This window comes from Ruegeria sp. AK4 (genome assembly GCF_056541025.1).
Genome location: NZ_JBQFXS010000003.1, coordinates 54,600 through 110,484, shown reverse-complemented (window position 1 = coordinate 110,484; position 55,885 = coordinate 54,600). Strand labels below are relative to the sequence as shown.

The 55,885-nt window shown below is 61.8% G+C and carries 55 protein-coding genes and 1 riboswitch (2 of these 56 only partly in view); of the genes, 17 read left to right on the top strand and 38 right to left on the bottom strand.

Features of this window, described 5'->3' with window-relative positions; translation table 11 throughout:
* The 5 genes from ACR0EZ_RS06920 to ACR0EZ_RS06900 all read right to left on the bottom strand — a co-directional run.
* A protein-coding gene (locus ACR0EZ_RS06920; RefSeq protein WP_480611920.1) for an AMP-binding protein crosses the window boundary here: on the bottom strand, window positions 1–643 show its 5' portion. Its footprint begins 1,301 nt before the window's first position; the window shows 643 of its 1,944 coding nt (coding positions 1–643); its start codon is at window positions 641–643; its stop codon lies beyond the left edge, outside the window.
* 241 nt (window positions 644–884) lie between these two features.
* Window positions 885–1,280, bottom strand: coding sequence for a hypothetical protein (locus ACR0EZ_RS06915; protein ID WP_480611919.1), 396 nt, complete (start codon window positions 1,278–1,280; stop codon window positions 885–887).
* 75 nt (window positions 1,281–1,355) lie between these two features.
* Window positions 1,356–1,754 (bottom strand): 8-oxo-dGTP diphosphatase MutT, encoded by a 399-nt coding sequence (gene mutT, locus ACR0EZ_RS06910; protein ID WP_480611918.1) that lies wholly within the window; start codon window positions 1,752–1,754, stop codon window positions 1,356–1,358.
* 55 nt (window positions 1,755–1,809) lie between these two features.
* Entirely contained in the window at window positions 1,810–3,036 is a 1,227-nt protein-coding gene (gene argJ / locus ACR0EZ_RS06905) for a bifunctional glutamate N-acetyltransferase/amino-acid acetyltransferase ArgJ (protein WP_480611917.1), read from the bottom strand.
* A gap of 4 nt (window positions 3,037–3,040) precedes the next feature.
* On the bottom strand, window positions 3,041–3,889 hold the full coding sequence (locus ACR0EZ_RS06900; protein WP_480611916.1) for a peptidylprolyl isomerase: 849 nt from the start codon (window positions 3,887–3,889) through the stop codon (window positions 3,041–3,043).
* 176 nt (window positions 3,890–4,065) lie between these two features.
* Between ACR0EZ_RS06900 and secA the strand changes: the two genes are divergently transcribed.
* The 3 genes from secA to ACR0EZ_RS06885 all read left to right on the top strand — a co-directional run bounded on the left by secA (window position 4,066) and on the right by ACR0EZ_RS06885 (window position 9,391).
* Complete coding sequence (gene secA, locus ACR0EZ_RS06895) at window positions 4,066–6,783, top strand: preprotein translocase subunit SecA (protein WP_480611915.1); 2,718 nt, start codon at window positions 4,066–4,068, stop codon at window positions 6,781–6,783.
* A 100-nt stretch (window positions 6,784–6,883) separates the two neighbouring features.
* Entirely contained in the window at window positions 6,884–7,810 is a 927-nt protein-coding gene (locus ACR0EZ_RS06890; protein WP_480611914.1) for a hypothetical protein, read from the top strand.
* A 24-nt stretch (window positions 7,811–7,834) separates the two neighbouring features.
* Window positions 7,835–9,391 (top strand): phosphate ABC transporter substrate-binding/OmpA family protein, encoded by a 1,557-nt coding sequence (locus ACR0EZ_RS06885; RefSeq protein ID WP_480611913.1) that lies wholly within the window; start codon window positions 7,835–7,837, stop codon window positions 9,389–9,391.
* 50 nt (window positions 9,392–9,441) lie between these two features.
* Here the strand turns inward: ACR0EZ_RS06885 and radC are convergent, their stop codons facing one another.
* From radC to dnaK, 13 genes are all read right to left on the bottom strand, one after another.
* Window positions 9,442–10,197 carry a RadC family protein gene (gene radC, locus ACR0EZ_RS06880; protein ID WP_480611912.1) on the bottom strand — a complete coding sequence of 252 codons (756 nt, stop codon included), beginning with the start codon at window positions 10,195–10,197 and terminating at the stop codon, window positions 9,442–9,444.
* 35 nt (window positions 10,198–10,232) lie between these two features.
* Window positions 10,233–10,967 (bottom strand): ABC transporter permease, encoded by a 735-nt coding sequence (locus tag ACR0EZ_RS06875; protein ID WP_480611911.1) that lies wholly within the window; start codon window positions 10,965–10,967, stop codon window positions 10,233–10,235.
* Entirely contained in the window at window positions 10,964–11,689 is a 726-nt protein-coding gene (locus ACR0EZ_RS06870; RefSeq protein ID WP_480611910.1) for an ABC transporter ATP-binding protein, read from the bottom strand. Before ACR0EZ_RS06870 ends, ACR0EZ_RS06875 begins: the two co-directional genes overlap by 4 nt.
* Window positions 11,686–12,360, bottom strand: a complete 675-nt coding sequence (gene tenA / locus ACR0EZ_RS06865) for a thiaminase II (protein WP_480611909.1) — start codon at window positions 12,358–12,360, stop codon at window positions 11,686–11,688. Before tenA ends, ACR0EZ_RS06870 begins: the two co-directional genes overlap by 4 nt.
* Window positions 12,357–13,292, bottom strand: a complete 936-nt coding sequence (locus tag ACR0EZ_RS06860; protein ID WP_480611908.1) for an ABC transporter substrate-binding protein — start codon at window positions 13,290–13,292, stop codon at window positions 12,357–12,359. Before ACR0EZ_RS06860 ends, tenA begins: the two co-directional genes overlap by 4 nt.
* Before the next feature lie 19 nt (window positions 13,293–13,311).
* Complete coding sequence (locus tag ACR0EZ_RS06855; protein WP_480611907.1) at window positions 13,312–14,277, bottom strand: HesA/MoeB/ThiF family protein; 966 nt, start codon at window positions 14,275–14,277, stop codon at window positions 13,312–13,314.
* Complete coding sequence (locus tag ACR0EZ_RS06850) at window positions 14,274–14,870, bottom strand: thiamine phosphate synthase (RefSeq protein ID WP_480611906.1); 597 nt, start codon at window positions 14,868–14,870, stop codon at window positions 14,274–14,276. The genes ACR0EZ_RS06855 and ACR0EZ_RS06850 overlap by 4 nt, the downstream gene beginning before the upstream one ends.
* Window positions 14,867–15,631, bottom strand: a complete 765-nt coding sequence (locus tag ACR0EZ_RS06845; RefSeq protein WP_480611905.1) for a thiazole synthase — start codon at window positions 15,629–15,631, stop codon at window positions 14,867–14,869. Before ACR0EZ_RS06845 ends, ACR0EZ_RS06850 begins: the two co-directional genes overlap by 4 nt.
* Window positions 15,632–15,633: 2 nt before the next feature.
* Window positions 15,634–15,828 carry a sulfur carrier protein ThiS gene (gene thiS, locus ACR0EZ_RS06840; protein WP_480611904.1) on the bottom strand — a complete coding sequence of 65 codons (195 nt, stop codon included), beginning with the start codon at window positions 15,826–15,828 and terminating at the stop codon, window positions 15,634–15,636.
* On the bottom strand, window positions 15,812–16,789 hold the full coding sequence (locus ACR0EZ_RS06835) for an FAD-dependent oxidoreductase (RefSeq protein ID WP_480611903.1): 978 nt from the start codon (window positions 16,787–16,789) through the stop codon (window positions 15,812–15,814). Before ACR0EZ_RS06835 ends, thiS begins: the two co-directional genes overlap by 17 nt.
* Entirely contained in the window at window positions 16,786–17,589 is an 804-nt protein-coding gene (thiD, locus tag ACR0EZ_RS06830; protein WP_480611902.1) for a bifunctional hydroxymethylpyrimidine kinase/phosphomethylpyrimidine kinase, read from the bottom strand. The genes ACR0EZ_RS06835 and thiD overlap by 4 nt, the downstream gene beginning before the upstream one ends.
* A 48-nt stretch (window positions 17,590–17,637) precedes the next feature.
* Window positions 17,638–17,744: riboswitch (TPP riboswitch) on the bottom strand.
* A 239-nt stretch (window positions 17,745–17,983) separates the two neighbouring features.
* On the bottom strand, window positions 17,984–19,132 hold the full coding sequence (gene dnaJ, locus ACR0EZ_RS06825; protein ID WP_480611901.1) for a molecular chaperone DnaJ: 1,149 nt from the start codon (window positions 19,130–19,132) through the stop codon (window positions 17,984–17,986).
* A gap of 74 nt (window positions 19,133–19,206) precedes the next feature.
* Window positions 19,207–21,114 carry a molecular chaperone DnaK gene (gene dnaK / locus ACR0EZ_RS06820; protein ID WP_480611900.1) on the bottom strand — a complete coding sequence of 636 codons (1,908 nt, stop codon included), beginning with the start codon at window positions 21,112–21,114 and terminating at the stop codon, window positions 19,207–19,209.
* Window positions 21,115–21,328: 214 nt separating this feature from the next.
* On the opposite strand from dnaK, the gene ACR0EZ_RS06815 reads away from it, so the two are divergent.
* The gene (locus tag ACR0EZ_RS06815; protein WP_480611899.1) at window positions 21,329–21,931 is read left to right on the top strand and encodes an alpha-ketoglutarate-dependent dioxygenase AlkB family protein; all 603 of its coding nucleotides are present in this window, start codon (window positions 21,329–21,331) and stop codon (window positions 21,929–21,931) included.
* On the opposite strand, the gene ACR0EZ_RS06810 is transcribed toward ACR0EZ_RS06815, so the two are convergent.
* Window positions 21,928–22,749 (bottom strand): ABC transporter permease, encoded by an 822-nt coding sequence (locus ACR0EZ_RS06810; RefSeq protein WP_480611898.1) that lies wholly within the window; start codon window positions 22,747–22,749, stop codon window positions 21,928–21,930. The genes ACR0EZ_RS06815 and ACR0EZ_RS06810 overlap by 4 nt on opposite strands.
* Window positions 22,750–22,871: 122 nt before the next feature.
* On the opposite strand from ACR0EZ_RS06810, the gene cysQ reads away from it, so the two are divergent.
* From cysQ to ACR0EZ_RS06775, 7 genes are all read left to right on the top strand, one after another.
* Window positions 22,872–23,669, top strand: coding sequence for a 3'(2'),5'-bisphosphate nucleotidase CysQ (gene cysQ, locus ACR0EZ_RS06805; protein WP_480611897.1), 798 nt, complete (start codon window positions 22,872–22,874; stop codon window positions 23,667–23,669).
* On the top strand, window positions 23,669–24,469 hold the full coding sequence (locus tag ACR0EZ_RS06800) for a 3-deoxy-manno-octulosonate cytidylyltransferase (protein WP_480611896.1): 801 nt from the start codon (window positions 23,669–23,671) through the stop codon (window positions 24,467–24,469). Before cysQ ends, ACR0EZ_RS06800 begins: the two co-directional genes overlap by 1 nt.
* 70 nt (window positions 24,470–24,539) lie before the next feature.
* Entirely contained in the window at window positions 24,540–25,523 is a 984-nt protein-coding gene (gene galE / locus ACR0EZ_RS06795) for a UDP-glucose 4-epimerase GalE (RefSeq protein ID WP_480611895.1), read from the top strand.
* Window positions 25,483–26,571 carry a glycosyltransferase family 2 protein gene (locus ACR0EZ_RS06790; RefSeq protein ID WP_480611894.1) on the top strand — a complete coding sequence of 363 codons (1,089 nt, stop codon included), beginning with the start codon at window positions 25,483–25,485 and terminating at the stop codon, window positions 26,569–26,571. The genes galE and ACR0EZ_RS06790 overlap by 41 nt, the downstream gene beginning before the upstream one ends.
* A 188-nt stretch (window positions 26,572–26,759) precedes the next feature.
* A complete protein-coding gene (locus ACR0EZ_RS06785; protein ID WP_480611893.1) occupies window positions 26,760–27,746 on the top strand; it encodes a glycosyltransferase family 2 protein in 987 nt (328 codons plus the stop codon).
* Entirely contained in the window at window positions 27,743–29,443 is a 1,701-nt protein-coding gene (locus tag ACR0EZ_RS06780) for a DUF5927 domain-containing protein (protein ID WP_480611892.1), read from the top strand. The genes ACR0EZ_RS06785 and ACR0EZ_RS06780 overlap by 4 nt, the downstream gene beginning before the upstream one ends.
* Window positions 29,444–29,449: 6 nt before the next feature.
* Window positions 29,450–30,907 (top strand): nodulation protein NodH, encoded by a 1,458-nt coding sequence (locus ACR0EZ_RS06775; protein WP_480611891.1) that lies wholly within the window; start codon window positions 29,450–29,452, stop codon window positions 30,905–30,907.
* Here the strand turns inward: ACR0EZ_RS06775 and ACR0EZ_RS06770 are convergent.
* The 8 genes from ACR0EZ_RS06770 to hslO form a co-directional block, all read right to left on the bottom strand.
* Entirely contained in the window at window positions 30,891–31,409 is a 519-nt protein-coding gene (locus ACR0EZ_RS06770) for a L,D-transpeptidase family protein (RefSeq protein WP_480611890.1), read from the bottom strand. The two genes, ACR0EZ_RS06775 and ACR0EZ_RS06770, sit on opposite strands and share 17 nt — an antisense overlap.
* A 56-nt stretch (window positions 31,410–31,465) precedes the next feature.
* Complete coding sequence (locus ACR0EZ_RS06765) at window positions 31,466–32,251, bottom strand: ion transporter (RefSeq protein WP_480611889.1); 786 nt, start codon at window positions 32,249–32,251, stop codon at window positions 31,466–31,468.
* A gap of 21 nt (window positions 32,252–32,272) precedes the next feature.
* On the bottom strand, window positions 32,273–33,502 hold the full coding sequence (locus tag ACR0EZ_RS06760; RefSeq protein WP_480611888.1) for a class I SAM-dependent RNA methyltransferase: 1,230 nt from the start codon (window positions 33,500–33,502) through the stop codon (window positions 32,273–32,275).
* Window positions 33,503–33,642: 140 nt separating this feature from the next.
* Entirely contained in the window at window positions 33,643–35,475 is a 1,833-nt protein-coding gene (locus ACR0EZ_RS06755; RefSeq protein ID WP_480611887.1) for an ABC transporter ATP-binding protein, read from the bottom strand.
* Window positions 35,472–37,310: an ABC transporter ATP-binding protein gene (locus tag ACR0EZ_RS06750; RefSeq protein ID WP_480611886.1), complete on the bottom strand. Its 1,839-nt coding sequence runs from the start codon at window positions 37,308–37,310 to the stop codon at window positions 35,472–35,474. Before ACR0EZ_RS06750 ends, ACR0EZ_RS06755 begins: the two co-directional genes overlap by 4 nt.
* A gap of 196 nt (window positions 37,311–37,506) precedes the next feature.
* Complete coding sequence (locus tag ACR0EZ_RS06745) at window positions 37,507–38,661, bottom strand: CCA tRNA nucleotidyltransferase (RefSeq protein WP_480611885.1); 1,155 nt, start codon at window positions 38,659–38,661, stop codon at window positions 37,507–37,509.
* Window positions 38,658–39,272, bottom strand: a complete 615-nt coding sequence (locus ACR0EZ_RS06740) for a CoA pyrophosphatase (protein ID WP_480611884.1) — start codon at window positions 39,270–39,272, stop codon at window positions 38,658–38,660. Before ACR0EZ_RS06740 ends, ACR0EZ_RS06745 begins: the two co-directional genes overlap by 4 nt.
* The gene (hslO, locus tag ACR0EZ_RS06735) at window positions 39,247–40,233 is read right to left on the bottom strand and encodes an Hsp33 family molecular chaperone HslO (RefSeq protein WP_480611883.1); all 987 of its coding nucleotides are present in this window, start codon (window positions 40,231–40,233) and stop codon (window positions 39,247–39,249) included. Before hslO ends, ACR0EZ_RS06740 begins: the two co-directional genes overlap by 26 nt.
* Window positions 40,234–40,309: 76 nt before the next feature.
* Here hslO and ACR0EZ_RS06730 point away from each other — a divergent pair, with 76 nt between their 5' ends.
* On the top strand, window positions 40,310–40,753 hold the full coding sequence (locus ACR0EZ_RS06730) for an NUDIX hydrolase (protein WP_480611882.1): 444 nt from the start codon (window positions 40,310–40,312) through the stop codon (window positions 40,751–40,753).
* Here the strand turns inward: ACR0EZ_RS06730 and ACR0EZ_RS06725 are convergent.
* Window positions 40,750–42,042, bottom strand: a complete 1,293-nt coding sequence (locus tag ACR0EZ_RS06725; RefSeq protein WP_480611881.1) for a PP2C family protein-serine/threonine phosphatase — start codon at window positions 42,040–42,042, stop codon at window positions 40,750–40,752. The two genes, ACR0EZ_RS06730 and ACR0EZ_RS06725, sit on opposite strands and share 4 nt — an antisense overlap.
* A 126-nt stretch (window positions 42,043–42,168) precedes the next feature.
* Between ACR0EZ_RS06725 and ACR0EZ_RS06720 the strand changes: the two genes are divergently transcribed.
* Window positions 42,169–42,498: an Hpt domain-containing protein gene (locus ACR0EZ_RS06720; RefSeq protein ID WP_480611880.1), complete on the top strand. Its 330-nt coding sequence runs from the start codon at window positions 42,169–42,171 to the stop codon at window positions 42,496–42,498.
* 96 nt (window positions 42,499–42,594) lie between these two features.
* Here ACR0EZ_RS06720 and ilvA read toward each other — a convergent pair whose 3' ends face one another.
* Together ilvA and ACR0EZ_RS06710 are read right to left on the bottom strand one after the other, a co-directional pair.
* Entirely contained in the window at window positions 42,595–43,821 is a 1,227-nt protein-coding gene (gene ilvA, locus ACR0EZ_RS06715; RefSeq protein WP_480611879.1) for a threonine ammonia-lyase IlvA, read from the bottom strand.
* A 59-nt stretch (window positions 43,822–43,880) separates the two neighbouring features.
* A complete protein-coding gene (locus ACR0EZ_RS06710; protein WP_480611878.1) occupies window positions 43,881–44,651 on the bottom strand; it encodes a hypothetical protein in 771 nt (256 codons plus the stop codon).
* A 137-nt stretch (window positions 44,652–44,788) separates the two neighbouring features.
* Between ACR0EZ_RS06710 and ACR0EZ_RS06705 the strand changes: the two genes are divergently transcribed.
* The 3 genes from ACR0EZ_RS06705 to ACR0EZ_RS06695 all read left to right on the top strand — a co-directional run bounded on the left by ACR0EZ_RS06705 (window position 44,789) and on the right by ACR0EZ_RS06695 (window position 46,803).
* Window positions 44,789–46,015 (top strand): argininosuccinate synthase, encoded by a 1,227-nt coding sequence (locus ACR0EZ_RS06705; RefSeq protein ID WP_480611877.1) that lies wholly within the window; start codon window positions 44,789–44,791, stop codon window positions 46,013–46,015.
* Window positions 46,016–46,041: 26 nt separating this feature from the next.
* Window positions 46,042–46,446, top strand: coding sequence for a DUF1810 domain-containing protein (locus ACR0EZ_RS06700; RefSeq protein ID WP_480612395.1), 405 nt, complete (start codon window positions 46,042–46,044; stop codon window positions 46,444–46,446).
* A gap of 75 nt (window positions 46,447–46,521) precedes the next feature.
* A complete protein-coding gene (locus ACR0EZ_RS06695) occupies window positions 46,522–46,803 on the top strand; it encodes an SCP2 sterol-binding domain-containing protein (RefSeq protein WP_480611876.1) in 282 nt (93 codons plus the stop codon).
* Here the strand turns inward: ACR0EZ_RS06695 and ACR0EZ_RS06690 are convergent.
* From ACR0EZ_RS06690 to ACR0EZ_RS06665, 6 genes are all read right to left on the bottom strand, one after another.
* A complete protein-coding gene (locus tag ACR0EZ_RS06690) occupies window positions 46,800–47,732 on the bottom strand; it encodes a 3-hydroxyacyl-CoA dehydrogenase NAD-binding domain-containing protein (RefSeq protein ID WP_480611875.1) in 933 nt (310 codons plus the stop codon). The genes ACR0EZ_RS06695 and ACR0EZ_RS06690 overlap by 4 nt on opposite strands.
* On the bottom strand, window positions 47,732–48,481 hold the full coding sequence (locus tag ACR0EZ_RS06685) for an SDR family NAD(P)-dependent oxidoreductase (RefSeq protein WP_480611874.1): 750 nt from the start codon (window positions 48,479–48,481) through the stop codon (window positions 47,732–47,734). The genes ACR0EZ_RS06690 and ACR0EZ_RS06685 overlap by 1 nt, the downstream gene beginning before the upstream one ends.
* Window positions 48,478–49,269 carry an SDR family NAD(P)-dependent oxidoreductase gene (locus ACR0EZ_RS06680; RefSeq protein WP_480611873.1) on the bottom strand — a complete coding sequence of 264 codons (792 nt, stop codon included), beginning with the start codon at window positions 49,267–49,269 and terminating at the stop codon, window positions 48,478–48,480. Before ACR0EZ_RS06680 ends, ACR0EZ_RS06685 begins: the two co-directional genes overlap by 4 nt.
* Window positions 49,266–50,801, bottom strand: coding sequence for a choline-sulfatase (gene betC, locus ACR0EZ_RS06675; RefSeq protein WP_480611872.1), 1,536 nt, complete (start codon window positions 50,799–50,801; stop codon window positions 49,266–49,268). The genes ACR0EZ_RS06680 and betC overlap by 4 nt, the downstream gene beginning before the upstream one ends.
* Window positions 50,798–51,937 (bottom strand): aromatic ring-hydroxylating oxygenase subunit alpha, encoded by a 1,140-nt coding sequence (locus ACR0EZ_RS06670; protein ID WP_480611871.1) that lies wholly within the window; start codon window positions 51,935–51,937, stop codon window positions 50,798–50,800. The genes betC and ACR0EZ_RS06670 overlap by 4 nt, the downstream gene beginning before the upstream one ends.
* Before the next feature lie 101 nt (window positions 51,938–52,038).
* Window positions 52,039–53,046, bottom strand: coding sequence for a GlxA family transcriptional regulator (locus ACR0EZ_RS06665; RefSeq protein WP_480611870.1), 1,008 nt, complete (start codon window positions 53,044–53,046; stop codon window positions 52,039–52,041).
* A gap of 177 nt (window positions 53,047–53,223) precedes the next feature.
* On the opposite strand from ACR0EZ_RS06665, the gene msrA reads away from it, so the two are divergent.
* Window positions 53,224–53,895: a peptide-methionine (S)-S-oxide reductase MsrA gene (gene msrA / locus ACR0EZ_RS06660; RefSeq protein ID WP_480611869.1), complete on the top strand. Its 672-nt coding sequence runs from the start codon at window positions 53,224–53,226 to the stop codon at window positions 53,893–53,895.
* Here msrA and ACR0EZ_RS06655 read toward each other — a convergent pair.
* Both ACR0EZ_RS06655 and ACR0EZ_RS06650 read right to left on the bottom strand, forming a co-directional pair.
* Window positions 53,892–54,764, bottom strand: a complete 873-nt coding sequence (locus ACR0EZ_RS06655) for a ribokinase (RefSeq protein WP_480611868.1) — start codon at window positions 54,762–54,764, stop codon at window positions 53,892–53,894. The two genes, msrA and ACR0EZ_RS06655, sit on opposite strands and share 4 nt — an antisense overlap.
* Window positions 54,765–54,767: 3 nt before the next feature.
* A protein-coding gene (locus ACR0EZ_RS06650; protein ID WP_480612393.1) for an NADP-dependent malic enzyme crosses the window boundary here: on the bottom strand, window positions 54,768–55,885 show its 3' portion. The gene runs 1,138 nt beyond the window's last position; the window shows 1,118 of its 2,256 coding nt (coding positions 1,139–2,256); its start codon lies off the right edge, out of view — the gene reads right to left on this strand; its stop codon occupies window positions 54,768–54,770.

The following is a 55,885-nucleotide window of genomic DNA, read 5'->3' as shown; positions in this document are numbered from 1 at the left end:
GATCGAACTCGGCCGAATTCTTGGCGCTTTCGATGACATTCCGGTTCGACAGCACCACGCCCTTGGGCTTTCCGGTCGTGCCCGAGGTATAGAGCATCACGCAGGTATCGTCATAGGTGATCGCGGCGATACGCTTGTCCAGTTCCGCATCGAACCGCGCGTGCCCGGCGCTGCCCTCGGACATGATGTCCTCGAGCGCGTTCATCTGGGAATGGTCGTATTTCCGCATCCCCCGCTTGTCGGTATAGAGGATGTGCTTGACCTGATGCAGGTTTTCCTGAATCTCGATGACCTTGTCGACCTGCTCCTGATCGCCGCAGACGACATATTTCGCGCCGCAATGTTCCAGCACATAAGCCATCTCTTCCGCGACCGAGTCCTGATACAGCGGCACCGGCACCGCGCCGACCATCTGCGCCGCCACCATCGACCAGTAATGCGCCGGACGGTTGCGGCCTATGACGGCGATATGGTCGCCCTTCTCAACGCCCAGTTCCAGAAAACCGAGCGCAATCGCGCGGATTTCCCTGGCCGTCTCGGCCCAGGACCAGCATTGCCAGATGCCGAATTCCTTTTCCCGATACGCCGGAGCATCCCCGAACTGCGTCGCATTGCGGTGTAACAGCGCCGGAAGGGAGGCCATCCCTTCAGCGCTTGACTGCATCTGAGCCAATCTTCCTCTCCTCCCCATCCGGCCCCTCCCCGGGCCGGAAATGGCGGGTTCGGGTCAGACCCGAACGCCAATGCCCCGATTACGGGGTGCCTGCACGATCAGCATCAAGTTTTGCCTGATGTTTTCTCAATTCTTACGAATTGTAACAGGGGTGGAGGAGGGTTTTTCCTATTTTTCGCAAGATAACTTAGCCGCAGAAAAAACTTGTCTTTCAAAGTTCTTCCTTGCAACGTCCTTTCTCAGCCTCTCTCATCGTCACGATTTTCATATCTTGTTCTTGTTTCTTTTTGGCCTCTTCGAACTGACTTAACTCAAACTCAAGTTGTCGAGCAAAAGCGATCCTTCTCGACCCGATCAAGCCATGGATTGAAGCGATGACAATAGCCAAAAGTGCCGCCAACAAAACCCACGTAACCGTAGGGCGTATCTGCAAAAATTCGGCTAAAAGTAAGAATGTAAGGTCACCAAACCAAAACAATGCGACCATCAGCACGGCAAAACCAGCAGACAGAATAAGGGTGATCTCAGAGCCGATATTGCGACGCGCCCGCTTTGCGATTTTACTGCGTTCAGCGACAGTTAATTGGGAAAAATTGACCTTAGACATTCCAGCAAAGCTCTCCAATGCACCCGATCTGAGTTTTCGGCAAACGCAGCACTAGGCCATCTTTACGCTCCGCATTCACAACCAATCCCGCAATATCGGGATCAACGGCACATCCGCCGCCGGCATCGGATAGTTCCGCAGATCGTTCGCCCGCACCCATTTCAACGCCTGTCCTTCTTTCGACTGCGGAATGCCCTCCCATTTGCGGCAGGCGAATAGCGGCATCAGCAGGTGGAACTCATCATAGCTGTGGCTGGCAAATGTCAGCGGTGCGAGGCAGGAGGCCCAGGTGTCGATGCCCAATTCCTCGTGCAATTCGCGGATCAGGGCGGCTTCGGGGGTTTCGCCGGGCTCGATCTTGCCGCCGGGGAATTCCCAGAGACCGGCCATCGACTTGCCCTCGGGGCGTTGCCCAAGCAGCACCCGGCCCTCGACATCGATCAGAGCCACCGCAGACACCAGAACTGTCTTCATGGTCGCAATCCCGGACGCAAAACCGGGCTCCACTTTTGCTGGAATTGCTCCGGCTTCACGAGCGATAATCCGCGTTGATCTCGATATAGCCATGGGTCAGGTCGCAGGTCCAGACGGTGGATTTCCCCTCGCCCAGTCCAAGATCGACCGCGATGATAAGGTCCTGACCTTTCATGTAGGCAGCAGCATCTTCTTCGCGGTAATCGGGACTGACCCAGCCTTTTTCGGCCACCAGGATGTCTCCGAAGGAAATGCTCAGCAGGTCGCGGTCCGCAGCTGCGCCGGATTTGCCGATGGCCATGACGATGCGGCCCCAGTTCGGATCCTCGCCCGCGATGGCGGTTTTGACCAGCGGCGAATTGGCGATGGCCAGCCCGTGGGTCTTGGCATCGGCGTCCGTCGCCGCCCCGGTCACGCGGATTTCCACGAATTTCGTGGCCCCTTCCCCATCGCGCACCACCTGTTGCGCGAGGTCCAGCATGACCGTTTCCAAAGCTTCGGCAAAAGCCGCGTTGCCGGTGGCATCGACGCCCGAAGCCCCGGTCGCGCACAAAAGCAGGCTGTCCGAGGTCGAGGTATCGCTGTCCACGGTGATGCAGTTGATCGTGCGGTCCGTCTGCGCGCCCAGCATCGCCTGCAGGGCGGATTGATCGACCTGCGCATCGGTGAAGATATAGACCAGCATCGTCGCCATATCGGGCGCGATCATGCCCGACCCCTTGGCAATCCCCGCAACAGAGACTGTTTTGCTGTCAATCTCGACCTGTGCAGACGCGCCCTTGGGGAAGGTATCGGTGGTCATGATCGCCCGCGCCGCATCCTCGATGGCATGGCGACTGAGGCCCGTTTTCAGCGCTTCAAGCTGCGCCACGATCCGGTCATGCGGCAGCGGTTCGCCGATCACCCCGGTGGACGAGGTAAAGACCCGTTCCACCGGTACACCGGTGGCCTCGGCAACCGCCTGCGTCACCTCGGCGACCGAGGTCTGGCCATAATGGCCGGTAAACGCATTGGCATTGCCCGAATTCACCAGGATCGCCGCAGGCCCGTCGCTGGGTCCGCCGATCTTGTCCTGACAGTTCAGCACCGGTGCCGCGCGGGTGGCCGAACGGGTGAAAACACCCGCCACGGACGTGCCCGGATCCAGCACGGCCAGCATCACATCGGTCCGGCCCTGATAGCGCACGCCCGCCTCGACGGTGGCAAAGCGCACACCGTCAATCGCGGGCAGTTCTGGAAAGGCCGCCGGGGCCAGCGGGGAAACTTTGGTAATCGTGGCCACGGGGTTACTCCTGAATCAGGTCCAGTTGCCGCATGATCTCGGGGCCCGCGCCGTCCAGGGCCGGGCGCTCGATCTGCGCCTGCTGGGTCAGTTCGTCGATGCGGGCCTGAACCGCCTCTTGCTGCAGGGTCTGAACCAGCTCACCCCGCACGTCGGCCAACTCGGGCGCTTCGGTTTTGCGGGTGTCGTTCAGGATGACGAGGTGCCAGCCGAACTGGGTCTGCACCGGGTCCGAGACCTGACCCTTTTCCAGCCCCAGCACGGCCGCTTCGAACTCTGGCACCATCTGGCCCTTGCCGAACCAGCCCAGCGCGCCGCCGCTGGGACCCGACGGACCGGTGGATTTCTCGCGCGCCAGTTCTGCAAAATCCGCACCGTCATCCAGTTGCGTCTTGATGTCTTTGGCCTCGTCCTCGGTCTCGACCAGAATGTGGCTGGCGTCGAACTCATCCTCGCCCACAAAATCGGCGAATTGCGCGTCATAGGCGGCCTGGACCGTCTCATCCGTCACGGCCTCGTCCGTCACGGTGTTGACGGTCTGAACCGCCAGCAGGGACCGTTTTTCGTTGTCCAGCGTCAGCGCGCCCTGTGTTGACAGATCGTCCTGCTGCTGGCTCAGCAGCTCCTGCTGGATCAGCTGTTCGAGGATGAAATCATACAGAACGTCATCTTCCAGTTGCTGGTATTGCGCCGGCAGGGCCGATGCGGTGGCGATGATGTGACCCAATGTGATCTCATCCCCGTTCACTCGGGCGACAACCGTGGCGGCATCGGGCGCGGTCTGGGCGGCCAGCGGCAGCGCCATCACGGCGGTCAGCGCCAGCGATGGCAGAAAAGTGAGGCCTTTGGGCATGGAATCATCCTATTTCTTTGCCGCGACAGGGCGCGGCGTTGACACTTCAGAACCTGCCGCTTACATCGCCTTGAAGCCTTGGACAGGGCCGCCTTTCACCCCCCGTATCTATGGGTTGCGCGCAAGGTGGGCAAGCCTGTCGCAACCAAGACAAGAACAGATCCGCTGGAGTGAACATGCTGGGACTCGGAACGCTCGCCAAAAAGGTGTTCGGAACACCGAACGACCGCAAGATCAAGGCGACCCGCCCCCTGATCGAAAAGATCAACGCGCTGGAGCCCGAGTTCGAGAATCTGCCGGATGAGGCGCTGACCGAAAAGACCGCCGAGCTGCGCCAGCGGGCGCTGGACGGGGAAAGCCTGGATAGCCTGTTGCCCGAAGCCTTTGCCAATGTCCGCGAAGGGGCCAAACGCGCGCTGGGTCTGCGCGCCTTTGACGTGCAACTGATGGGCGGCGTGTTCCTGCACCAGGGCAACATCTCGGAAATGAAGACGGGTGAGGGCAAGACGCTGGTCGCCACCTTCCCCGCCTATCTGAACGCGCTGACCGGCAAGGGCGTGCATATCGTCACCGTCAACGAATACCTGGCCAAGCGTGACGCGGAATGGATGGGCAAGGTGTTTGGTGCCGTGGGTATGACCACCGGCGTGATCTGGTCCGGTCAGGCGGATGCCGAAAAGATGGCCGCCTATTCCAGCGATATCACCTATGCCACCAATAACGAGCTTGGCTTCGACTATCTGCGCGACAACATGAAGGCCGATCTGGAGCAGGTTTATCAGAAGCACCACAATTTCGCGATTGTGGACGAGGTCGACTCGATCCTGATTGATGAGGCGCGGACGCCGCTGATCATCTCGGGGCCGTCGCAGGACCGGTCCGAGCTGTATACCGCCATCGATGCGCTGATCCCATCGCTGGGCGACGATCACTTCACGCTGGACGAGAAATCGCGCAACGTGACCTTCACCGACGAAGGCAACGAATTCCTGGAACAGCAATTGCTGGCCAACGGCCTGATCCCCGAAGGCCACTCGCTGTACGATCCCGAAAGCACCACGGTCGTGCACCACGTCAATCAGGGCCTGCGCGCGCATAAGCTGTTCCAGCGCGACAAGGATTACATCGTCCGCGACGGCAACGTTGTCCTGATCGACGAATTCACCGGCCGGATGATGCCGGGCCGCCGCCTGTCCGAGGGTCTGCATCAGGCCATCGAAGCCAAGGAAGGCGTGCAGATTCAGCCGGAAAACGTGACGCTGGCCAGTGTCACCTTCCAGAACTACTTCCGCCTGTATGACAAGCTGGGCGGCATGACCGGCACCGCGCTGACCGAGGCCGAGGAATTTGCCGAAATCTACGGCCTCGGCGTGGTCGAGGTTCCGACCAACAAGCCGATTGCCCGCGAAGACAAGGACGATCAGGTCTATCGCACCGCTGCCGAGAAATACGGCGCGATGATCGAACAAACCAAAAAGGCGCAGGAAACCGGCCAGCCGGTTCTGCTGGGCACCACCTCGATCGAGAAATCGGAACTGCTGAGCCAGCTTCTGCAGAAAGAGGGCATCGAGCATAACGTTCTGAACGCCCGCCAGCACGAGCAGGAAGCGCAGATCGTGGCCGATGCGGGCCGTCTGGGCGCGGTGACCATCGCCACCAACATGGCAGGGCGCGGCACCGACATTCAGCTGGGCGGCAACGTGGAAATGAAGGTGCTGCAGGCGCTGGCCGAAAACCCCGAGGCCGACCCCGCCGACCTGCGCGCCGCGGAAGAGGCGCGCCATTCGGAAGAAAAGCAAAAAGTGCTCGAGGCCGGCGGACTGTACGTCATGGCCTCGGAACGGCACGAAAGCCGCCGCATCGACAACCAGCTGCGGGGCCGCTCGGGCCGTCAGGGCGACCCGGGCCGCACCGTGTTCTACCTGAGCCTCGAAGACGACCTGATGCGCATCTTCGGCTCGGAACGGCTGGACAAGGTGCTGACCACGCTGGGCATGAAAGAGGGCGAGGCGATCATCCACCCCTGGGTTAACAAATCGCTGGAACGCGCCCAGTCCAAGGTCGAAGGGCGCAACTTTGACATGCGCAAGAACGTTCTGAAATTCGACGACGTGATGAACGATCAGCGGAAAGTGGTGTTCAGCCAGCGGCGCGAGATCATGTCGGCGGATGACCTGTCCGAGATCGTCTCGGACATGCGCGAGCAGGTGATCGACGATCTGATCGACGAATATATGCCGCCGAAATCTTATGCCGATCAGTGGGATACCGATGGCCTGCACGAAGCGGTCAAGGACAAGCTGACCATCGACGCCCCGGTTCAGGACTGGGCCGCCGAGGAAGGCGTCGATGACGAACAGATGCGCGAGCGTCTGGTCAAGGCGGCTGATGAGATGATGGCGCAGAAGGCCGTCGCCTTCGGCCCCGAGAACATGCGCAACATCGAAAAACAGGTGCTGCTGCAGACCATCGACGGCAAATGGCGCGAGCATCTGCTGACGCTGGAACATCTGCGCTCGGTCGTGGGTTTCCGGGGCTATGCCCAGCGCGACCCGCTGAATGAATACAAGAATGAAAGCTTCCAGCTGTTCGAAAGCATGCTGGATTCCTTGCGCGAAACCGTGACCCAGCAATTGTCACGCGTGCGCCCGCTGACCGAGGAAGAGCAAAAGGAAATGCTGGCCCAGATGGCCGCGCAACAGGCGCAGGCGCAAAAGGCTGTCGATCAGGCGGCGGATCGGGCCGAAGCGGTGGCCGAGGCCGAAGCTTCGGGCGACGCCCTGCCCGGCTTTGACGAAAACGATCCGTCGACCTGGGGCAACCCGTCGCGCAACGACAAATGCCCCTGCGGATCGGGCAAGAAGTTCAAGCACTGCCATGGCAGGCTGACCTAACGTCACCCTCTTTCAACCACAATCACTCCGTCTCGCGGCCACAAATTGGCCGCGATTTTTAACGACAGTGCGACTCGCTCCTTCAACTGGGGAGGGTGTTTTGTTTGTAGTCCGAAACTATGTGACCATGTGCGGCACAGTCGCCTGTGCCCTGGCCATCGGTTACATAATGCAGAATGGAACCGCCGCGCAACCTGATGCTGCGCAGGAGGGTATTTCTGTCGCCTCCGCCCAACAGGCCTCGGTCCTGGCGGGGCTGGACAGTTTCGCGCTGACCTCTTCCCCGTCCCCAACGGCCACCCCGGCCAGTGTTGCCCCCAAAACCCGCAGTATTCAGATCACCCCCGGCGCGCAGCGCAAACGCGGCAATTGCGCGCTCAGCGCCCGGGCGACCGCGCTACCCGGTGCCGCCGCGCGCCTTGCGATCAAAGCGCCCTGCCACGGCAATGAACGGGTCGAGATTCATCACAGCGGCCTGACCGTCACGCAGATGACGGATGACAGGGGCGCGCTGTCCCTGACCATCCCGGCGCTGTCGGAATACGCGATCTTTTTGGTGTCCTTCGCGGATCAAACCGGAACCGTCGCCACCACACATGTCACCGATATCGCCCAATATGACCGCGTGGCGCTGCAATGGCAGGGCGATACAAGCCTGCAGATCCACGCGCTGGAATTTGGCGCCAGCTACGGCGCCAAAGGCCATGTCTGGGCGGATGAAAAGGCCGATGGCGCCGGCACGGTGGTGCATCTGGGCCATGCGGGTTTTGGCGACGCCAAGAATATCGAGGTCTATTCCTTCCCCGCAGGCCAGTCCGACCAGTCCGGCTTGATCGCTCTGACGGTCGAAGCGGAAGTGACCGAAGCCAATTGCGGGCGCGACCTGAACGTGCAGTCGCTGGAATTGCGCGCCGACCGCCGCCTGCGGTCCCGCGACCTGACACTGGCCCTGCCCGACTGTTCGCAGGCCGGTGAGTTTCTGGTGTTGAATAATCTGTTCCAAGACCTGACAATCGCGGCAAAGTAAACCGCAGGCAGGCTCAACACTCTCATGACAATTCTTCGTGCTGCGATGGCTGCAGTGTTCTGGCTTGCGCTGACCTTTGGGGCCGTGGCGCAGGACATCACGCTGACCTCGCATGACGGCAAGGTCGAGGTCACCGGCACCTTTCTGAGTTTTGACGGAGAGTTCTACCGCGTCGATACCCAGTTCGGAGAGTTGACCGTAGACGGCTCGGGCGTCACCTGCGACGGCCCCGCCTGCCCCAACCTGACCGATTTCGTGGCCGAGCTGCGGTTTTCCGGCTCATCCGTCATGGCCGAAACCGTCCTGCCCGCCCTGATCGTGGGCTTCGCCCGGCACGAGGGGCTGACCGCCACGCCCGAACGCGTCAGCCCCGACACATTCATGTACGAATTGCATCAGCCCGAGCGGCCCGCCCCCCTGGCGCGGCTGTTCTTTCGCGTCGGCACCGCGGATCAGGGCTTTGCCGACCTGACGGCGAACGTCACGGACATCGTGATGGCCCTGCGCGAGATTCGCGAGGCCGAGCGTGATGCCGCGGCGGCGGCGGGGCTGGGCGATCTGACACAGGCGCGCCGGTCCCGGGTTGTGGCGCTGGATGCGATGGTGCCGGTGGTGGCACCCGACAACATCCTGCGGCAGATATCGCCATCGGATCTGGCGCTGGTTCTGTCGGGCCAGATCACCGACTGGTCCGGGCTGGGCGGACCCGCTGCGCCGATAACGCTGCACATGCCGGATCAGGGGTCCGGGCTGGCGCAGGCCGTCACCGATCAGCTTCTGGACCCTGCGGGCGTGTCTCTGACCGACGATGTGATCCGCCACACCCGAAGCAGCGATCTGGTCCGCGCGGTTGCCAAAGACCCGTTTGCCATCGGCATCGCCTCTCAGGCCTCAGCCGATGCGGCGCGGATGTTGCCTCTGACCGGCGGCTGCGGCCATGCTCTGGCCGCGACGCGTCAGTCGATCAAGACCGAGGATTACCCGCTGACCGCGCCGATGTTTCTGTACCTGCCCGCCCGCAGGCTACCCCGGATCGGGCGGCAATTCCTGGCCTATAGCCAAAGCGCGGATGCGCAGATGGCGATCCGTCAGGCAGGTTATGTGGACCAGTCGCCCGAGGTGATGCGGATCGGTCTGCAAGGTGACCGTCTGTCCAATGCCATCGTCAATGGCGGCGCCGAGGTCGGGCTGGAGGAACTGCAGCGGATGATCGAAACGCTGCGGCCCATGTCCCGCCTGTCGCTGTCGTTCCGTTTTGAAACAGGCTCGTCGCGCCCGGATGCGCAATCGCGCTCGAACATCCAGCAATTGGCGCAGGCGCTCGAATCCGGGGCGATCGACGCGCGCAAGCTGGTCTTTGCCGGTTTCAGCGATGGCGACGGCGCGGCATCAGCCAATTCCAGAATTGCCCTGCGCCGGGCGCAGACCGTGCGCAACGCCGTGCTGGCCGCGGTTGAAACCGACATCCCCGACAGTATCGAAATCGCGGTCGAGGGCTTTGGCGAAGCCATGCCAATGGCCTGCGACGACACCGAATGGGGCCGCAAGGTCAACCGCCGCGTCGAGGTTTGGGTGCAATAACCCCCTTCGCCTAGTTCCAAATACGATGGGGTTGCAGAGGGGCAACGCCCCTACAAATACCCCTGCGACCGAAAACTCAGCTCGGTCGATTTGCCGATGATCAGATGATCATGCAAGGTCAGGCCCAGCGCCGAACACTCATCCTGAATCCGGTTGGTCATATCGATATCCGATTGCGACGGCGTCGGATCGCCCGACGGGTGATTATGCACCAGTATCAGGGCCGAGGCGTTCAGTTCCAGCGCCCGCTTCGCCACTTCGCGCGGATAGACCGGGACGTGATCTACCGTACCCTTGGCCTGCTCCTCATCCGCGATCAGGACGTTCTTGCGGTCCAGAAAGAACACGCGGAACTGCTCGGTCTCGCGATGGGCCATCGTCGTGTGACAGTAATCCACCAGCGCGTCCCAACCCGAGATCACGTGCCGCTGCATCACCCGCGCGCGGGCCATGCGATGGGCGCACGCCTCGAGGATTTTCAGGTCGGTGATCACCGTATCGCCCACCCCCTTGATCTGCCGCAGCCGGTCCACGGGCGCGGTCAGCACCCGGTTGAAATCGCCGAACGTATCCATCAGCGCCCGTGCCAGGGGTTTCACGTCCTGCCGGGGAATGGATCGGAACAGGACCAGCTCCAGCAACTCGTAATCCGGCATCGCCGCCGAGCCGCCCGCCATGAACCGTTCGCGCAGCCGCTTGCGATGGTCTTTGATGTACGAGGGTAACCGACCCGTCGGCAGCGGCTGCGCGGGCGCTTCGTCCGTTTCAAACAGCATCGGGGCTTCGGCAAAGGCGTCCTGTGTCATGCGCCCACCCTGCCCCGGATTCGGTTTCCGAATGGTTAACGCGCCTCACCCGCCATGCGCGCGGTGGCGCGGCGGATAATCATGTGCAGCACAATCGAGAACACGCCCAGCGTCAGCATCGCCGCAAACATCAGATCGGTCTTGGCGCGGCCATTGGCCAGCAGCATCAGATAGCCCAACCCTTGCGACGAACCCACCCATTCGCCAATCACCGCCCCGATCGGCGCGTAGACGGCGGCCAGCCGCATCCCCGAGGCCAACGAGGGCAAGGCCGTCGGAATGCGGATATGCCACAACACCGTCCGCTTGCTGGCCTGCATCGTGCGGGCAAGATCCAGATAACCGGCCGGGGTGCGCATCAGCCCGTCGAAAAAGGACGAGGTGATCGGGAAATAAATGATCAGCACCGCCATCGCCACTTTGGACCACAGCCCATAGCCCAGCCACAACGTCAGCAGCGGGGCCAGCGCAAAGACCGGCAGAGCCTGCGTAAAGACCAGCATCGGTTGCACCAGCACCCGCGCGGCGCGGGAATTGGCCAGTTGCAGCGCCGTCACCACGCCCAGCACGGTGCCGACGGCCAGACCGATGACCACCTCGACCGCCGTGATCCATGTGTGTTCCGCAATCAGCCAGCGGTTTTGCCACCAGGTCTCGGCCACCAGCGCGGGGCCCGGCAGGATGAATTTCGGCAAGCCGGTCAGGCTGACAATCGCCTGCCAGACCGCCAGCGCAAAAACCGTTGCTGCAAGGGCCGAAACGAACTTCATGCCGCTTCCCTCAGCAGCTTCAGCAGCGCGCCTTGGGTTTCCAGCGTTTCCAGATCGTCGACATGGCGCGGCGCCGGGGCCCGTGGCGGATCGCACGGCGTCAGACCCTGCTGCGTCATCACCACGATGGATTGACCCAACCGCGCGGCCTCGCCCGGATCATGGGTTACCAGCAGAACGGTGCGGCCCTGCAGCGCCTCGGCCGCCAGATCTTGCATGTCGGCGCGGGTGCGCGCGTCGAGGGCCGAGAACGGCTCGTCCAGCAGCACGATGGGGCGATCCTCCATCAGCGTGCGGGCAAGGGCCACGCGCTGACGCTGACCGCCCGACAATTCGGCGGGCTTCTTGGTCAGGTGATCCTGCAACCGCATCCGTTCGATCAGCCGGTCCCGGCGGTTCAGATCGACCGTTTCACCCCGCAGCCGCGCGCCCAGCGAGACATTCCGCGCCACCGTCGCCCAGGGCAGCAGCAGATCGTCCTGCGCCATATAAGCCACCCGATCCGGCACCGGTTGGCCGTCGCTGGCGGTGATCTGACCGCTGAAATCGGCCCCGGTTTCAAGCCCTGCAATCAGCCGCAAAACGGTGGTCTTGCCAACGCCCGATCCGCCCAGCAGACAGGTCCACTGCCCGGCCCCAAGGGTCAGGGTCAACGGTGCGAACAGGGTCGCGCCGTCGATTGTGGCCGTGCCGCTGATGGTCAGATCGGGCGCAGGCGTCATGGGGTCAGGCCCATCTGCCAGAAATTGACCTCAAGCTGCGTTGCCATCTCGAAGGTCTTGCAGAGATCCGACCAGATCGGCAACGCGGTATAGTCCGGACCCAGCCTGCGGATCAGGGCGCTGTCCATCAGCGCGCCGATGTCATGGCAGTAGCTTTGGTACTGATCACCCGCATAGGTGTCGATCCACGGGCGGTAGGTCTCGGAACTGGCCTCTTGCGCCAAACGCGCGCCGATCTCGGCATAGCCGATGACACAGGGCAACAGCGCCGCCAGCAGGGTCAGGTAGTCACCCGAATACCCGGCCTCGAGCACGAAGCGGGTATAGGCCAGGTTCTCGGGCCGTTCCGGCGTCGCCATCAGCTCGTCGCGGGAAATGCCCTCGGCCTCGCAGACGCCGACATGCAGCATCATTTCTTCCTGCATCAGCCCGTTCACCGTGGCGGCGGCGACCTGCATTTCCTCATGGGTCTGCGCCTTGACCACGGCCAATGCCCAGGCCCGCGAGAAATGGGTCAGGAACACGTAGTCCTGCCGCAGATAATGCAGGAACGATTCCCGCGGCAGTGTTCCGTCCTTTAGCCCCTCGACAAAACCGTGGCGGGTGTACTCCCGCCACGGGCCCTTTGCGGCATCCCGCATCAGGGTGAAGGCTGTGCCATACCCGCTCATTGCGCGGTCACATCGATGGCGATATCGCTGACCGGGTTGATGCTGTCGATCATGCCGCTGTCTTTCAGAAATGCCTCGAACCGCGCATAGCGACCGGCCTCGAGCCCCGCCGGGCGCAGCGCAAACCGCGGCAGCGTATCGACCCAGGCGCGGGCGTTCAGCTCATCCTGCAATTCGGGCGAGGTGCCCGAGAAGATTTCCCAGCTTTTTTCCGGGTTGTTGACGATATACTGCGTCGCCTTTTCAGTCGCGGCCAGGAAACGGGCCACCTTGTCGGTATCCATGGTCTCGGGGTTGGCGACATAGATCAGTTCGTCATAGGGCGGCACGCCTTCTTCCTCGATATAGAAACAGGTGCCGGGGACGCCTTCGATGTCCATCTGGTTCAGCTCAAAGTTCCGATACGCGCCGATCACCGCATCCACCTGACCCGTCATCAGCGAGGGCGACAGCGAGAAATTGACGTTGATCAGCTCGACCTCATCCAGCTTGACGCCGTACTTGCCCAGAACGGTGCTGAGCACCGCCTCTTCCACTCCAGCGACGGAAAAGCCGATCTTCTTACCCTTTAGATCGGCGGGCGATTTGATCGGGCCGTCTTTCAGCACCAGCAGGCAGTTCAGCGGCGTCGCGACCAGCGTGCCGACGCGTTTCAGGGGCAGACCCTCGTGGATTTGCAGGTGCAACTGCGGCTGGTAGGACACGGCCAGATCGGCCTGACCTGCCGCCACCAGACGCGGCGGGGCGGACGGGTCGGCGGGCGGAACGATCTCGACCTCAAGCCCCTGCTCGGCGAAATAACCGTTTTCCTGCGCCACGATGATGGGACCGTGGTCGGGGTTGATGAACCAGTCCAGCAGGACGGTCATCTTGTCCTCGGCCCAGGCGGGCGCGGCGGCCAGCAGGGCGATTGCAGCGATCAGTTTTTTCATGTCTCGCGTTTCCTTCTGTTCACGAGGTTGAGGCCGCGACGAGGACGATCTCGCCCGGCCAATCCGGTTTGATTTGCTCGGCCGCGCGCCATGCGCGCAGGCCGGTGGCGCAGCACAGCGCCAGCCTTTTGCCTTTGTTTGGGTCTATTTCGCGCAGTTTGTCGGGTGAGACACGCGCTGCGCCGGGGTGCGCCGGAACGGGCGCTTCGTCCGGGCCGCGCAGTTCGACAATCTGGTCATCCGCCGTTAGTTGCCCGACCGAAAGAAAGCGGAAACAACTGCTGGGCTCGGGCGCGTCGTCAAAGCGAAACCCGCTGCTGCGCAGGGTCCGGCCATCATATTGCACCATCTGACCCAGCGGCGACGGGTCGATGCCCAAAATCAGGTTCATCGCCATCTGCGCCTGCATTGCCCCGATCATGCCTACGACCGGACCCAGAACGCCCGCAGTGGCGCAACTGGCGCCGCTGTCCGGCGCATTTGGGAACAGGGCGCGCAGCGAGGGTGCTCCGCCACAGAAACCGCCCACATAACCCGACAGACCCAGAACCGAGGCGCTGATCAACGGCTTGCCCTGCGCCAGACAGGTGTCCGAAAGGATATAGCTGGCCGCATAGCTGTCGGCGCAGTCCAGAACCACATCCGCCTGCGCCACCAGATTAGGCGCATTTTCACTTGTCAGAGCCTGTTTTCGAGCGGTGATTTCGATCTGACCGTTCAAGGCACGACAGCGATCCCCGGCAATCTCGGCCTTGGGCTGGCCGCAATCCGCCTCGGTGAACAAGGTCTGCCGGTGCAGGTTCGACAGCGCGACCGTATCGCCATCCACAATCGTGATCCGCCCCACTCCGGCCCCGGCCAGCAAGGGCAGAACCGGAGCCGCCAGACCACCTGCCCCCACCACCAGAACGCGGGCCGAGGCCAAACGCGCCTGGCCATCCGCCCCGACCTCGGGCAGCAGGGTTTGGCGCATATAGCGGCTCATCTGGTGACCCCGATCCATTGGCGCACGCGCGCTTCGGGGTCGGTGTTCAGGGTGATATCCGTGACGACCGAGACGATATCCGCCCCGGCCTGCAACACACCCGGCGCGCGTTCCACGCTCATTCCGCCGATCCCGACCAGAGGGATCTCGCCCACCCGCGCCTTCCATTCGGTGACGCGGGGCAGGCCCTGCTGATGCCATTTCATCTTTTTCAGGATGGTGGGATAGACAGGCCCCAGCGCGACATAATCCGGGTCCATGGCCAGCACCCGCTCAAGCTCATCATCGTCATGGGTCGAAACACCCAGTTTCAGACCCGCTTTTCGGATGGCCGTCAGATCGGCGTCGTCCAGATCCTCCTGCCCCAGATGAATCCAGTCGCAGCCCAGATCAATCGCCTGCTGCCAATAGTCGTTCACCACCAGCACCGCGCCATGGTCCCGGCACAGGTCGCGCGACACGGCGATCTGGTCGCGTACCACATCCTCGGGCTGGTCCTTTACGCGCAACTGCACCAGCTTCACGCCCAGCGGCAGCATCCGGCGCAACCAATCGGAGTGGTCGAAGATCGGGTAAAACCGGTCGAGCGTCATGACAGAAAGGCCTTTCCGATCACGGGGGTTGAGGGTTCGGCCATGTCGCGCGCCTCGATCGGGTCGGCCTGATGGGCCAGTTGCCCGGCCTCAATCGCGCGCATCATGGCGCGGGCCATCTTGGCCGGATCGCCGGCCCGTGCCACGGCGGTGTTCAGCAGCACGGCATCATAGCCCAGTTCCATCGCATGGGCCGCGTGGCTGGGCAGGCCGATACCTGCATCGATCACCAGCGGCACATCGGGAAATTCCGCCCGCATGGCCCGCAAGGCGTATTCGTTGTTCAGCCCGCGCCCCGATCCGATGGGCGCGCCCCAGGGCATCAGCACCTCACACCCGGCGGCGAGCAGACGTTCGCCGACGATCAGGTCGTCGGTGGTATAGGGGAACACGTGAAACCCGTCTTCGGTCAGGATGCGCGCAGCCTCGACCAGCTGGAACACATCCGGCTGCAGGCTGTCGGTGTGGCCGATCAATTCCAACTTGATCCAGCTGGTATCGAACACCTCGCGCGCCATATGGGCAGTTGTCACGGCCTCTTTGACGGTATGGCACCCGGCGGTGTTTGGCAGAACCAGAACACCCAGATCGCGGATCATCTGCCAGAATGTCTGCCCCGCACCGGATTCGCGGCGCAGGGACACGGTGGCGACCGCTGCCCCGCTGTCGCGAAACGCCTGCTCCAGTATCGCCGGGCTGGGGTATTGCGCGGTGCCCAGCATCAGCGGGTTGGGCAGTTCGGTACCATAAAACTCCTTCATCCTCAGCCCCCCTGCATCGGTGCCACGACTTCAACGCGGTCGCCATCGGCCAATTTGTGGGCGACGCGCAGGCTGGAGGGCACGAAATCTTCGTTCACCGCCGTCGCGACACGGCCCGAGAACCCGCATTCCGCCAGCAGGTCTGCCAAAGTTTCGGCCCGCACCTCGCGCGGTGCGCCGTTAAGCACGATCTTCATCGACCATCTCCGAATGTTTGTTTTCCAGCGCCAGATCGGCCACGCCCTGCGCCAGCGCCGGGGCCAGCAGATATCCGTGGCGGTAGAGCCCGTTGGCATAAATGACCCGCCCCAGCCGCCGGATGCGGGGCAGGTTGTCCGGGAAGGCCGGGCGCAGATCGACGCCGATTTCCAGCACCTCGGCCTCGCCAAAGGCCGGGTTCAGCGCGTAAGCGGCACTGAGCAGTTCCAGCATCGAGCGCGCGGTGATCCGGCTGCTGTCCTCGGATTCGATCATCGTCGCGCCCAGCATGTAGATACCGTCGCCGCGCGGCACGATGTAAAGCGGCATGCGCGGGTGCAGCAGGCGCACCGGGCGCGTCAGCGTTACATCCGGGCAGCGGATCACCAGCATCTCACCCTTCACGCCGCGCAGGTCATGCAGGTATTCCCGCGCGTGCAGGCCCCGGCAGTCGATGACGTTGTCCAGCTGCGCCGGGGCGAGCGCGCGGTGGAACGCAACACCCGCCTTGTCAAGCTGGCGGTGGACATCCCGCAAGGCCTGACGCGGATCGATATGCGCCTCGGACCGAAAGTGGAGACCTTTGCCGAACCCGTGCAAATCAGGTTCTAAACAAGCGATTTCATCGCGATTGACCTCAGAATAACCCTCCGTGCGACGGGCAAACCGGCGTAGATCAGGCAGGTCACGGGTATTGGCGACCACCAGTGTTCCCCGCCGGTGAACCCGGGTTCGGTCTGCCCACCAGTCGATCGCCTGCTGCCCCAGCCGCAGCACTGGTTCCTCGGCGTTTTCATACTCGCACCACGGCGCCAGCATGCCCCCGGCCCACCAAGAACATCCATGCGGGCCCGGAGGCCCCCCGGGGTCGAACACCTGAACCTTCGCCCCGCGCGCGACAAGCTCGGACGCAACCGCCAGACCAGCCACGCCGATCCCTATGACGGACCAGACCGTCACGCCGCCCAGACCCGGTGGAAATGATGCACCGGTCCATGGCCCTGACCGATCTTCAGATCGTCGGCCTGCGCGATGGCTTCCTGAAGGTACACGTGCGCCTGATCCACGGCATCGGTCAAAGACAGCCCCTTGGCCAGACCGGCCGCGATGGAGGAAGACAGCGTGCAGCCGGTGCCATGGGTGTTTCGGGTGCACTGGCGCTGCGCTGTAAACTCGGCCACAAAGCCCGAGGCGTCAACCAGCAGATCGTGGCAGACCTCGCCCGTGCCGTGCCCGCCCTTCATCAACACGGCCTGTGCGCCCAGTTCGCATAGATCGAGACCCTGCTCGATCATCTCCTTTGGGCTGGCGGCATCCGACCGACCCAACAAACAAGCCGCTTCGGGCAGGTTCGGGGTCAGCACCGTGGCGCGGGGCAAAAGGACATCGCGCAGGGTCGCCACCGCCTCTGCGGCCAGCAGAGCATCGCCCGATTTGGCGATCATCACCGGGTCCAGAACAACAGGACCTTTGAAACCGGCAATGCCCTCGGCGACGGTTCGGATGATTTCGGGCGTGGCAAGCATGCCGATCTTGATCGCGCCGACATCCAGATCGGTCAGAACCGCGTCGATCTGGGCCGCAATCACATCCAGCGGAATGCCATGCACCGCCGTCACGGCCCTGGTGTTCTGCGCCGTCACCGCGGTGATCACGCTGGCCCCATAGACACCCAGCGCGGACATGGCCTTGAGATCAGCCTGAATTCCGGCGCCGCCGCCGCTGTCCGATCCCGCGATTGTTAAGGCGATAGGTGCCATATCGTTGCTCCAACTCGGTTTTGGGCAACGGTGGCGTGGAAAACGTCTGCGTATCGTAAGACCGTTCCCTCCGCCGGTATTGCCCGGATCAGGTTCGATGGGTTGATGCCACAGCACCTCTCAGCCCGCGCAAGCGGGCACCCCAACGGTTGGCGCGGAACATCTCAGGAGACGCTTTGAAAATCAAGGGTCAATTGGCCCGGTTTAAGGCCAATTGCGGCGCGTTGGTAAGGCCAAAACGACGTTTCGCAGATAGATGTTGTGCGAGGCTCTGCCTCGCGCTCCGGGATATTTGTGGCCAGATGAAGAACGGATCCCCTGCTTCATCTGGCTATAAATATCCCGGGGGAGTCGCCCGAAGGGCGGCGGGGGCAGAGCCCCCAATTGCACCGGGTCAGCCTTTCATACCGTCCCAGAAGGATTTGACCGACGAGAAGAAGCTTTTTGATTCCGGATGGTTGTCTTCGCCCAGATCGTCAAATTCGCGCAACAATTCTTTCTGACGGGCAGTCAGGTTGACCGGCGTTTCCACGGCGAGTTCGATGAACATGTCACCAACGCCGCCGCCGCGCAGGGCGGGCATGCCCTTGCCGCGCAGGCGCATCTGGCGGCCCGATTGGCTGCCTGCGGGAATCTGTACCCGGCCACGGCCACCGTCGATGGTGGGCACTTCGATGGAACCGCCAAGTGCTGCCTTGGCCATGCTGACCGGAACCCGGCAGTAGAGATTCACGCTGTCGCGTTCGAACAGTTTGTGGTCCGAGACCTCGACAAAGATATAGAGATCGCCCGGAGGGCCTCCACGCATCCCGGCCTCACCCTCGCCCGCCAGACGGATGCGGGTTCCGGTTTCGACACCGGCGGGGATGTTGACGGAAAGGGCGCGCTCTTTTTCAACGCGGCCTGCGCCGCTGCAGGATTTGCAGGGGTTCTTGATGATCTGACCCAGACCGGAACAGGTCGGGCAGGTCCGTTCAACGGTGAAGAAACCCTGCTGCGCACGCACCTTGCCCATGCCGGAACAGGTCGGGCAGGTTGTCGGTTCAACGCCGCCTTCGGCGCCCGAGCCGTCACAGGCCGAACAGGCCACGGCGGCAGGAACGTTGATGGTTTTCTGCAGGCCCGAAAACGCTTCTTCCAGCGTCACGCGCAGGTTGTAGCGCAGGTCAGACCCGCGGGCGGCGCGACGTCCACCGCCGCCGCGTTGCTGACCGCCCATGAAATCGCCGAACAAATCGTCGAACACGTCCGAAAAGGCGCTGGAGAAGTCTCCCTGACCGAACCCGCCACCGGGACGGCCACCGCCACCCATGCCGTTTTCGAATGCGGCGTGGCCAAAGCGGTCGTAAGCCGCTTTTTTGTCAGCATCGCGCAGCACGTCATAAGCCTCGTTGGCTTCTTTGAACTGCGCCTCGGCATCCGGGTTGTCCTTGTTGCGGTCGGGATGCAATTCCTTGGCTTTCTTGCGAAAACCCTTCTTGATCTCATCCGCCGATGCGCCCTTGGCTACGCCGAGCACATCATAGTAGTCGCGTTTTGACATCAGTGTTTCCTTCTGCCTCAACGTAATCGGGCCGGCCCGGGATGCGGACCGGCCCGACTTGGCCCGGTTACCGGTTAGTTACGCTTGTCGTCGTCCAGATCTTCGAACTCGGCGTCGACAATGTCATCATCGCCCGGCGCGGCATCTGCGGCGGCAGGCTCATCTTCACCCTCTTCGGCTTGCGCCTTGTAGATCGCCTCGCCCAGCTTCATGGCGGCTTCGGTGACGTTCTGGATGCCCGACTTGATCTTGTCGGCATTTTCGGTTTCCAGCTCGTCCTTCAGCGCGGCAATGGCCAGTTCGATCGCCTCGATGGTGGTCGGGTCGACCTTGTCGGAATGCTCTTCCATCGACTTTTCGGTCGAATGGATCAGGCTTTCCGCCTGGTTCTTGGCGTCGACCAGTTCGCGGCGTTCCTTGTCGGCTTCCGCGTTCTCTTCGGCGTCCTTGACCATCTTTTCGATGTCCTCGTCGGACAGACCGCCCGAGGCCTGGATGGTGATCTTCTGTTCTTTGCCGGTGCCTTTGTCCTTGGCCGAAACCGAGACAATGCCGTTGGCGTCGATGTCAAACGTCACCTCGATCTGCGGCATGCCGCGCGGTGCGGGCGGGATGTCTTCGAGGTTGAACTGACCCAGGATCTTGTTGTCCGTGGCCATTTCGCGTTCGCCCTGGAACACGCGGATGGTAACGGCGTTCTGGTTGTCCTCGGCGGTCGAGAAGACCTGAGACTTCTTGGTCGGGATCGTCGTGTTGCGGTCGATCAGGCGGGTGAACACGCCACCCAGCGTTTCAATCCCCAACGACAGCGGGGTTACGTCCAGCAGAACCACGTCTTTGACGTCGCCCTGCAGAACACCGGCCTGAATGGCGGCGCCCATGGCAACCACTTCGTCCGGGTTCACGCCCTTGTGGGGCTCTTTGCCAAAGAATTTGGTGACCTCTTCGATCACTTTCGGCATCCGGGTCATACCACCGACCAGAACAACCTCATCCACGTCGCCAGCCGACAGGCCCGCGTCTTTCAGGGCCGCCTGACAGGGCTTCATCGACTTCTTGATCAGGTCGCCAACCAGAGATTCCAGCTTGGCACGGGTCAGCTTCATGACCATGTGCAGCGGCTGGCCGTTCGAGCCCATCGAGATGAACGGCTGGTTGATCTCGGTCTGCGAGGTCGAGCTGAGCTCGATCTTGGCTTTCTCGGCGGCTTCTTTCAGACGCTGCAGCGCCATCTTGTCGGCAGACAGATCGACGCCGTGTTCCTTTTTGAACTCATCCGCCAGGTAGTTGACGATGCGCATGTCAAAGTCTTCACCACCCAGGAAGGTGTCGCCGTTGGTCGATTTGACCTCGAACAGACCGTCGTCGATTTCCAGGATGGTCACGTCGAAGGTACCGCCACCCAGGTCATAGACCGCGATGGTTTGGGTGTCTTCCTTGTCCAGACCATAGGCCAGCGCGGCGGCTGTCGGTTCGTTGATGATCCGCAGCACTTCCAGACCGGCGATTTTACCGGCGTCTTTGGTGGCCTGACGCTGGGCGTCGTTGAAATAGGCCGGAACGGTGATGACCGCCTGCGTGACATCCTCACCCAGATAGCTTTCGGCGGTTTCCTTCATCTTGCCCAGCGTGAAGGCCGAGATCTGGCTGGGCGAGTATTTCTCACCACGGGCTTCGACCCATGCGTCGCCATTGCCGCCATCGACGATGGCATAGGGCACCATTTTCTTGTCTTTTTCGACTTCTGCATCATCCACGCGACGACCGATCAGACGCTTGACGCCAAAGATCGTGTTGTCGGGGTTGGTGACCGCCTGACGTTTTGCAGGCTGACCGACCAGTCGCTCATCTTCGGTGAAGGCGACGATCGAGGGCGTGGTCCGCGCCCCTTCGGCATTTTCGATGACCTTCGGCTGCGAGCCGTCCATGATGGCCACACACGAGTTGGTGGTCCCGAGGTCAATCCCGATGACTTTTCCCATTTTTGCAATCCCTTTCTCTTCAAGGCGATGTCCCGAGGGCCGGACCCGTTATGGCATCCTGTCCCCGATCTGATGTGCGCGACGGCACTACACCATCGCGCGTCCCGGCGTATATAAGGGCCAGACCAAGGGCCTGCAAGCACCGTAAAACGCAGGTTTTCGGGAATCTGAGGCCTTTTTTGGCAAGGATTTGGAAAGGAATGGGGTTTCTGGAATGACGCGGCTGCTTTTGCGGGATTTCGATATCAGAAAGGGCTATCTGGATAGCGCCGCCCAGACGCGGCTGATCGACCTGCTGCGCCCGATTCTGAAAGCGGCACCCCTGTTCCGCCCGATGACGCCCTCGGGCAAGGAAATGTCGGTGCGCATGACCTCGGCCGGGGCGTTGGGCTGGGTCTCCGACAGGGCGGGATACCGGTATCAGGCCGAACATCCCAAGGGCGGACACTGGCCGGGCATTCCCGACCCGATCCTTGATATCTGGCGCGACCTTGTCAGTTCCGAACGCGCGCCGGATTGCTGCCTGATCAACTATTATGGCGAGGGCGCGCGAATGGGTCTGCATCAGGACAAGGATGAGGCGGATTTTTCCTGGCCGGTCCTGTCCGTCTCATTGGGCGATGATGCGCTGTTTCGAATCGGCAATCTGACGCGGGGGGGCAAGACCGAATCCCTGTGGCTGAACTCGGGCGATGTGGTGATCATGGGCGGACCGGCGCGGCTGGCCTATCACGGGGTGGACCGCATCCGGTTCGGGTCATCGAAGCTGTTGCCAAAAGGCGGGCGGATCAACCTGACCATGCGGGTGGCGAATTAGCGCCGGGCGTTCCAGCTATTCGAGATATGCTGGCGGGTGTAGAACTCGGCCAGCAGCCCGATCATCAGCAGGGCAATCCCGACCCACAGCGCATATTCCCAACTGGTGTTGCGCGGGAAATAATTGCGGAACACAAAGCCGCGGCACTGGTCGATTATGTGGAACAGCGGGTTCCAGGCAAACATCATCAGAAGCCCGCCGCCCAGCGCGTTGGCGACAAACATCTTGCCGGAAAACACCATGTTCATACGGCGGTAGATATTGCTGAGCATGCCTGCGGTTGTCGGAAACCACGGTTTCATCGCCATGAACACCAGACCCACCGCGCAGCCGGTAAACCAGGCCAGGATCAGCATCGCAAAGGCCCCGCCGGGGTCCTGAATCTCCAACGGGGCAACGCTGACGCTGTAGATGAACAGGATCACCAGAATGGACATCAACTGCTTATACAGTGTGCCGAACGCGGCAGACAGGATCATGACCATCGCATTCATCGGCGAATGCAGCATCATCGGATTGTTTTTCCCGCCCAGCTTGGTCAGCGCGCTGACGCCCTGAATATGGGTCATGAACAGGAAAACGCCGGACAGAAGATACAGGATGAACTCGCCCCGGATTTTCGCCACGCGCGTCCCCATGAAGGACATGATCAGATAGAACACCATCGCCATCATGACGATCTGCAGAATGTTCATCACGATCGCGACCACCGCGTTCGAATGCTTGGCACGCACATCGCGCACCACGCCGTGAAACACCAGTTCCGCCGTGGTGAACGCGCCGCCCAGCAGCGTTTTGTTGCGGTCGAAATAGAACACTCGATGGGTCTTTCCTGCTTTGCCGCCCTCAATCTGGCATCATTGTCTTGCCGTTCCGTAACCGGCACATCATAAGTCCGTCAGGATTTTGGATCAACAAACCACAGGAACGGAGCTTTTTTGTGACCTACGACGCGCTTATCCCCGTTATCCGGCGTCTGGCCCTGGAAGCAGGCGACAAGATCATGGAAATCTACGAAGCAGATGATTTCGACGTCAAAGTCAAATCCGACGCCAGCCCCGTGACCGAAGCGGACGAAGCCGCCGATGCGCTGATCGCGGCCGGGTTGCGTGCGGCATTTCCCGATATCCTGTTGGTGACCGAGGAACAGGCGGAATCGCATTCGGAAAAAGGCGACACGTTCCTGATCGTCGATCCGCTGGACGGCACCAAGGAATTCATCAACCGGCGTGGCGATTTCACCGTCAACATCGCGCTGGTGGAAAACGGGGTGCCGACCCGCGGCGTGGTTTACGCCCCGGCCAAAGGGCGCATGTTCTACACCCGGGCCGATGGGCAGTCGGTCGAGGAAACCGGCGTGCTGGACAAGGCGCAAGCAGGCGATGTGACGCCAATATCAGTGTCTAATCCGGACAATTCGGCGCTTTTGATCGTTGCGTCCAAGTCGCACCGGGATCAGGCGACCGAAGATTACATCAACAAATATCAGGTGGCTGACAGCAAAAGCGCCGGCTCATCCCTGAAATTCTGTCTGGTCGCCACGGGTGAGGCGGATCTCTATCCCCGCGTGGGCCGGACGATGGAGTGGGACACCGCCGCAGGCCACGCCGTGCTGGCAGGTGCCGGCGGCAATGTGGTGCGGTTCGACGACCATAGCCCGCTGACCTATGGCAAGGATGCCTATGCAAACCCGTTCTTCATCGCCTACGCTCCAGGTGTTGAGCTGAAGGAGGCCTGATGTCCGTTCTGATCGCGATCCCCGCCCGCTATGCCTCATCCCGGTATCCGGGCAAACCGCTGGTGCCGCTGACCGGGGCGAATGGCACCGCAATGACGCTGATCGAACGGTCGTGGCGGGCAGCCAAATCGGTCTCAGGCGTCGATAAGGTGGTGGTCGCCACCGACGACGACCGCATCCGTGAGGTTTCCGAGGGGTTTGGCGCCGAGGTTGTGATGACCTCGGACACCTGCGTCAACGGCACCGAGCGCTGTGCCGAGACGCTGGATGTTCTGGGCGGAGGCTACGATATCGTGGTCAATCTTCAGGGCGACGCCCCCCTGACCCCGCATTGGTTTGTCGAGGATCTGATCACCGGCCTGCGCGCCGCGCCCGAGGCAGGCGTTGCGACCCCAGTGCTGCGTTGCGATGGCGCGGCTCTGAACGGGTTGCTGAACGACCGCAAACATGGGCGCGTCGGCGGCACGACCGCCGTGTTCGCCGCCGACCACAGCGCGATGTATTTCTCGAAAGAGGTCGTGCCCTACACCGCGCAGACCTATGCGGATGACGAACTGACCCCGGTGTTCCACCATGTCGGTGTCTATGCCTACCGGCCCGACGCGCTTGCCGCCTATCCCACATGGTCCACCGGCCCGCTGGAACAGCTGGAAGGGCTGGAGCAACTGCGCTTCATGGAAAACGGCCGCACCGTTCTGTGTGTCGAGGTCGACGCCAAAGGCCGCCAGTTCTGGGAGTTGAACAATCCGGAGGACGTGCCGAAGATCGAAGGGATGATGGCCGCGATGGGGTTGGATTGACCCGTTTTCCCCGTGGCGCCCAGCGCCGAAACCCCCTAAACACGCCCGGATTTTGGACAGTGGAAAACCCATGACGAACATTCTTGTTACCGGCGGTGCGGGCTATGTCGGGTCGCATGCCTGCAAGGCGCTGGCCCGCGCCGGATATACGCCGGTCACCTTCGACAATCTGGTCACAGGCTGGCAGGACGCGGTAAAATTCGGACCCTTTGCCCAGGGCGACCTGCTGGACCGGGTGCGTCTGGACGAGGTCTTCGCGCAATACCAGCCCGCCGCCGTCATGCATTTCGCCGCCCTCAGCCAGGTGGGCGAAGCGATGCGCGAACCGGGGCGCTACTGGTCGAATAATGTCACCGGCTCTCTGAACCTGATCGAGGCCGCGGTGGCGGCGGGTTGTCTGGATTTCGTGTTCTCTTCGACCTGCGCCACCTATGGCGATCAGGACAATGTCGTGTTGGACGAATCCGCCGCGCAACATCCGCTGAACGCCTATGGCGCCTCAAAACGCGCCATCGAGGATATCCTGCGCGATTTCGAAGCCTCGCACGGCCTGCGCAGCGTGATTTTCCGGTATTTCAACGTCGCAGGCGCCGACCCCGATGGCGAGGTCGGAGAATTCCACCGCCCCGAAACCCATCTGGTGCCGCTGATGCTGGACGCGATCGACGGCAAGCGCGACGGGCTGACCGTGTTCGGCACCGATTACGACACCCCGGACGGCACTTGTATTCGCGACTATGTCCATGTCTGCGATCTGGTCGATGCCCATGTGCTGGGGCTGAACTGGCTGGAACAGGACAGGGGCAGCCGGGTGTTCAACCTTGGCACCGGTTCGGGCTTTTCGGTGCTGGAAGTGATCGAGCAATCGCGCAACGTTACCAATCGCCCCGTGCCCTATTCCGTCGGACCCCGCCGGGCGGGCGATTGCACCAAGCTGGTTTCGGGCTCGGTCCGGGCCGAGGCTGAACTGGGCTGGACGCCCAAAAGATCAACGTTAGAGACGATGATCGGCGATGCCTGGCGCTGGCACCAGAACGGCCACTACGACAAGTGAGGGGCCGTTGACCAGCGCGGCCCAGACACTGCCCCGGATTAGCTGGGCGCAGCGCTATCGGTTGCGGTGGAAGCGGCGCAGGCTGTTGTGGCAATCCTTCCGCAGCCGCCATCAGTTGAACAGCCTGATCGACCGCACCAACCGGATCACCCCCGGCGACATCCTGGCCTTTACCACCCTGCGCAATGAAATCACCCGGTTGCCGTGGTTCCTCGACCACTACCGCCGCCTTGGGGTGAACCACTTTCTGATCGTGGACAATGGCAGCGACGATGGCAGCACCGAGTATCTGTTGCAGCAACCGGATGTCTCGGTCTGGCAGACCCATGCCAGCTATCGCGCCGCGCGCTACGGAATGCTGTGGCTGACCTGGTTGCAAATGCGTTACGGCCACGATCACTGGACCCTGATGGTCGATGCCGATGAGCTGTTGATCTATACCCATCACGAGGTCCGACCCCTGCAGGACCTGACCGCCTGGCTGGAGGGCACAGGCCGGAACACGTTCGGCGCTTTGATGCTGGACCTTTATCCCAAGGGCCCGCTGGGCACCCAGACCTATGATCCTGAAACCGACCCGACCGAGGTGGTCAATTGGTTCGACCCCGGCCCCTACCGCGCGCAACGGCAAAGCCCGATGGGCAATCTGTGGCTGCAGGGCGGCGCGCGTGAGCGGGTGTTCTTTGCCGATACCCCGCGTAAATCACCGACGCTGAACAAAATTCCCCTGATCCGCTGGTCGCGCCGGTATGCTTATGTCATTTCCAGCCATTCCATTCTGCCCCGGCACTTGAATGCGGGCTATGACGGGCCAGAAGGTCAGTCCCCTTCGGGCGTTTTGCTGCACACCAAGTTCCTGCCCGAAATCGTCGAAAAATCATGGATCGAGAAACAGCGGCGACAGCATTTCCACGACCCGGACCAGTTCGCAGGCTATTACGACGATGTTCTTAACCAGCCCGACATGTGGACTTCACACTCGATGAAATACACCGGCTGGGAACAGATGCAGGCGCTTGGCCTGATGAATTCCGGCGGATTTGCCTGAACAGGCCCGAAACGTTGGCCAAAAACCACGGGGGGGAACTAACGGGTTTTAAACTCATTGCCTCGAAACATGCAAAAATGTCATAACACGGCAATTGCCCGGCACCACTCTGGCCTGAACCAGCCCCGGGCATGCTCGCGTAGGAGTAAAGGTTTGGCAGTCGCGTGAGCCTGTTGGATTCATACCGGATGAGGTTGCGGCGCAAGCGCCGTCTGGTGCGTTGTCTGCGCAAACGGCGGCACCTGAAGCCGGTCAGCAATAACACGCACACCATCCGCCGCGACGACGTTCTGCTGATGAGCGTGGTGCGCAACGAGAAAATCCGCCTGCCCTATTTTCTGGACTATTATCGCAAGCTGGGTATCAATCACTTCCTCTTCGTCGACAATGACAGCGACGACGGGACGGCCGCGTTTCTGGAAGCGCAGCCGGATGTCTCGGTCTGGCAGACCAGGACCAGCTACAAAAAGGCAGGTTATGGGCTGGACTGGTCCAACTATCTGCTGCGGAAATATGCGCATAAGCATTGGGTTCTGACCGTCGACCCGGATGAGTTCCTTGTCTACCCGTTCTGCGACACCCGCCCCATTCGCGCGCTGACCGACTGGCTGGACATGACCGGAGTGCGCAGTTTCGGCACCATGCTGATCGATATGTATCCCGAAGGCCCGGTGGATGCGGACCCCTACAGCGAAGGCCAGAACCCGTTCGACACCGCAGGCTGGTTCGACGCGGGCAATTACGTGATCAGCAAGAACCCCGATTACCGCAACCTCTGGATTCAGGGCGGTCCGCGCGCGCGGGTGTTCTTTCGCGACGACCCCTCGAAAGCGCCGGCGCTGAACAAGATCCCTTTGGTGAAATGGGACCGGCGCTATGTCTATGTCAGCTCCACTCATGCGCTGCTGCCGCGCGGGCTGAATCAGGTCTATGACGAATGGGGCGGCGAAAAGATCAGCGGCGCGCTGCTGCATGCCAAGCTGATCAGCACGCTGGGCGATAAGGCGCGCGAGGAATTGCAGCGCTGCCAGCATTTCAGCAGTTCAGCCGAATACCACGCCTATGCCACGCAATTGCAGGACAGCCCCGTCTTTCACTGCGACTGGTCCGAAAAATACATCAACTGGCGGCAGTTGGAGATTCTGGGCCTCATGTCGAAAGGAAACTGGGCATGAACAGCCTTGGCATCGTCATGCTGGTGCACACCGCGCTGGACCGGGCCGAGCAGGTGGCGCGGCACTGGACCGCCTCGGGCTGTCCGGTGGTGATCCATGTGGACCGCAAAGTGCCCAATAGCGCCTATTCCACCTTCGCCAGGGCCTGTTCCGACAATCCGCTGATCCTGTTCTCGGACCGGCATGTCTGCGAATGGGGTGGCTGGGGCATCGTCGCCGCCTCGCAATCCGCGTCCGAGATGATGCTTGAACGCTTTCCGGACGTGCGCCATGTCTTTCTGTCCTCGGGCGCGTGCCTGCCGCTGCGTCCGGTGCAGGAACTGATCGACTACCTGTCCGACCGCCCCCGCGTCGATTTCATCGAAAGCGCAACGACGGCGGATGTCAGCTGGACCATCGGCGGGTTGGACCACGAACGCTTCACCCTGCGGTTTCCGTTTTACTGGCGCCGGCAGCGCAAATTGTTCGACGCCTATGTCAAACTGCAGCGCGCCCTGGGCATGCGCCGTCAGATCCCCGAGGGGCTGGTACCGCATATGGGCAGCCAGTGGTGGTGCCTGACCCGCCAGACCCTGTCGGCGATCCTGCAGGACCCCAAGCGCAAACTGTATCACCGCTATTTCCGCCGCGTCTGGATACCCGACGAAAGTTATTTCCAGACGCTGGCGCGGCTCTATTCCACGCATATCGAAAGCCGGTCGCTGACCCTGTCCAAGTTCGACCACGAAGGCCGCCCGCACATCTTCTATGACGATCACCTGCAATTGCTGCGCCGCTCGGATTGCTTCGTTGCCCGCAAAATCTGGTGGCGGGCCGATCGTTTGTATCAGGCCTTTCTGACCGATCAGGCCAGCGCGATGAAACCGGCCGAGCCCAACCCCGGCAAGATCGACCGCGTATTCGCCAAGGCGGTCGAGCGGCGCACCCGCGGGCGCGACGGGCTGTACATGCAGGGCCGCTTTCCCCGCCACGGGTCGGAAAACGGCCTGACTTCATCGCCCTATTCGGTGTTTCAGGGGTTCACCGAACTGTTCGAGGATTTTCAGCCCTGGCTGACCGCCGCCACCGGAACCCGCGTGCACGGGCATCTGTTTGGACCCGGCCGGGCCGAGTTCGCCAATGGGGAAACCCTCACCTTTGGCGCGCTGAGCGACTGCGCCACCCTGCGCGATTACAACCCGACGGCGTTTTTGTCGAACCTGATCTGGAACACGCGGGGCGAGCGGCAGTGCTTTCAGTTCGGGCCGACCGACACGCAGGAAATCAACTGGTTTCTGGCGCGCGACAAGAATGCCCAGATCTCGGTCATCACCGGGGCCTGGGCCATCCCGCTGTTCCGGTCGAACATGAATTTCGCCGACATCCGGACCGAGGCCGCCCGCCTGCAGCAGATTGAAACCAAACAGCTCGAGGTTCTGACCTCGGTCTGGACCAAGGCGCGGATGCGGCGTTGGTCGCTGGTGGAATTCATCGAATCCCCGATGGAGCTGTTGCACACGATCATTGAAGAGATCGGATCGCCGCACCCCCCTCATCTGATCGAAACCCCCAAAATGGTCGATCTGTCGGGCTTTGGGAAATTCCTGCAGAACCTCAAGAATCAGGGGATGCACCCTCAACTGATGGGCGATTTCCCGGTGGATGACGTGTTCGGCACCCAGACCAGACCCTATCGCAAACCCTATCTGGTGCAATAACCGCCCATGACCGCCAAGTTTGACTATTTCATCATACTGGCCGCCATGCGCACGGGCTCGAACCTGCTCGAGGCCAATCTGAACGCGCTGCAGGGCGTGACCGGCCATGGTGAAGCGTTCAACCCGCATTTCATCGGCAAGGTAAAATCGCAGGACCTGCTGGGCGTGACGCTGGACGAGCGCGACGAAGACCCGACCCGGCTGATCCAGGCCATTCGCACAGCACCCGGCGCGCTGAACGGGTTTCGCTATTTCCACGACCATGACCCGCGCGTTCTGGACATGGCGCTGGACGATCCGCGCTGCGCCAAGATCATCCTGACCCGCAATCCGCTGGACAGCTACCTGTCGCTGAAAATCGCGCGTGAAACGAAGCAATGGCAGTTGAAAAACATCAAACGCCGGCTCGACGCCAAGGTCGCGTTTCTGGCCGATGAATTCGCGGAGTATCTGGATCAGCAGCAACGCTATCAGCAGATGCTGCAGCACCGGCTTCAGACCTCGGGGCAGGTGGCGTTTTGCCTGAGTTTCGATGACCTGAGCCAATTGGACGTTCTGAACGGCCTCGCCGCCTGGCTAGGAGTTACGGCGCGGCTGGATAGTCTGGACGATACGCTGAAACCGCAAAACCCCGGCACGGCGCAGGACAAAGTCACCAACCCGCACGAGATGGAGCAGGCCCTGTCGCAGGTGGACAGGTTTTCTCTGCACCACGCGCCGGATTTCGAGCCCCGGCGCGGGCATGCGGTGGTGTTTTACGTCGCCGCCCCCAAAACACCGCTGATGTATCTGCCCATCCGCAGCGGGATCGAACATGCGATTACTGGCTGGATGGCAAAGCTGGATGGGGTCGAACCGGACGGGCTGCTGACCGACCGTAATCGCAAACAGACACGGCGCTGGATGTCTTCGCACCCCGGCCACCGCAAGTTCACGGTCCTGCGCCACCCGTTGGCCCGCGCGCATACCGCCTTTTGCACGCGGATCCTGAACAAGGACCCCGGCAGCTATCAGATCATCCGCAACACGCTGCGAAACAAGTTCAAACTGCCGATCCCCGGTCAGATACGCGACCACAATTATTCGCTGGATCAGCACCGCGAGGCTTTCGCCGCCTTCCTGCGGTTTCTGCGCCACAACCTGAACGGCCAGACCCCAATCCGGGTGGACGGAACCTGGTGCAGCCAGTCCCGCGTCTTGGAGGGGATGTCGGGCTTCGCCCAACCCGACCTGATCCTGCGGGAAGAAGAGGTCGCGACAGCCCTGCCCGATCTGGCCCGCAGTCTGGGCCACACAACGCCGCCAGCCGTGGAAAGCTGCGCGCCGGAAACGCCCTATACGCTCGACCAGATTTACGACAAACAGCTCGAGGCGCTGGCGGCCGAGACCTACCAGCAGGATTATCTGCAATTCGGGTTTGGCGCGTGGAAACCGCTATGGCCTGCGCCTAGGGGCGCAGGGTGATCACGGTACCTTCGTTCACCATCGCGTAAATCTCTTCAATCTCTTCGTTCTTCACCGCGATACAGCCCGCCGTCCAGTCCGGGGTCTTTTTCGCGCGTTTGAACTCGGATCGCAGATTGGGCTGGCCGTGGATAAAAATGTCACCGCCCGGATCGACCCCCGCCGCCTTGGCCTGCGCCCGGTCGGCAGAGTTCGGGTAGGAAATCCCCAGTGACAGATGATAGCGGCTGCGCGGGTTGCGGCGGTCGATCAGATAGGTTCCCTCGGGCGTGCGGCCGTCGCCCTTCTTGGTCTTGGTACCGTCGGGTGCAAAGCCCAGATCGACCTCGTATTCGCGCAAAATCTGTTCATTGTGCAGAAGGTACAGCTTGCGCGCGCCCTTGTTGACCACCAATGCGGTCACCTCGGGCCCATTATATGTAAGAAATCTCGGGTTGGCTGAGGCACAAGCCGAAAGGCTCAGCGTAGCCATCGCACCCAATCCAAATGCTCGACGATCCATGTTTCACTGCCTGCTGTTTTTTTTCAGCATTATGCCAAAATTCCAGAAAACTGAAATCACTTTTTGCTGTTCGCCTGCTCGATCAGCCGGCGTTCGATGGTTTCCAGCCGCTCCAGCACCTCGTCCCGGTAAGCGTCGGTTTTCACTTCGTCTTCCGCGTGATGCGCATCCTGCATCGAATTCACGATCAGACCCACCAGCAGGTTCACCACCGCAAAGGTGGTGACCATGATGAACGGCACGAAGAACAGCCAGGCATAGGGATAGACCTCCATCACCGGGCGGACGATGCCCATCGACCAGCTTTCCAGCGTCATGATCTGGAACAGCGTATAGGCCGACAGACCCAGATCGCCGAACCAGTCGGGGAAGGAATACGAGAACAGCTTGGTCGAGATCACCGCGCCGATATAGAACAGGATCGCCATCAACAGGAACACGCTGGCCATGCCCGGCAGGGCCGAGATAAACCCCTCGACCACCCGGCGCAGGCGCGGCGCGACCGAGATGACGCGCAAAACCCGCAGAATCCGCAGCGCCCGCAGCACCGACAGGCTGCCCGCGCTGGGCACAAGGGCGATGCCGACGATCAGAAAGTCAAAGATATTCCAGCCGCTTGTAAAGAACCGGCGACCGGTGGCGATCAGCTTCATCGCAATCTCGGCCACGAAGATGGCAAGGCACAGCTTGTCCAGAACCACGATCAGGGGGCCCGCCGCCTCCATCAGCGTGGGCGAGGTCTCCATCCCCAGCAGGATCGCGTTGAAGATGATAACGCCGGTGATGAACCGCCCGAAGGCGGGCGCTTCGATAATGGACAGCAACCGCTGCGTGAACCCCATGCCTGTCTCTTTCCTGTCTGCTCAAGTTGCGGGGTTCAGCACAAACCGCGCGGCAAGTTCCGTATGTGACGACCATCGAAATTGGTCAACGACCTGTACCCATTCAAGGGTGTAGCCCGCGTTAACCAGCGTTTTTGCATCCCGTGCGAACGTGACCGGGTTGCACGAGACATAGGCGATCACCGGGCGTCTGGCCTGCGCCAATTCGGCCACCTGCGCCTCGGCCCCGGCGCGGGGCGGGTCCAGTACGACGGCGTCAAAGGCTTTGAGTTCGTCGGGCATCAGCGGACGGCGAAACAGGTCGCGCGCTTCGCTTGTGACGCGTTTCAAACCTTGCGCACGACGCCAGCCCTGATCCAGCGCTTGCGTCATTGCGGCCTCACCTTCGACCGCGTGGATTTCAGCGGTTTGCGCCAGCGGCAGCGAGAAAGTTCCGCTGCCCGCAAACAAATCAACGATGCGCCTTGCGCCTTCCGTTGCCTCGGATACCGCCTGTAACAGAGCCTGTTCTCCGTCCTTTGTGGCCTGCAGGAAGGCCCCCGGCGGCGGCGTCACTTCGGCGCTTCCGAACCGTTGCACCGGGGGATGGCGCATTGCGATGACCTCACCGTCCCAGCTGAGCCGCGCCAGCCCGTGTTTCTCGGTCGCCTGCGCCAGCGCCAGTTCCAGCGGCCCGTCCAGCGGCTTGCCGCCCTTGACCGCGACGTCCAGCCCACTCTCGGACAAGGTCAGGGTCACGGCCAGCACCCCCTTGCGGCTGCCGCCCAGCAGCGCCAGTGCCTCGGCCACCGGAATGGCGGCGATCAGCGCCGGGTCCAGCAGGTGGCAATCGGGGATTTCGGTGATCGTGTCCGAGGCGCGGCCGTGGAACCCGGCAAGGGTGCCCTTTTTCGTGCGCCTGACCGCGATGGTCGCGCGGCGGCGGGATCGGTCGGGCGAGGTGTGAATGGGCCGCATCGGGGCATCGAGCCCTTGCGCGGCCAGAGCGTTGCGCACCACCGCGACCTTCCAATCGGCCACAAACGCGTCCGAGGCATGCTGCAACTGGCACCCCCCGCAAGCCTTGTAGTGCCGGCACGGCGGTTTCACGCGCTGATCTGACGGGGTTTCGACGCGGATATCGGTCAGTACCTGCCCGTCCAGCACGCCGCTGACCTCCTCACCCGGCAAGGTGCGCGGGGCGTAAACCGGGCCGTCGGCGATGCCGTCGCCCTGATGTCCCAGACGGTTTATGGTAAAGTTCTGCCTCATGACCGGCCTGATAGCCGGGCTTTGCGGACAAAAAAACCCCTTTGGGTCTTTTGCATTTATATTGGATCGAAATACGCTGCCTCTCTCTTCGGTCGAACGCGTATTTTGATGCTTGACTTGTCAGAAATGCAAAAAGCCCCTTATTCAGCAGCTTCCGCCTGAATGAAGCCGCCGGACTGGCGATGCCAGAACCGGGCATAAAGCCCGCCCTGTTCCAACAGCGCCTCGTGCGTGCCGCTTTCCACGATACGTCCGTGATCCAGAACGACGATCCGGTCCATCTCGCTCAGGGTGGACAGGCGATGGGCGATGGCCAGAACCGTTTTGCCCTGCATGACCCGGTGCAGAGCGGTCTGGATCGAGGCCTCAACCTCGGAATCCAGCGCCGAGGTTGCCTCGTCCAGCACCAGAATCGGCGCGTCCTTCAGAATGGCGCGGGCCAGCGCGATGCGTTGCCGTTGCCCGCCTGACAGCTTCACGCCCCGTTCGCCAAGATGGGCGTCATAGCCGGTGCGCCCATGCGCGTCTTGTAAACCCAGAATGAACTCATGTGCCTCGGCCTTGTGTGCCGCTTCGATCAACTCGGCCTCGGATGCATCGGGGCGGCCATAGAGGATATTCTCGCGCGCTGAGCGATTGAACATCGCGGTTTCCTGCGTGACCATGCCGATCTGGCGGCGCAAACTGTCCTGCGTCACCTGCGACACGTCCTGCCCGTCAATGCAGATGGCGCCTTTTTCCCCGTCATAGAGCCTGAGCAACAGCGAAACGAGGGTGGATTTCCCCGCCCCGGACGCGCCCACGATGCCCAGTTTCTCACCGGGTTGAACCGCCAGATTCAGGTCAGTGACACCACCGATATCGCGGCCATAAGCAAAGCTGACGGCGTCGAAGGCGATGCCGCCCTCGGTCACCACCAGTTCCGTCGCCTGCGCCACATCCTCAACCCGGTCGCGCTTGGCGAGGGTTTTCATGCCGTTCTCGATCTCGCCCACATTTGCATAAAGGCCCATCAGCGTGAAACTGACCCAGCCGGTCATCTGCGCAATCCGGATCGAGATCGCGCCAGCCGCCACGATATCCCCGGGCGTCGCCATGCCGAACTGCCACAGCCACAGCGTCGCGCCCAGCAGCAGCACCGGCAGGATTCCCGCCAGCGTCATCAGGATGAACCGGAAACTGGCCGAGAGCCGACCGAAATCCAGTGACTTCTCGCGCAGATCGACCATCGCATTCCGCGCTGCCTGATCCTCGAACGCGGCATGGGCGAACAGCTTGACGGTCTTGATGTTGGTGATCGTGTCCACCACCTGCCCCGACACCATCGCCCGCGCCCCGGCCCGCGCCGCCGAACGGCGGCGGATGCGCGGCAGATACCAGCGCACCAACAGGAAATAGACCACTAGCCAGACGGCAAAGGGCAGCATGACCAGTGGATGAATAGACCCTAACAAAAGCAAAGAGCCAACCAATGAGGCCAACGCAAAGACAATCGCACTGATCGTTTCCGACACGACCGAGGCCATGGCGTTCGAGGTCTGCATCTGCTTCTGCGCGATGCGACCGGCGAAATCGTCATCGAAATAGGTGACGGACTGGCCCAGCGTCCAACGGTTCAGCTTAGCCAGAACCAGCGGCGTGATGTTGGGCATGACGATGTAGTTGTTCGACAAGGCCGACAGTCCGAAGAAGACCGGCCGCAGCAGCATAAAAAACGCCACCGCGCCGAAGATCAGCCACAGGTTCCCCGCGCTCAGCAGATCCTCGGGCCCGCTGGCGGTTGCGACATCGATGACACGGCCCAGAATCCACGCGGTTCCGGCCTCCATCGTGCCGGCAAACGCGGAAAAGAAGGCCGCCACGAACAGCATGGGCCAGGCGCCGGACAGGCTCCAGCGAATGAAAGCCCCCAGCGTTTGCGGCGGGGGCGTTTCGATGTCCTTGAACGGGTTGATGAGGTCAGCGATCCTCATTCAGCGGCCTCCGGGTTCATGAAACCCCCAGATTGCCGCGACCAGAACTGGGCGTAAAGACCGCCCTGCGCCAGCAGGTCGGCATGACTGCCCTCTTCCACGATCCGGCCCGCATCCATCACCAGAATGCGATCCATCTGGGCAATGGTGCTCAGCCGGTGGGCAATGGCGATCACGGTTTTGCCCTGCATCATGCCGTAGAGGGTCTCCTGAATGGACGCTTCGACCTCGGAATCTAGGGCGGATGTCGCCTCGTCCAACAGCAATATCGGTGCATCTTTCAGGATCACCCGCGCCAGCGTCACCCGCTGCCGCTGACCGCCCGACAGTTTCACGCCGCGTTCACCCACATGCGCGTCATAGCCGGTGCGCCCCTGCGGGTCTTGCAGGTCGAGGATGAACTCATGCGCCTCGGCCTGTTTTGCGGCGGCGATCATCTGCGCCTCGGTCGCGTCCGGACGGCCATAGAGGATGTTGTCGCGGACCGAGCGGTGCAGCAAGGCGCTGTCCTGCTGCACCATGCCGATATGCTGGCGCAAACTGTCCTGCGTCACGCCCGCAATATTCTGATCGTCAATCAGGATCGCACCGCGTTCGACGTCATAAAACCGCAAAAGCAGCTTCACCAGGGTCGATTTCCCGGCCCCGGACCGCCCGATCAGGCCGATCTTTTCACCCGGGTGGATGGTCATGTTGACGTGATCCAGCCCGCCGGTCGTGCGGCCATAATGGTGCGACAGATCGCGCACCTGAATCTCACCTTTGGTCAGGTTCAGCGGTTTCGCTGCGGGCGCGTCCAGCAGATCGATGGGCTGGGCAATGGTCTCCATCCCTTCCGAGACGATCCCCAGCTCGCGGAAGAAACTGGTCAGCGCCCACATGATCCAGCCGGTCATGGCATTCAGCCGCAGGGTCAGAGCGGTCGCGGCAGCGACCACACCGACCGAGGCGCTGCCCTGCATCCACAGCGAAATCGCCCAGCCCACGACACCCACGATCAGCAGACCGTTCAGCGCCACCAGCACGGCATCCATGATGGTGAAAATCCGCATCTCGATCTGGAAAGTGCGGCGGGTTTCCTCGATCGCCTCGCGCGCATAGTCCAACTCCTGCGTGTCATGGGCGAACATCTTGACCGAATGGATGTTGGTATAACTGTCCACCACCCGCCCGGTCACCGTGGATCGCGCGTCCGAGGCCGCCTTGGACGCGGGCCCGACCCGCCGCACCGTCCAGCGCACCAGCAGGGCGTAGAAGACAAACCAGATCAGCAACGGGATCAGCAGCCGCGGATCGGCGGCATACAGAAGGATCGCGGCGCCGATCATATAGGCCAGCGAGAAGGAAATGGCGTCAAAAACCTGAAACACCACCTCACCCGCTGCGGGCGGGGTCTGCATGATACGGTTGGCGATGCGCCCGGCGAAATCGTTCTCGAACCAGCCGACCGACTGGCGCAGCACGTGCTTGTGTGCCCGCCAGCGGATCAGCGTGCCGAAATTCGGCAGGATGGTGTTATTCAGCAGCAGCACATCGACCAGATGCAGCAGCGGGCGCAGAAACAGAACAAATGCGGCCATCAGCAGCAGCTCGGTCCCGTGGTCCTGCCACACTTCGGCTGGGGAGCCGCCCAGCAGGTCAACAACACGGCCCATGTAATAGATCAGCCCGATCTCGACCCCCGCAACGATGACCGAGATCAGCCCCGCCCAGAAGAACACCCGAAAGAACGGGCGCGAGTAGTTCAGCATGAACGGCCACAAGCGCGTCGGCGGCCTGTCGGATTCCGTATAGGCAACAAAAGGGTCTACAAGGTTTTCGAAATAGCGAAACATGGAGGGTGCTCCGATTGAGCGGGTAAATCAGGACATGCGAAGAAAGATGGCGCCAGAACACCACCCTTACGGGTCGAGCGTTCCGGCTTTAGCCGAACCAGATCCCGTAATACATTCGCATGCCTCCCTCCAAATCAGGTACAGGCGCACGTAACCACAAACGCGCGAATTTGTCATCCCCTTTTGAGACTTCCCGCTACTCGGCCAGCAGATCGTCGCGGGTCAGGGCAAATCCCGAGGCGATCCAGCGCGCCTCGAGCTCGGCCAGTTTTTTGCCCAGCGCCGGGCCGGTGAAATCGGGTATCAGGTCTGCGGCCTTGATCGGGAACCGGGCGGCGGCCCCCTGATGCAACGCGGTTTTCAGGTCGTCCGACCACGGCTGTTCCAGAAAGGCGCAGCGCAGCAGGGTTTCGTGCAGGCCGCCCTCATCCCCGTAGCGATAGCCCAGTTCGGCCACGCTGGTTGTGCCGGCGGCCTCGTCCCGCATGCGGGTCAGGCGTTGCAGTTGCGCGCGGCTCAGGCGCAGGGTGACGGCCTCGTCGGGGGATGCAATGGCCGCCAGTCGGCGCACCGGGTCCGGTGCCGCGCCTGCGGCCTGTTCCAGATGGATCAACGGGGCCAACGCCCGGTCATCCGCCCCCGGCAGCAGCTGCGCCAGAACGCCGGCGCTGCGCATCGCCGCCACGGAGGGGGCCGGATCGGGCGCGCCCAACAGTTTGAGCAACTCCGCCCCCACCCGTTCGCGGGACAGCGCCGCCAGACCGTCCAGATTTGCCGCAATCGCCGCCAGCGCGTCGGCATCGAACCCGGCCTCGGGGTTGCCGTACCAGGCGTGAAACCGGAAATAGCGCAGCGAGCGCAGATAATCCTCGCGAATGCGATGGGCGGCGGTTCCGATGAAGCGCACGTGCCGCGCCTGAAGGTCCGGCAGGCCATCAAGCGGGTCTAACACGGTGCCATCGGGCCGGGCATAGATCGCATTCATGGTGAAATCGCGCCGCGCCGCGTCTTCTTCGACCTTGTCCGAAAACGCCACAACGGCGCGCCGCCCGTCGGTTTCGACATCGCGGCGAAAGGTGGTGATCTCGTGCGGGACACCCTGGCTGACCACGGTGATCGTGCCGTGATCCATACCGGTGGGGATCGCCTTTAGGCCCGCGCCCAGCGCCAGTTCAACAACCCGGTCCGGGCGCGCATCGGTGGCGATGTCGATATCCGAGACCGGCGCACCCAGCAGCGCATTGCGCACGCAACCGCCGACAAACAGCGCCTGCGCACCCGATCCGGTCAGCGCGGCACATACCGCCTGAGTCGCAGGCTCTGATACCCACGGCGCTTTGATCTGCTTCATTCACTCACCCGTGCTGCCAGCCCCCGCAAGATGCGGGCCGTCGCGCCCCAGATGTAATAGGGACCGAAGGGCACTGTGAAGTATTTTCGCCTGTGGCCACGCCAGCGGCGGGACTCGATCTGATAGTTCACGGGGTCCAGAACATGGGTCAAAGGGACCGAGAACACCTCGTCGACCTCTCCCGGTTCGGGTTCGGGCTGAAACGGCTGCCGGATGATTGCCACCACCGGCGTGATCGAAAAGGATGTCACCGTCTCATGCGTCGGCAGAAAACCCAGAACCTCGGGTAACTCCCTTGGCAGGCCGATTTCCTCATCGGCCTCGCGCAGGGCGGCGGCGGTGACATCGGCGTCGCCCTCATCCTGCTTGCCGCCCGGAAAAGCGATCTGGCCGGGATGGTGTTTCAGGGCCGAGGACCGTTTCGTCAGAATCAGACGCGGCGTGTTGCCGTTGACTAAGATCGGCACCAGAACACCCGCCGGGCGCAGCTTGCGCCCCGGCGGCAGGACGGTTTCCGGATTCAGGTCAAAATCGCTGGACCCGTGACCGGGGCGGCCCAAAGCCGCCCGGATCATGGCGCTGGGGTCATGCACCTGCGGCATCATCGGCATCGAAGCCGACCGTCGCCGGATCAAGCACGTAATGCGCACCGCAGAACTGGCAGTCGGCGGTCACGTCACCCTCGGGCGTGGTCATCTTTTCGATGTCCTTGGCCGAATAGATCGACAGGCTTTGCCGCACCCGATCCTCGGAACAGGTGCAGCCGAACTGCACCGATTGCGCGTCGTAGACCCGCGGCTGTTCCTCGTGAAACAGGCGGATCAGAAGGTCGGTGGGCGCAACCGAGGGGCCGATCATTTCCAGATCCTCGACCGTATCCAGCAGAATGTTGACACGGTCCCAGTTCTCGCCCTCTTCCCCGTCAACCAGATCGGTAGCGGTCAAAATCTCGCCGGTGCCTTCGCCCGACGCGGCAAAGGGCGAGGCTTTGGGCATATGCTGCAACATGATCCCGCCCGCGCGCCAATGTTCACCGACACCCGGCTCGGTCGATTTGCCGAAGCTCAGCGAGAACCGGGTCGGCAACTGTTCGGATTGCGCAAAATACGCCTCGGCGCAGGCGCTGATCGAGCCTCCGGCAAGGGGTGTGATCCCCTGATAGGGCTGCGTGCCTTCGCCCTGATCGATCATGATCGCGAAATAGCCTTCGCCCACCTGATCGAAAGGCGTGCTGTTGGTCAGGCGATCCCGGTCGAAACTGGCATAGGCGCGGATGCGGGCCGGTTCGCCCTCGACCTTCGGGGCGTAGTAATCCGTTGCGATCATCCTCACCGCGCCCTTGGACTGCACCTGCAGCGACAGCTTCCAGCGCAAGGATACCGTCTGGCCGATCAACGCGGTCAGCAGGGCCATCTCAGCCACTAGGGCCTCGACCTGTTCGGGATAGTCGTGCTGCTTCAGGATGCCGTCCAGCACGCCATCCAGCCGGGCCACACGGCCACGCATATCCGATACATCGAGTTGAAAGGGCAGGACGGTATCGTCCCACGCGATTTTGGTTCCAAGAGACATGGGGTTTCCTTACACGCCACGGGTTGGCATACCGGCACCATATAGGTCGTACAGTTCGGGTTGTAAGGGGCCATACATGATCAGACGGTTCGGTGAAAGCCCCGAAGCCGGGCGGACATACACGCGGCGCGTCGGCGTTTACGCCCTGTTGCCGCGCGGCAGGCATCTTTTGCTGACATGCCAGACCGAACCGGGGCCGGATCTGCAGCTTCCCGGCGGCGGAATCGACCCGGGCGAATCGCCCGTTACCGCCCTGCACCGCGAAGTGTTCGAGGAAACCGGCTGGCTGGTGGCTACACCCCGGCGGGTCGGCGCGTTCCGCCGTTTCACCTATATGCCGGAATATGACCTGTGGGCCGAGAAAGTCTGCCTGATCTACCGCGCCCGCCCCGTGCGCCGGATGGGCCCGCCCTCCGAGCCGTTTCACGAGGCGCTCTGGATGGACAGCGCCGACGCGGTGGAACTTTTAGGCAATGACGGAGACCGCCATTTCGCCCGGCAGCATCTGGACGGGCTCTAGGGGCCGTTGTATTCGAAGAACACCGCTGAAACGTCATCATCCATGCCGCTGCCCGGCGACAGGGTCTGGGACAACCGCCAGAATATATCCTCCAGAAACTCGGGCCCGCCCCGCCCGGAAACACACTCCAGCGCCATCCGGCGCAGCCCGTCTTCGTCGAGCATTTCGCCATCCGCCATCTGGCATTCGGTAAACCCGTCGGAATACAGCAACAGCTTGTCGCCGGGATTCAGATGCGTTTCGATCTGCTGGAACGACACATCCGGCAGCAGCCCGATAGGCAGGCCGCCTTCGCCCAGAAACTCGGTCCTGCCATCACACCGCAGCAACAGCGGGTGCGGGTGCCCCGCCTGCACCATTTTCAGATGCCCGTTGCGCAGATCGACAATGGCATAGACCATGGTGAAATACTCTTCGACCCCGGCATCGGCCATCAGGCGGGCGTTAAGCATCTCGGCGACCTCTTCGGGCGGCAGTAACGCAAAGAACTTGTTGAACCGCTTCTCCATCGCGACGTTCTGATCGAAATGCGTGCTGGACAGATAGCCCCCAAGCCGCGCCGTCATCCTGGCCGAGGTAATGCCATGGCCGGACACATCGATACTGTAGAACCCCAGCCGGTTGACACCGGGTGAGAACATGCCCACCAGATCGCCGCCGATATGGCCGCAGGGTTTCAGCAGCAGGCTGACCCGCGACTTGCCGAACGTGCGCGTCAGTTCGGGCACCAGCGAGTCCTGAATTTTGCGTGCCTGCATCAGGTCCTTGTCGATCGCGTCATGGGCCAGCTTCAGCTCTTCCAGCGCGGATGCGATCATATTGTTCTTCTCGGACAGCTCGCGCTGCATGTCCAGAATGCGGGCCCCGGCCGAGATACGCGCGCGCAGTTCGTCCGCCTCGAGCGGTTTGATCAGGAAATCGTCAGCCCCCGCATCCAGCCCCTTTGCCACCTCCTGCTTTTCGCTTTTTGAGGTCAGCAGGATGAAATAGCTGTATTGTTCGGTCCCCAACGCCCGGAACGCGCGGCAAAATTCCAGCCCGCTCATCCCCGGCATGATCCAGTCGCTCAGCACAAGGTCCGGCGGATCGCCATTGCACAAGGCAAGCGCGGCATCACCATTGTCGGCCTCCAGCACCTCGAACCCCCATTTCTTCAAGGATGCCACCAGAATCCGCCGCTGCAGACGGCTGTCATCGACGACCAGAACTTTGCGGATCGCGCCAAAATCCTGATCTGACCTGACATCCTTTGGAAAGGTCTGTGACACTGTGAAAACCCTGCGCTGCATTTCCTGATCCGCCAGCCCGACCCTAGCGACCGTGGGTTTAACATCCGGTGAAGGGCTGCGCTTAACCGCCTGTTTACTGGCGCAGGGCTAGCTTGATGCAGGAACAATCCGATGCAGGGGGTGGCGATGATTCACTGGCCCAGAGTCAGACAATTGCGGTACGAAGTCGGCGCGGAAGAGTTTGACGAGGTGGTCGATATATTCCTGGATGAGGTGCAGGAGGTGATTGTGCGCCTGCAAAACGACCCCGCGCGGCGCGATCTGGAACAGAACCTGCATTTCCTCAAGGGCAGCGCGCTCAGCCTCGGGTTCGACCGGTTCTCGAAACTCTGTCAGGATGGCGAACGCCGGGCCGCCGCAGGCAAGCCTGCGGATGTGGACATCCCAGCCATCCTTGCCGCCTATGACGAATCGAAATCCGTCTTTCAGGCCGAACTGGCCCGGAACCTGCTTTAGATCGCTGTGCGTTTGATTTAAATCGAACTGCGCTGCCTCTGCCTTCGGTCGAACGCGCATTTCGATGAATCTGGCTCAGAAAAAATGCACAACGCTCTAGATCACGAACTGGGCCAGTGTCTCATCCTCGGTGATGTCGGTATAGGTAAACCCGGCCTCGTCCAGATGCGCGAACAGGCGCATGAAGTTCTCGGGCTTGCGGGTCTCGATCCCGATCAGAACCGAGCCGAAATTGCGCGCCGATTTCTTCATGTATTCGAACCGGGCGATGTCGTCCTCGGGGCCGAGAATGTTCAGAAACTCTTTCAGCGCGCCGGGGCGTTGCGGCAGGCGCAGGATGAAGTATTTCTTGACGCCGGAATACCGTTGCGCGCGTTCCTTGACCTCGGGCAGGCGTTCGAAATCGAAATTGCCGCCGGACGTCACGCAAACCACGGTCTTGCCCCGGATGAAGCTTTGCACATCGGCAATGGCTTCAATCGCCAGCGCACCGGCGGGTTCCAGAACGATGCCTTCGACATTCAACATCTCGATCATGGTGGTGCAGATGCGGTCTTCGGACAGGACCAGCACGTCCGACAGGTGCCTGTTCTTCAACAACTCAAACGGCTTTGCGCCGATCCGGCCCACCGCCGCGCCATCGACGAAATTGCCCACATGATCCAGCGCCACCGGATGCCCCGCCGCCATCGCCGCATGCAGACAGGCCCCGCCTTTCGGTTCGACAAACAGGCAATGGGTGCGATCCCCGAACCAGGTCGCCACGCCCGAGGACATGCCACCGCCCCCAACCGGCAGGATCACATGATCCGGCAGACCGCCCAGTTGCTCTTCGATCTCGACCGCCAATGAGGCCTGCCCTTCGATCACATCCTCATCATCGAAAGGCGACAGAAAATGCCCGCCCTGCTCGGCACACCACGCCTGCGCGGCGGCGAGCGTGTCGTCAAAATAGTCGCCGGTCAGGTGGATCTCGATATTGTCACCGCCAAAGATGCGGGTTTTCTGGATTTTCTGCTGCGGTGTGGTCACCGGCATGAAGATCACGCCGCGCACGTTCAGATGCTTGCACATAAACGCCACGCCCTGCGCGTGATTGCCCGCGCTGGCACAGACGAACAGATCCTGCCCCTGCTGCTTGCGCATCGCGTTGAACGCGCCCCGGATCTTGTAGGACCGCACCGGGCTGAGGTCCTCTCGCTTGAGCCAGATATCGGCCCCGTAGCGATCGGACAGATGGGCATTGCGCTGCAGGGGCGTTGCCGGAAACACAGTGCGCATCGCCTGTTCGGCAGCGCGGGCGCGGGTCAGGAAATCGGTCATGCGCCTGTCAGTGGCTTATCCTGAGCAAAAGGGCAAGGAATACATATGTGTACGGGTGGTCAGGCCAGCTGGCGTTTTTCGACATAGATACCGTACACTGTGGTCAACACGCTGACATTCACCAGCGACAGGATCAGCCCGATAATCGTCTGGCTGGCAATGCCGATGATCGGCAGAAATTGTGTCGCCATGATCAGAAGCACCGCGACGGCAAGTTGCGCGAACAGCATGAATGCGGCCGTGACAATCAGGATTCCATTGGTCCCCGCAGTCGCGTCTTTGGCGGCTTTCAGCCCGAAGGGCGTGCCAATCGCCGCTGCGGGCAGAACAGCGCCCAATCTCAGAAACACCAGATAGACAAGGACCAGCACAAACAACGGCACGACCTGTGCGATCACGCCAAAGAACGGAATTGCCGAAAGCACCGCACCAATCACCACCAGCGGCACTGAAAAGCACACAGCGGCGACAAGACAAATCGCGATCAGTAGGAACGAATACCCAATATAGTCAAAAAAGCGATCCGCCCGGAAAGACGGAATCCATCCGGTCGGATATTCCTCGAGCAAGACAAAGCGGTGCCACGCCACGCAGATCCATATGGTCACGATGAAACTGACCAGACCAACGCCCAAACCCACAAACAAACCTTCGGGTGAAGGTGCCAGTTCCGTGCCTTCTACCGCGATCAAAGACGGGGCGGCGGCTTGCAGCACAAAGGTGCTGAACAGCGCCGCCAGGACGTTGGGCACCAGACCGATCTGCAACGCCTCTTTCAGATTGCGGAACACCATCCGCACCGAATGCACGACAATCTTCCAGCCCAGCATCTAACCCGTCCTCAACCTGTTCTTGTTCTCTTTCGTTCCGTTTCACCCCAATTCCCGCCTGTGGTCAACGCACATAACTTGCCCCCGCGTCCAAAACCCGCTAGGGGCCAAGCGTTCTACGCATAAAGGGAAGTCAGATGTCCGCGCCCAAGAAAGTTGTTCTGGCCTATTCCGGTGGCCTCGATACCTCGATCATCCTGAAATGGCTGCAGACCGAGTATGGCTGTGAGGTCGTGACCTTCACCGCCGATCTGGGTCAGGGCGAGGAACTGGAGCCCGCCCGAAAAAAGGCCGAGCTGCTGGGGATCAAGCCCGAGAACATCTATATCGAGGATATCCGCGAGGAATTCGTCCGCGATTTCGTCTTCCCCATGTTCCGCGCCAATGCGCAATACGAAGGTCTGTATCTGCTGGGGACATCCATCGCGCGTCCGCTGATCTCGAAACGTCTGGTCGAGATTGCGGCAGCAACCGGTGCTGACGCTGTCGCCCACGGCGCAACCGGCAAGGGCAATGATCAGGTGCGGTTCGAACTGGCGGCTTACGCGCTGAACCCCGATATCAAGGTGATCGCCCCGTGGCGTGAATGGGACCTGACCAGCCGCACCAAGCTGCTGGAATTTGCCGAAGCCAACCAGATCCCGATTGCCAAGGACAAACGCGGCGAGGCGCCCTTCTCGGTCGATGCCAACCTGCTGCACACCTCGTCCGAGGGCAAAGTTCTGGAAGATCCCGCCGATATGGCACCCGACTACGTCTATCAGCGCACCGTCCACCCCGAGGACGCGCCAAACGAGCCCGAATTCATCGAAATCGGCTTTGAAAAAGGCGACGCGGTCAGCATCAATGGCGAGGCGATGAGCCCCGCGACGATCCTGACGAGGCTGAACGAATATGGCGGCAAGCACGGCATCGGACGCCTCGATCTGGTCGAAGGCCGCTTTGTCGGCATGAAATCCCGCGGCATCTATGAAACCCCCGGCGGCACCATCCTGCTGGAAGCGCATCGCGGCATCGAATCCATCACCATGGACCGTGGCGCGATGCATCTGAAAGACCAGCTGATGCCGCAATATGCGGAACTGATCTATAACGGGTTCTGGTACAGCCCCGAACGCGAGATGCTGCAGGCGGCCATCGACAAGAGCCAGGAACATGTCACCGGCACCGTGCGGGTGAAACTATATAAGGGTCTGGCCTCGACCGTGGGCCGCTGGTCGGATCACTCGCTGTATTCCGAGGCGCATGTGACCTTTGAAGAAGACGCCGGGGCCTATGATCAGACCGACGCGGCAGGCTTCATCCAGTTGAACGCCCTGCGCCTGAAACTGCTGGCCGCCCGCGACAAGCGTTTGTCCAAGTGATCGACGAGGACGACAACGAACTCGATATGTTCATCGAGGCGCAGGACACGGTTTGGGCCGATGTCCTGCGCGAACTGGAACAAGGGCAGAAAACCAGCCACTGGATGTGGTTCGTGTTTCCGCAACTGGCCGAGCTTGGCCAGTCGCACATGGCGCAGCTTTACGGGATCGAGGATCTGGACGAGGCTGCCAGCTATCTCAACCACCCGGAACTGCGCCGCCGCCTGACCGAAACCGCCCGGCTGATGCTGCTGCACAAGGGGCGTGACGCCACCGAGGTTCTGGGCGGGATTGACGCGAAAAAGCTGCGCTCGTCGATGACGCTGTTTTCTTCGGTCCCGGACGCGCCGGTGGAATTTCAGGCCGTTCTGGATGCTTTTTATGGCGGTCAGCCCTGCGAGCGGACGGTCTCGATTTTGCGGGAGCCTTAGGTTCCAGTCGGGTTATCCTTGATTACGCGCCTGCCCACCCGTTACCCATGTTTCACTGGCATAGGGGGGATTGGGATGCTTCAGGACATGGCCGACGGGATTCAAAAAGGGCTGAATGGCAAAAGCTTCGATGGCTCGCTGAAATTCGATTGCGGTGCGGCCGGGGTGATTGTTCTGGCCGACAATCAGGCCACGACGCAGGACCGCGACACCGACTGCACCATCCGCATCTCGCAGGACAATCTGAGCAAACTGCTGACCGGCAAGCTGAACCCGATGACCGGCGTGGCGCTGGGCAAGCTCAAGATCTCAGGCAATATGGGCGTTGCGATGAAGCTGGGGCAGTTGCTGGGTTAGGACCGGCGCAGATCGGCGATGGATTTCTGCATCGCCACGATCAGCGCGTCCCGCTGCGCGGACAATTCCGCCGGGGTCTTTCCGTTGGCCTGCGCCGCGATGCCGTCTGCAAGCTGCTGCGCGACATCATCGGTCAGATAGACCTGACCCAGATCGTCCCACCAACCGTTGAACGTATCGGTGAAGTGGTCGCAGAACGCTTTCAGCCCGCCCTCGCCGGCCCCGAGGTTGAACAGCATGGTCGGCCCCATCGCCGCCCATCGAACCCCCGGCCCGGCCCAGACCGCCTTGTCCACATCCTCGACCGAGGCAACGCCCGAGACCACAAGGTGGATCGCCTCGCGCCACAGCGCGGCCTGCAGCCGGTTTGCCACATGGCCGGGCACCTCTTTGTTCACGCGGATCGTGGTCTTGCCGACGCTTTCGTAAAAGGCCTGCGCGGCCTCGACCACTTCATCGGCTGTTTTGTCATTCCCCATCACCTCGACCAAGGGGATCAGATGTGGCGGGTTGAACGGGTGCCCCAGCACAAAACGGGATGGATCGGTCCAGCCCGGTTGCATCTGGCCCAGCGTCAGGCCCGAAGCGGAACTGGCGACGATGGCGTCGGGGGTCAGTGCAGGCTCGATCTCGGCAAAGGTTGCGTGCTTGATCGGCAGGCGCTCGGGCACGTTTTCCTGCACAAACCCTGCACCCTGCACCGCGTCCGCAGCGCTGGAAGGGAAACTGATCGCGTCCGGGGTGCCATTTTCGGTCAGGCCCAGCGCATCCAGTGTTGGCCATGCGGTTTCGACATAGTGGCGCACCTTTCGCTCGACCCCGGGGTCGGGGTCAAACAGGGCCACCGAGCGCCCCGACGCCAGAAACAGCGCCGCCCAGCTGGCCCCGATAACGCCGCCGCCCAGACAGGCCGTGTGTTTTGTTTCCATCAGAACAATCCCGGATTAAGCGGTGAGGCCGCCGTCAGGCCGCCATCGATGGTGAACAACTGGCCGGTGGCAAACCCGGCCTCGTCCGAGGCCAGCCAGACCGCCATGCTGGCAATGTCCCCGGGCCTGCCGAACCGGCGCATGGCGTGACGGGCAAGTGCATCCCGGCGCGCGGCATCAGGGTCTTGGGCCAGGTCGAACCCGGCGTCCAGCATACCCGTTTCGATCCAGCCGGGGCAGATCGCATTGCAGCGGATGCGGGGGCCATGATCAACCGCAATGGAACGGGTCAGCCCGTGCACAAACGCCTTGGACGCGTTGTAAAGCGCCATGGACGGATCGGCGTTTTGCCCTGAAATAGAGCCTATATTGATGATCGATCCACCATCGGACATCCGGGGGATATGGGCACGGCACAGGTTGAAAACGCCCCGGCAATTGGTGCCGATCACCGCCTCCCAATCCGCGTCCGTGCTATCCGAGACGGTCTTTTCCACCTGCACGCCCGCGTTGTTTACAAGGATGTCTGTGCCATCGGTGATCTGGGCCAGGTCTTCGACCGCCGCCGCGTCGGTGACATTCAGCTGATACCACCGGACGTTTTGATCCAGCCCCTCGGGCCGTGACCCCCGGCCGCAGGTCGTGACCGTTGCGCCTTCGCGAGCAAACGCCTCGACAATCCCCCGCCCGATGCCCTGCCGCCCGCCTGTCACCAAAGCCCGTTTCCCTGCCAGCCGCAGCGTCGTCATAGCTTCATCTGCTGAACCTGCGCGCTCAGCCCTCCGTCCAGTACCCAAAGCTGGCCGCTGGCATACCGCGCCTCGTCCGAGGCCAGCCAGTTGACCAGATTGGCGATGTCGTCCGGCGTGCCGTAACTGCGCATCGGGTGCACATCACGCACGGCTTGCTGCAACTGGTCGATACTCTTGCCGCCGCCGCCCGAGCCATCTCCGGTGAAAAAGCTTTGCAACATGGGGGTGTCGACATAGCCGGGGCAGATGGCGTTGACGCGGATGCCCTCTGGCCCGTGATCGCAAGCCATAGCGCGGGTCAGGGCGTGCACCGCGCCCTTGGTAGCGCAATAGGCGGCAAGGCCGGGATCGGCGATGAACCCGTCATAGCTGCCGAAATTGATGATCGAGGCGGTACCCCCTGATGCAGCCTTGCGCATCAACGGCAGCGCGTGTTTCGAGGTCAGAAACGTGCCGGTAACATTGACCGCAAAAGACAGGTTCCATTCCTCAAGCGTGGTCACTTCGATGGTCTTTTCGATCTCGATCCCCGCCGCATTGACCAGAATGTCCAGCTTGCCCGCCTCGGCCCCGACCTGTTCCATCGCGGCAATCGCATCTGCTTCCTGCGTGACATCCAGTTTCACGAAAATACTGCCGTCATCGTCATGGGCCGCCAAGGACCCTTCAGGCGTCAGATCAGCGGCATAGACCCGCGCGCCCTCGCGCAGAAAGCGCGAGACGATGGCGCGCCCGATACCGCCGCGCCCGCCTGTCACCAAGGCGGTCTTGCCCTGCAGCATCATTCATTGCCCTCCTTCAATGGCGGATAGCGATAGCGGGTTGCGGCAACGGTCCAGTCCATATGGTTGCGCACATATTCCTGCGTGGCATCGCGCGGCGGGGTGTAATCCCAGGGGTCGTCCGCGCCCGCCTCCATCGCCGCATGCAGCGCGCGGCGGGATTTCTGGGTGGCGATCACGTTGGCGCGGAGTTGTTCGCTGTTCCATCGCCGCGCAACCTCGGCGGCAAAACCGGCGGCGGGATTTGCGTAGGCCGGATCATCCGCCAGATTCACTTGTTCCAGCGGATCAGCGGCCAGATCATACAGCTGCGGCGGGTCCGCGTCGCAATGGATGTATTTGAGCGATCCGCGCCGGATCATGAACACCGGATAGGGCGTCATCTCGGCGCAATATTCGCCGATGGCTTCGTCCACCGGATCGCCCTCACCCCGTGCCAGAGGCATCAGAGAGCGCCCGTCAATCGGTTCGCCGTAGATCGCATCGGACCCTCCGGCAATGTCCACAAAAGTTGGCATCAGATCGAGCAGAGAACAGGCGTTCGAGGCTGAACCTTGGGCAACACCGGGCCCCGCCATGATCAGGGGCACGCGGGCCGAGTGTTCAAAGAAGTTCATCTTGTACCACAACCCCCGCTCACCCAGCATATCGCCATGATCGGCGGTGACAATGACGATGGTGTTGTCCAGTTCGCCGATATCCTCCAGCGCCTTCACCATCGCGCCCACTTTACTGTCGAAGTAACTGACATTGGCCAGATAGGCGCGGCGAGCGCGCAGGATTTCCGCGTTGCTCAGGGGCACGAAGCTGGCCTCGATCCCGTCCATCACCCGGCGCGAGAACGGGTCCTGTTCTTCAGCCGTCAGGGTGAACTCGGGCATCGGAACGTCCGCATCCGCATAAAGGGCCCACCATTCCGGCTTGGCCACATAAGGATCATGCGGGTGAATGAAACTGGCGACCAGACAGAACGGGGCATCATCCCCGGCGGCGCGATCCCGGCCCCGGTCGATCAGCCAGCGCCGGGCGGCGAACTCGACCTCATCATCGTAATCGGTCTGGAAAGTGGCAATCGCCTCGCCGCTTTCCTTGACCGTCTGCATGTTGTGATACCACTTGTCGATGCGTTCGTCCGGGGCTTCCCAATCCGGGGTCCAGGCAAAATCGGCGGGGTAGATATCGGTGGTCACGCGATCCTGAAACCCGTGTTTCTGGTCGGGACCGATGAAATGCATCTTGCCCGACAGACAGGTGCGATAGCCCAGCGTCTGCAGGTAATGCGCAAAGGTCGGGACCGAGGCGCGAAACTCACTGGCATTGTCATAGGCGGCAATCCGGCTGATCAACTGCCCGGACATGAAGGCAAAGCGCGACGGCGCACAAAGGGGCGAATTGCAATAGGCCGCATCAAACCGCATCCCCCTTGTGGCCAACGCATCGATATGAGGGGTCCTGACCGTTGGATGGCCGTAAGCGCCGCAAAACTGCGGCGCCAGCTGGTCGGCCATGATCACAACGATGTTGGGCCGCCTCACGGCGCGGCCTGTGCGTAGGCGTCCAGAACCAGCCCGTGGAAATGATGCACGGCGTGTTCCGATTTGCCCGAGCCGTTGGGGTCATGCACGATCCGTCCTTGCGTGAAGGCCGGTGTGCTCATCCCGCGCTGGACGCTTTCGACGATGTCGATGTCTTCGCGTTGCAGAACCTCGTCGAGATAGCGGATGGCTTCCAGCTCTGCCTCATCCGGCTCGGGAGTTTCGAGGAAGAAATCATAGGTCTCGAGCGTGCGGTCGGGGCCCAGGGGAATGATGTTCAGCACGATCATCGAGGACCGCCCCGGATAACGCATCAGGCAGGTCGTCGGCCACAGCCACCAGACCGCATGGGTGCGCACGGTGGCGTTTGACACGTCATAGGCGGTGTTCGCACCCTTGCCTGCCTCGGCCATGTGGCTGGAGTAGATGCCGTAGGTGGTCACCTTGTAGGTGTCCATATCCACCAGATCGCAGAAATCCTTATGCGCGGTCGGGCAGTGGTAGCATTCCAGGAAATTATCAACCACGTTCTTCCAGTTCGACCTTATGTCATAGGTCAACCTGTGGCCGAAGGTCAGGTTCTCGATATCCGGGGCCCAGTGGCGGATTTCGGTTTCCAGATTGCCCGAAACCTTGTGCAAAGGGTCAGCATCAGGGTCTAAATTGACATAGACGAAACCCGCAAATTCTTCGACCTGAACCTGATCCAGACAGATGTCCCTGGTGCTGAACTCTGCCAGATTCTCCGTCTCGGGCGCGCGGACCAGTTGGCCGTCCAGCTTATAGGTCCAGGCGTGGTAGGGGCACATGATGCGGGTGGTTTCGCCCTCACCCGACAGCAGGTGATGGGCACGGTGTTTGCAGACATTGTAAAAGGCGCGCAAAACCCCCTCACGGTCGCGCACCACTGCGATGGGCCGGCCCGCAATCTCGACCGTCATGTACGACCCCGGATTGCGCAGCTTTTCGACATGACAGACCCATTGCCAGGTCTTGGCGAGGATCTCGTTCAGATCGACCTGATGCCATGCCGGATCGACATAGGCCTCGGCCATAAGCGAGCTGGTGTTGAACGGGTCGGGGCTGTACCCGTCAGAGATACGCTGGAACTGGGATTCAGAGGGCAACTGGCTCATGGTCGACTCGGGTGGTTGATCGCTGGCGCATATAATCTGCTGAAAGCCGCGTTCTGACTTAACACTATTGGCCGCTGTTTTGATAATTTTGGACCCAAGCTCTAGTCCCGGCGTGTTCGATGCATCGGCCAGGCGCGAAATTCGAACGGAACGCGCCCCTCGATCCGGTCCTGACTGGGCGGCAGGCCAAACCTGTTCTTGTAGGACCGGCTGAAATGCACCGGGCTGGAAAAGCCCGAGGCCAGCGCCACCTCGGCAATCGGCAATTCGGTCTGAGTCACCAGCCCACGCGCCCGATCCAGCCGGATATCCCGGTAATACAGCGCCGGGGTCTTGTGGATATAGGTGGCAAACAGCCGGTCCAGCTGACGGTGCGACAGACCCGCCTGCCGGCATATCTCGGGGATCGGGACCGGCTCTTCCAGATTGGCCTCCATCACCTGAATTACAGTTCTCAGCCTGACGGGCACCGTCGAGCCCAGCGGTTCGCTGGTATCCGGCTGCTGCATCTCGGCGGGGCCGCGCAGCCGGTCGTGGAAGATATAGCGGGCCGCTGCGTTTGCCAGTGCGCTGCCGTGGATGCCCTGAACAATCTGCAGCCCGAAATCGGCCGCCGCCGACCCGCCGCAACAGGTGATGCGGTTGCCGTCCAGCACATACAGGTTTTCCACCACGTCAACGCCGGGAAAAAGCTCCTGAAAGGCATCGATATGTTCATAGTGCACCGTGGCCCGCCGCCCTTTCAGCAACCCGGCCTGCGCCAGAATGAATGCCCCGGTATCCAGCGCCCCCAGGGTTGCCCCACGGCGCGCCCAATGGCGCAGCGCAGTGCCCAGCTTGGCCGTCAGGTGCTTTTCCGGCGTCCAGCTTGCGGACACGATGACAATATCGGCATCATCGGTCGTCAACGGGCGGGTTTCGATGCCAGCGCCATTGCTGGCCACGCAAAAACCGCCACCCTCGGACACGATCTGCCATTTGAAATAAGACCGGCCATCCAGATAGTTGGCTGCCCGGAACGGGTCGATGAAACCCATCGTCGCGGCCATGTTGAAGTTGGGCGCAACGATCACCACCAGCCGTGTTTCAGCCTGCGCGGTCTGTGCCATCCCGTCCCCCATGTGCATATCCCTCCTGCATCACAAGAGGCTTTTTGGCCCCGTCGCGCAAGTCGGCTGCAGCACAGCAACGGCGATAAACTCGGCTCACCTGCGCGTTATAAACCATGTCAGGCAATTGAAACCCGCAGCGACATTGGCCACCCTTTCCTGAAAAGGAGACCTGCCATGACACGGACTGCCTGCCTCGATACCGTCAAAACCGCCCTGCTGTTCACGCTGATCGCGCTGGCCGCGATGCTGCGCGCACTGCCGGCCCCCGCCGCCGGAACCGAGACGCTGACAGTGGCCGGAGGGTGTTTCTGGTGCGTCGAATCCGATTTCGAATCCGTGCCCGGCGTGATCGGAGCGGTTTCGGGATATACCGGCGGCACAGCGGCAAACCCGACCTATGATCAGGTCACAAAAGGCGGCACCGGGCATTACGAGGCGGTTCAGATCACCTTCGACCCGGCCCGCGTTTCACGTGCGACATTGCTGAACATGTTCTTCCGTTCGGTCGATCCGACCGATGCGGGCGGCCAGTTCTGTGACCGGGGCGACAGCTATCGCACGGCGATTTTCGTCTCTAACGCGGGGGAAAAGGCGCAAGCTGAGGCGGCGAAAACGGCAGCCCAATCCGCCCTGGGACAAAAGGTGGTGACGCCGATCCTGCAGCAATCGGCTTTCTATCCGGCCGAGGCCTATCATCAGGATTACTACAAGGGCGACAAGCTGGTGTTCACGCGCTTTGGTCCCAAACGCCAGAAGAACGCTTACAAAGCCTACCGCAAGGCCTGCGGGCGCGACGCTCGGGTCAAGCAGCTTTGGGGTACAGACGCGCCCTTCGCCGGGTCCTAATCGAACCGGGCGTCGCGCACCTCGCGCAAATCGGGGATGACATCTGCCGTGCCGTGCCGCGTAACCATGATGGCCGCGGCGCGGTTTGCCTGCAGGATAGCCTGTTCCATCGGCATGCCGCGATCCATGCCCGCAAGCACGTAGCCGGTAAAGGTATCGCCCGCCCCGGTCGTGTCTACGGCCTTTACCTTATGGGCCGCAAATTCCACCGGGTCACAGCCCTGCTGCAGGTATCGCGCGCCTTTTGAGCCCAGCGTGACAATCACATGCCGCACCGGCAGATCGGCTGCATCCAGACCGGTTTCCTGCTGCAACTGCGCGGCCTCGACCTCGTTCAGGATCAGGAAATCCAGATAGGGCAGCACCGCCTGCACTGCCCGCGCCTGAAACGGGGCTGCCGCATAGCAGACCGTCAGGCCCAGCCTGTGACCCAGCCGCGCGGCTTCGACCTGCGCGTTGGTTTCATTCTGCATCACCAGAATGTCGCCTGTATTGGCCGAGGCCAGCGCCTGCCCCACCTGCCCGACCTCAAGCGCGTGGTTTGCGCCGGGGTACAGCACGATCAGGTTCTCGCCCTGCGCATCCACCGCAATGATCGCGTGGCCGGTGGCGACATCGGCCTGGGTAATGTGCCGCGTGTCGACACCATATTCCGTCAGCCGGTCCTTGGCCCAGCGCCCGTCCGACCCAACCGCGCCGATATGGCTGACCCGCGACCCGGCGCGGGCCGCCGCCACCGACATATTGGCCCCTTTGCCGCCCAGAAACCGATCCAGACCATTGGCAGCAAGCGTTTCCCCCGCCGCAGGCAGATGCGGCAGGTCATAGACCATATCGGCGTTGATCGAACCGAGATTCCAGATCGTCATGGGCTACTTAATATCGCATGAGGCCAGAATGGCCATGTTCAGGATATCGTTCGCGGTCGACACGGTCGAACAGATCTGCACCGGTTTGTCGATGCCGGACAGGATCGGGCCAATCACGGTCGCCCCGCCCATCTCCTGCATCAGCTTGGTCGAGATACTGGCCGAATGCCGCGCCGGCACGATCAGGATATTGGCCGGGCCGGTCAGGCGTGAAAAGGGATAGGCCTCTTGCTGATCCACGTTCAGGGCGACATCCACGGTCATTTCGCCTTCGTATTCGAAATCGACGCCGCGATTGTCCAGAACCGCAGGCGCACGGTGCATCTTGTCCGCCCGTTCCGAGACCGGATAGCCGAAGGTCGAAAAGCTGACAAACGCCACGCGCGGCTCAAGCCCCATATGACGGGCCACAGCGACCGAGCGTTCGGCGATATTGGCCAGATCGTTTTCATCCGGCCATTCATGCACCAGCGTATCCCCGATCAGCACGATCCGGCCTTTGTGCAACAGCGCCGTTACGCCAACCGCCCCATGCGCAGCATCCGCGTCGAACACGTGATTGATCCGGTCCAGCACATGCGCCGATTTCCGCGTCGCGCCGGTGACCAGCCCGTCCCCATGCCCATGCGCCAGCATCAGCGACGAAAAGACATGCCGGTCGCGGGCCGCCAGCCGGTGAATATCCTTGCGGTCGAACCCTTTGCGCTGCAACCGCTGATACAGGAATTCCTTGTAGGTTTCGAGATGCGTGGTGTTGGCGGCGTTCACCACCTCAAGCTCGCGCACGGCGTCGCCCAGACCTGCGGCTTCGAGCTTTTCCTTCACATCGTCAGGCCGCCCGACCACCAGCGCCTTGCCAAAGCCCGAGCGCTGATACATCACCGCAGCGCGCAGCACGCGGGGATCGTCGCCCTCGGCAAAGATCATCCGGCTTTGCGCCTGCCGCGCACGGGCGTTCAAGCCACGCAGGATACTGGCGGTCGGATCCATGCGGGATTTCAGGCTAAGCTCGTAAGCGTCCATGTCGATGATCGGACGCCGCGCCGCGCCGGTGTCCATCCCGGCCCGGGCCACGGCGGGCGGGATACGGTGGATCAGACGCGGATCAAAGGGGGTCGGGA

What these genes read in the sequence shown, in the direction of transcription:
- ACR0EZ_RS06755 (WP_480611887.1), bottom strand. Translation starts at nt 35,475, where the DNA reads ATGAGGATCGCTGACCTCATCAACCCGTTCAAGGACATCGAAACGCCC.
- ACR0EZ_RS06875 (WP_480611911.1), bottom strand. Translation starts at nt 10,967, where the DNA reads ATGAAGTTCGTTTCGGCCCTTGCAGCAACGGTTTTTGCGCTGGCGGTC.
- msrA (WP_480611869.1), top strand. Translation starts at nt 53,224, where the DNA reads ATGACACGGACTGCCTGCCTCGATACCGTCAAAACCGCCCTGCTGTTC.
- ACR0EZ_RS06780 (WP_480611892.1), top strand. Translation starts at nt 27,743, where the DNA reads ATGAACAGCCTTGGCATCGTCATGCTGGTGCACACCGCGCTGGACCGG.
- ACR0EZ_RS06665 (WP_480611870.1), bottom strand. Translation starts at nt 53,046, where the DNA reads ATGGCACAGACCGCGCAGGCTGAAACACGGCTGGTGGTGATCGTTGCG.
- ACR0EZ_RS06725 (WP_480611881.1), bottom strand. Translation starts at nt 42,042, where the DNA reads ATGCAGCGCAGGGTTTTCACAGTGTCACAGACCTTTCCAAAGGATGTC.
- ACR0EZ_RS06765 (WP_480611889.1), bottom strand. Translation starts at nt 32,251, where the DNA reads ATGGGGTTCACGCAGCGGTTGCTGTCCATTATCGAAGCGCCCGCCTTC.
- ACR0EZ_RS06850 (WP_480611906.1), bottom strand. Translation starts at nt 14,870, where the DNA reads ATGACGCTCGACCGGTTTTACCCGATCTTCGACCACTCCGATTGGTTG.
- ACR0EZ_RS06760 (WP_480611888.1), bottom strand. Translation starts at nt 33,502, where the DNA reads ATGAGGCAGAACTTTACCATAAACCGTCTGGGACATCAGGGCGACGGC.
- radC (WP_480611912.1), bottom strand. Translation starts at nt 10,197, where the DNA reads ATGACACAGGACGCCTTTGCCGAAGCCCCGATGCTGTTTGAAACGGAC.
- ACR0EZ_RS06770 (WP_480611890.1), bottom strand. Translation starts at nt 31,409, where the DNA reads ATGGATCGTCGAGCATTTGGATTGGGTGCGATGGCTACGCTGAGCCTT.
- ACR0EZ_RS06695 (WP_480611876.1), top strand. Translation starts at nt 46,522, where the DNA reads ATGCTTCAGGACATGGCCGACGGGATTCAAAAAGGGCTGAATGGCAAA.
- ACR0EZ_RS06800 (WP_480611896.1), top strand. Translation starts at nt 23,669, where the DNA reads ATGTCCGTTCTGATCGCGATCCCCGCCCGCTATGCCTCATCCCGGTAT.
- ACR0EZ_RS06740 (WP_480611884.1), bottom strand. Translation starts at nt 39,272, where the DNA reads ATGCCGATGATGCCGCAGGTGCATGACCCCAGCGCCATGATCCGGGCG.
- ACR0EZ_RS06885 (WP_480611913.1), top strand. Translation starts at nt 7,835, where the DNA reads ATGACAATTCTTCGTGCTGCGATGGCTGCAGTGTTCTGGCTTGCGCTG.
- ACR0EZ_RS06720 (WP_480611880.1), top strand. Translation starts at nt 42,169, where the DNA reads ATGATTCACTGGCCCAGAGTCAGACAATTGCGGTACGAAGTCGGCGCG.
- secA (WP_480611915.1), top strand. Translation starts at nt 4,066, where the DNA reads ATGCTGGGACTCGGAACGCTCGCCAAAAAGGTGTTCGGAACACCGAAC.
- ACR0EZ_RS06855 (WP_480611907.1), bottom strand. Translation starts at nt 14,277, where the DNA reads ATGAGCCGCTATATGCGCCAAACCCTGCTGCCCGAGGTCGGGGCGGAT.
- ACR0EZ_RS06685 (WP_480611874.1), bottom strand. Translation starts at nt 48,481, where the DNA reads ATGACGACGCTGCGGCTGGCAGGGAAACGGGCTTTGGTGACAGGCGGG.
- ACR0EZ_RS06700 (WP_480612395.1), top strand. Translation starts at nt 46,042, where the DNA reads ATGTTCATCGAGGCGCAGGACACGGTTTGGGCCGATGTCCTGCGCGAA.
- thiS (WP_480611904.1), bottom strand. Translation starts at nt 15,828, where the DNA reads ATGAAGATCGTGCTTAACGGCGCACCGCGCGAGGTGCGGGCCGAAACT.
- ACR0EZ_RS06680 (WP_480611873.1), bottom strand. Translation starts at nt 49,269, where the DNA reads ATGATGCTGCAGGGCAAGACCGCCTTGGTGACAGGCGGGCGCGGCGGT.
- ACR0EZ_RS06900 (WP_480611916.1), bottom strand. Translation starts at nt 3,889, where the DNA reads ATGCCCAAAGGCCTCACTTTTCTGCCATCGCTGGCGCTGACCGCCGTG.
- dnaK (WP_480611900.1), bottom strand. Translation starts at nt 21,114, where the DNA reads ATGGGAAAAGTCATCGGGATTGACCTCGGGACCACCAACTCGTGTGTG.
- ACR0EZ_RS06670 (WP_480611871.1), bottom strand. Translation starts at nt 51,937, where the DNA reads ATGAGCCAGTTGCCCTCTGAATCCCAGTTCCAGCGTATCTCTGACGGG.
- ACR0EZ_RS06745 (WP_480611885.1), bottom strand. Translation starts at nt 38,661, where the DNA reads ATGAAGCAGATCAAAGCGCCGTGGGTATCAGAGCCTGCGACTCAGGCG.
- thiD (WP_480611902.1), bottom strand. Translation starts at nt 17,589, where the DNA reads ATGGCACCTATCGCCTTAACAATCGCGGGATCGGACAGCGGCGGCGGC.
- ACR0EZ_RS06845 (WP_480611905.1), bottom strand. Translation starts at nt 15,631, where the DNA reads ATGAAGGAGTTTTATGGTACCGAACTGCCCAACCCGCTGATGCTGGGC.
- ACR0EZ_RS06870 (WP_480611910.1), bottom strand. Translation starts at nt 11,689, where the DNA reads ATGACGCCTGCGCCCGATCTGACCATCAGCGGCACGGCCACAATCGAC.
- tenA (WP_480611909.1), bottom strand. Translation starts at nt 12,360, where the DNA reads ATGAGCGGGTATGGCACAGCCTTCACCCTGATGCGGGATGCCGCAAAG.
- ACR0EZ_RS06815 (WP_480611899.1), top strand. Translation starts at nt 21,329, where the DNA reads ATGACGCGGCTGCTTTTGCGGGATTTCGATATCAGAAAGGGCTATCTG.
- ACR0EZ_RS06860 (WP_480611908.1), bottom strand. Translation starts at nt 13,292, where the DNA reads ATGAAAAAACTGATCGCTGCAATCGCCCTGCTGGCCGCCGCGCCCGCC.
- dnaJ (WP_480611901.1), bottom strand. Translation starts at nt 19,132, where the DNA reads ATGTCAAAACGCGACTACTATGATGTGCTCGGCGTAGCCAAGGGCGCA.
- ACR0EZ_RS06785 (WP_480611893.1), top strand. Translation starts at nt 26,760, where the DNA reads ATGAGGTTGCGGCGCAAGCGCCGTCTGGTGCGTTGTCTGCGCAAACGG.
- mutT (WP_480611918.1), bottom strand. Translation starts at nt 1,754, where the DNA reads ATGAAGACAGTTCTGGTGTCTGCGGTGGCTCTGATCGATGTCGAGGGC.
- ACR0EZ_RS06790 (WP_480611894.1), top strand. Translation starts at nt 25,483, where the DNA reads ATGCCTGGCGCTGGCACCAGAACGGCCACTACGACAAGTGAGGGGCCG.
- ACR0EZ_RS06705 (WP_480611877.1), top strand. Translation starts at nt 44,789, where the DNA reads ATGTCCGCGCCCAAGAAAGTTGTTCTGGCCTATTCCGGTGGCCTCGAT.
- ACR0EZ_RS06690 (WP_480611875.1), bottom strand. Translation starts at nt 47,732, where the DNA reads ATGGAAACAAAACACACGGCCTGTCTGGGCGGCGGCGTTATCGGGGCC.
- ACR0EZ_RS06710 (WP_480611878.1), bottom strand. Translation starts at nt 44,651, where the DNA reads ATGCTGGGCTGGAAGATTGTCGTGCATTCGGTGCGGATGGTGTTCCGC.
- ACR0EZ_RS06750 (WP_480611886.1), bottom strand. Translation starts at nt 37,310, where the DNA reads ATGTTTCGCTATTTCGAAAACCTTGTAGACCCTTTTGTTGCCTATACG.
- ilvA (WP_480611879.1), bottom strand. Translation starts at nt 43,821, where the DNA reads ATGACCGATTTCCTGACCCGCGCCCGCGCTGCCGAACAGGCGATGCGC.
- hslO (WP_480611883.1), bottom strand. Translation starts at nt 40,233, where the DNA reads ATGTCTCTTGGAACCAAAATCGCGTGGGACGATACCGTCCTGCCCTTT.
- ACR0EZ_RS06730 (WP_480611882.1), top strand. Translation starts at nt 40,310, where the DNA reads ATGATCAGACGGTTCGGTGAAAGCCCCGAAGCCGGGCGGACATACACG.
- ACR0EZ_RS06915 (WP_480611919.1), bottom strand. Translation starts at nt 1,280, where the DNA reads ATGTCTAAGGTCAATTTTTCCCAATTAACTGTCGCTGAACGCAGTAAA.
- ACR0EZ_RS06775 (WP_480611891.1), top strand. Translation starts at nt 29,450, where the DNA reads ATGACCGCCAAGTTTGACTATTTCATCATACTGGCCGCCATGCGCACG.
- ACR0EZ_RS06655 (WP_480611868.1), bottom strand. Translation starts at nt 54,764, where the DNA reads ATGACGATCTGGAATCTCGGTTCGATCAACGCCGATATGGTCTATGAC.
- galE (WP_480611895.1), top strand. Translation starts at nt 24,540, where the DNA reads ATGACGAACATTCTTGTTACCGGCGGTGCGGGCTATGTCGGGTCGCAT.